We start from the raw sequence: 57671 nt of genomic DNA, 5'->3' as shown, positions 1-57671 counted from the left end.
GAAGAACTGAATAGAATGTAAAATAATCTATAAAGCCAGCATCCTTAAAATGACCTTGAAAGCCATTTTATTCACTATAGTTTGAATTTTAAGAAACTTTAACAATTCCTATCTGTAACAATACTGCAATTCTTAAGTCATATTGATAAAAAGTAAGATAACAGTATGAAAAACAAAATTATTATTTTAGGAATGCTGGCTCTAAGTGTTTCTGCGTTTGCCCAGGAAACTGGTTCAAAAGAGAAATCCAGAGAGAAGGAAATCCAAGGGGTGAGCATGACCAAAACCAAAAAAGCTGTAGAGCAGAAACCAGATCGTACGATCTTTGATTTCTCTGAACAGCCCAATCTTAATTCCGGAACAACTCTGGAAGGGATCAAGAAACTTCCGGGTATGGTTGTTACCGATATTGCAGGAATGATGTACCAAGGAAAGCCTCTGGCTGTATTTATGGATGGGCGTCCTCTTAATATCTCAAGTAATGACTTAACCGCTTTTCTGGAAGGAATGCCAGCCAATTCTATTGAAAAAATAGAGGTAATTACCCAACCGGGGGCAGAATTCCCGGCAACTTCCGGTGGTGCTATTCTGAATATTATTACCAGTAAAAGTGCTAAAAGCTATCTTACTGCCACTTATTCAGGAAGCTATCGTTTTTCGAATTATGATAAATTCAGAAGTAAAACTAATAACAGTATAGTTCTTAACTCCAGAAACAAAGTTTTCGGATGGCAGTTCAGTGCCGGACAAAGTTACCGTGAGTCTTTTAATACAACCCAGACTGATGATATATTTAGTAATTATGCAGACCGTTTTCAGAGAAGTAACTTTGCTAAAGCTGCTTTAACATTTGATATTGGAGCAGACAGGTTATTAATCAACTATGATTTTAACTCTTATAATAACGATAGTAATTTAGAAGCTTCAGGTAAACAGGTTGTGAACAGCATGACCCAATTATATGAAAATACAGGTAACAGTAAGAGTAAAACGTACAGAAATGAAGCCGTGGCTACTTACCAGAAAAAATTTAGTGACAAGGACAAGAAATTAGATTTCAAATTTACTTATACCAATTACAGAAGTAACTTTAACCAATTCTCTAATTTTATTAACCCTGCTTCATCAACCGTTTTTTATCCTGAAAATAACTCTGACCAGAATGTATACAATTTCAGAATAGATTACTCTCAGCCAATTAAACTTTTAAATGGTGGAAAGATTAGTTTCGGTGGACTTTATGAAAAACTAGATTATGTAACCCAATCTGCTAAGGTTACCAATTTAGATTATCAAAGACAAACGGCTTCTACTTATGCTGAAGTAATGGCAAAGTATAAAAAATTCGATTTCATCGTTGGAGCACGTGCTGAGGATTATGATATCAGTGGAACAACTTTGATTTTAGATGACAATAAAAACTGGGTTAATACACCTCTTACTCCTTTCAAAAAATTCAAGGTATTCCCAAATGCAAGTATCCAGTATAACTTTAAGCCATCAATCTTCTTTAATCTGAATTATAATAAAAAAATCAGTTTACCAAGTATATCATTCCTAAACCCTAACAACACCAATTACCAAGGACCAAATGTTGACTTCAAAGGAAACCCTTTCCTTAACCCTACTATATATGATAATTTTGAAGCAAAAATCAGCGCATTCGATTATGCTTTCCTAAGCTATAACATGGGGATTGTAAAGAACCAGGTAATTCAGTATGTAGAAAGAGATGGTGACAGAATATCACAAAGCAATAGAAACGTAGATCGTATTACACAACATAATTTCAATTTTGGAGTTCCTATTCCTTTTATGCTTTTCACCAAACCGTTAAGCGAGATTATGAAGTTTAACTTTAATCCTGATAAGATTAACCTACTTTATGTTTATGCAGGTTATCAGTTTCAGGACATCAAGGATATTCAGGACAAAAAAGGAATGTGGATATTTAATATCTCCGGACAGTTTATCTTACCTAAAGACATTAAGCTTAATGCTAACTTCAGTTATCTGACGAAAGGTAATTACTATTACTTCATGCCATTGTATCCTATTAATAATAGTTTGGATCTTACATTAACCAAAAAATTCAACAAAGACAGGCTAACGGTGTCATTATATGCTAATGATGTGTTGAATGGCACCAGAATGTCCTTCCGTACGACTAACCAAAATCCGGGCGTTATTTTGAACAGCAGATATGACAGCAGAAGTTTTGGAATTTCCGTTAATTATAAAATACCTACAAGAAACAAACTGGCAAAAGTAGATCAGAATATATTGAATCAGGACGCTCCAAAAGAGGATAATGGAGGCATAATGAAACAATAATATTTTTTCTGATGGTAATTTGATTAATAAAAGATAAAATCACTATCTTTTCATTTTAATTCAAATACAAAATGAAATATAATCTCGACGATAAGAACCGACAAATTTTAGATATCCTTCAGCAGGATGCAAAACTATCCGTCAAGGAAATCGCTTCCCGTATACAACTTTCTTTCACACCAACTTACGAAAGAATTAAAAATATGGAGGAAGCAGGAATCATCAGCAAATATGTTGCATTGGTAGACCGCCAGAGAGTGGGTTTGAAAGTTGCAGCTTATTGCAATGTAACCCTGAAAGAGCAGTCTAAATTTGCTTTATTAAAGTTTGAAGATGCTATTAAGGATATTCCCGAGATTATAGAAACGATCAGTGTTTCCGGAAATTATGATTATATGTTGAAGATTGTTTCAACAGATATTGAAAGTTATAACAAGTTCATTATCGATACCATTTCCAACTTACCAAACATAGGACAATACCACAGTAGTATTGTGATGACAGAGGTGAAGAAGGAAACGGCATTCAAAATTCCGCATCCGGAAGAACTTTATTAATTAATTTTATTGAAAACTTTATAAAAGTTTTCTCTGATTTCTTCAGTCGACAGATTACCTATACTGCCTTTGTGCGTATGATTTACAGATGTACTGGCCTGGAATTGATTATTTTCGATCTCCAGGCCAATTTTTTTATAGGCCTCGCGGAAAGGCAACCCGTTTAGTACTTCACGGTTTACCGCTTCTACACTGAATAGATATTTATACTTTTCATCAGTTAGAATTCCGTCTTTTACTACAATATGTTGCAGCATAAAGTCTAAAATCTGAAGACAGTCTTTTAGAGTCTCTATTCCCGGAAAGATAATTTCTTTTGTAAGCTGCCAATCTCTGTGGTAACCGGATGGCAGATTATTGATCATTAAGGTTAATTCATTCGGTAAAGACTGAATTCTGTTAGATTTTGCTCTTACCAGTTCGAACACATCAGGATTCTTTTTATGTGGCATAATAGAGCTTCCAGTTGTTAGAGAGTCTGGGAAGCTAATGAATCCAAAGTTCTGATTCATATACAAGCATGCATCATAAGAGAACTTACTAAGCGTACCTGCAAGGTTAGCCATTGCCATTGCCAGGATTTTCTCAGTTTTTCCACGTGTCATCTGAGCATAAACAACGTTGTAATTCAGGGTTTCGAAATCTAATTTCCCTGTTGTAAATTCACGGTCAATAGGAAAAGAAGATCCATATCCTGCCGCTGATCCTAAAGGGTTCTTATTGCATACATTATAAGCTGCTACCAATAACTCCAGATCATCGGTCAAAGCCTCTGCATAAGCCCCAAACCAAAGCCCAAATGAAGAAGGCATTGCAATCTGTAAATGTGTATACCCTGGAATCAGTTTATCCTTATGAGCTTCGCTTAAAGACTGCAATGTTCCAAATAAATGTTCAGACAGCTTTGCAATCTCTTTAATCTCTTCTTTCAGATATAATTTAATATCAACAAGAACCTGATCGTTACGGGATCTGGCACTGTGAATCTTTTTACCTGCATCTCCGATTTTCTGTGTAAGGTTAAACTCTACCTGAGAATGTACATCTTCTACTTCATCTTCAATTGTAAAATTGCCCTTCTTTACCTCTTCCAGCATGATAAGAAGTTCTTTCTCTACCAGTTTCCATTCGGATTCTTCTAAAAGTCCAACACGGGATAACATCTCAGCATGAGCAAGATTTCCTTTTATATCATATTCTGCCAAAAGCAAATCGAAATCACGATCGTTTCCAACCGTAAATTTTTCAATGATCTTAGCGTGTTCAGCTTCTTTGCCATCAATATTTTTATCCCAAAGTTTCATAAAATGGATATTTTTAGAGTTTTATCAGGGTTTGAAACCCTGACAAAACCTTTTTAGTAAATAATTTTTTCTAGAATTTTAATATATAGTTCTATTCCTTCTTTTATCTCGTGAAGGAAAATATACTCGTCTGCACTATGTGACCTGGTAGATAATCCTGGCCCCAGTTTTAACGATGCAAACGGTATTACAGCCTGATCTGATGATGTAGGCGATCCATAGCAGGTTCTTCCTAGTTCCAATCCAGCTCTTACGATCGGATGCTCTTCAGATATCGACGATGAATTTAGTCGAAGAGATCTTGGCTTAACCTCAGATTTCAGATGGGCTTTAATCGTTTCATATACTTCCTGATTGGTGTATTGATCTGTAACACGTACATCTATTGTAAATCTGCATTCATCCGGAACCATATTATGTAGGTATCCCGCATTAATCACCGTGGTAGTCATCTTAACTTTTCCTAACCATGGAGATTCTTTCGGAAACTCGTAGTTTCTTACCCACTCAATATCTTCAATTGCATTATAAATAGCATTATCATTATTCGGGTGAGCAGCATGCGATGGAGTTCCTTTTGCTACACAATCCAGTACTAAAAGTCCTTTTTCAGCTACTGCCAATTGCATTTCCGTAGGCTCTCCAACAATTGCAAATTCCAGATTACCCAAATGCTTCAGAATTGACTCTACTCCATTAACTCCTGAAATTTCCTCTTCTGCTGTTGCCGACAAAATAATATTGTACTTTAAATCTTTCTGAGCATAGAAATAAAGAAAAGTAGCAATAAGAGATACTAATGGCCCACCAGCGTCGTTACTTCCCAATCCATAAAGCTTTCCATCTTTTTCGATAGCCTTAAACGGATCATTCGTATAGCTAAGATTAGGCTTTACCGTATCGTGATGGGAATTGAATAATATTGTTGGTTTGGCATCATCAAAGTATAGATTCTCCGCCCAAATATTATTTTGTTCCCGGTTATATTTTACTCCTTTAGCTTCAAGAAAATCTCCGATCATCTGTGCCGTCTGATCTTCTTCTTTGCTAAAAGATTGTGTTTCTATAAGTCTTTTCAGGAGTGCTAATACCTCCTGATATAAATTTTCCACTTCATTATGCAGTAATCCTTGTTCCATAAGCTCTTTTGGTTAAAATTAAAGAAGAAAGATCTTCTGCCTGTAAGATATGTACTGCTCTAACTCCTTTTTGTATTGCCGAAAACGCATTATCCAGTTTCGGTATCATTCCCTGAAAAATCTTGCCTTCTTCTTTTAGTTTTTCATAATTAGAAGGATTGATTTCTGGGATTACAGAGTCTTCATTGTCTACATCCTCCAGCACGCCTTTCTTTTCGAAGCAATAATACAAAAAGCTTTCGTAATTTCCGCTCATAGCCGTAGCAATTGCAGATGCCATGGTATCTGCATTGGTATTCAGCAACTGACCGTTTCCATCATGTGTAATGGCACAAAAAACCGGAACGAATCCTGCCTGCAATATCTTATCAATATTTTCGGAATTAACCGCAGCCACATCTCCTACAAAACCAAAATCTATAGGATTAGCAGGTCTTTTATTAGCCAGTACACTATTAGCATCTGCTCCGGACAGACCTATAGCTGTATCTCCGTTTGCAGATAAGGCTGCCACAATATTTTTGCTGATCAGCCCTCCATAAACCATTGTAATAAGCTTTAGCGTCTCTGCATCCGTAACTCTGCGTCCATCTATCATCTGTTGCGGAATATCCATTTTTTCCGCTAACTCCGTTGCTATTTTCCCACCGCCATGTATCAGAATCTTGGGTTCTTTTATGCCAGAAAATTCTCCCAGAAAAGCAGAAAGCTTTTCCGGATTATCAATGATATTCCCCCCGATTTTGATAATATGCAGTGGCTGCTTCATACAATTTTGTTATGGTTTATTATTTATAACTTCATAGATTTTGGAAACCTATGAGGTCTATTTATTATAAAATATTCTTCAGTACCCATTGTGCAGTAATCAGACGATTTCCTGCCTGCTGGTATACTAATGCATTTTCGCTGTCCAGTACCTCATCACTGATTTCGACATTTCTTCTCACCGGAAGACAGTGCATTACTTTAGCGTTATTAGTTTGCTTCAGCTTTTCCAGTGTTAGCAACCAGTCTCCTTTTACTTCCGGAGTAGCTCCGTAATCACTGAATGAAGACCAGTTTTTTACATAAATAAAATCTGCATCTTTTAATGCTTCATCCTGATCGTTCGTAATCGTTAATCCGTCTGTATATTCGGTATCCAGATCATAGCCTTCCGGAAAAGTAACCGTTACATCTGCATCTATTTCTTTTACCCACTCACAAAACGAATTTGCCACTGAATGTGCAATAGACTTTACGTGAGGCGCCCAGGTTAGTACAACCTTAGGTTTTCTGTTCTCTTTCCAGTTCTCTTTTATCGTCAGCATATCCGTAAAACTCTGCAGCGGATGTCGGGTTGCTGATTCTAAAGAGATAATCGGAACTGTAGCATGTTCAATAAACTGATTCAATACCTTATCCTGTGTATCTTCCTCTTTATCTTTGAAAGCAGGGAAGCAACGAATAGCAATAACATCACAATATTCGCTTAATACTTTTGCAGCATCTTTAATATGTTCCACTGTAGTTCCGTCCATCACTGCACCATCATGTAGCTCCCAGGTCCATGCATCTTGTCCTGCATTAATAATAATGTAGTTTAAACCAAGATTCTGACATGCTTTCTGCATGCTGATACGTGTACGAAGACTAGGATTAAGAAAAACAAGTCCTACAGTTTTGTTTTTCCCAAAATTCGGTGTTCCCAGCGGATTATTCTTAATATCTATACATTCCTGCAGCGCCTGTTCCAGATTGGGGACATCGTCTACGCAAGTAAATTTCTGTAATTTAGCCATTGAGTTCAGTTTTTAGAGCATTAACAAATTGATCAATTTCTTCTTTGGAAACCGCTAATGACGGTAAAATTCTGAGTGTATTTTTGTTAGAAGCATTTCCTGTAAGAATCTTATGTTTCCATAATAAGTTGCTACGCACTTCAGCACATGGCATTTCCAATTCTATTCCGGTCATCAATCCAACACTACGAACTTCTTTTACTTTTGGCAAATCTTTTACCTGCTCAACAAGATAATCGCCCATTTCCTGAGCATTCTGAATAAGATTCTCCTTCTCCAGAATCTGCAGTACAGCCAAAGAAGCCGCACATGCCAAATAGTTCCCGCCAAAAGTAGTCCCTAACATTCCCTTTTTAGCCTCTATTTTTGGAGAAATAAGTACTCCCGCTACCGGAAAACCATTTCCCATTCCTTTTGCTGTTGTAATAATATCTGGCTTTACTCCGGAAAACTGATGTGCAAAGAATTTACCTGTTCTTCCGTATCCTGATTGTATTTCATCCAGAATGAAAACAGCATTATGTTCCTGACACAATTTCTCTATTTTCTGAAGGAAAGAATCTGTAGGGATCTGAATCCCACCGACTCCCTGAATTCCTTCAATAATTACAGATGATATTTCATTTTCAGCAAAGGCTTTTTCCAGTGCTTCTTCGTTATTAAACTCTACAAACAATATATTATCCGTTTCGTTAACCGGCGCAACAATACTTGCGTCATCTGTAGCAGCTACTGCTGCAGAGGTACGGCCATGGAAAGCTTTGCTGAAAGCTATTACTTTCTTCTTGCCATTATGAAAAGAAGCCAGTTTCAGTGCATTTTCATTAGCTTCAGCGCCCGAATTACACAGAAACAACTGATAATCATTGTAACCGCTTAATTTCCCTAATAATTCTGCTACCTGGCTCTGAATCGGGATATTTACTGAATTTGAGTAAAAGCCTATGTTCTGTAATTGTTCAGAAATTGTTTTTACATAGTGCGGGTGGGAATGCCCCACTGAAATTACGGCATGTCCGCCGTATAAATCTAAATATTTTTCACCTTTATCATCCCACAGATAAGAAGCTTCTGCTTTTACCGGTGTAAGATCGAAAAGGCTGTATACGTCAAATAAATTCATTTTTGTTGTTTTTATCAGAACATTATGTTCTTAAGGTTCGTTTTCTTTAGGTTTCAACAAGCTCATCAGAAATTTAAATTTCACTTACAGAGCCTGCTGAAGTCCCTAATAAAAATCAATATGCTAAAGGTTTTAGTTTTAATCCGGCCTGCTCTTCAAAACCAAACATTAAGTTCATATTCTGAATCGCCTGTCCTGAAGCTCCTTTTAAAAGATTGTCAATTGCTGAATGTACGACAAGCATATTGTCTTGTTTTTCCAGCTGAATTGCGCACTTATTGGTATTTACCACCTGCTTCATGTTAATGGCTTCCCTGGAAACCCATACAAAAGGCTGGTCTCTATAGAACTCTTCATAAGCCTGATAAAGTTCTTCCAGAGAATGATCGCATTCTAATGTTGCACTTACAAAAATGCCTCTTGGCCAGTCTCCTCTCCATGGTACGAAATGTACACCAACAGAATTTTTGTTTTCACTTTCCAGCGTCTGCTTTATTTCATCCAAATGCTGATGGGAAAGTGTTTTATATGCCGATATATTATTATTTCGCCACGAGAAATGCGTTGTATCCTGTAGCTTTACACCTGCGCCTGTGCTTCCGGTTACACCGGTTACAAAAACCTGATTCAATAATTTCTTGTTCGCTAAAGGCAATAATGCATACTGAATTGCAGAAGCAAAACACCCCGGATTAGCAACTTCATTAGCTCCTTTTATCTTTTCTTTTTGGACCTCCGGCAAACCATAGACAAAATTTTTATCCTGAAACTCTCCTTCTAAACGGAAATCATTCCCCAGATCAATAATCTTTGTTTCCGGAGAGATTTCATTCTTCTCCAGCCAAGGCTGACTCTCTTTATGTGGCAGACACAGGAAAAGTATATCTGCAGATTGTAATTCCGACGAGAATTCCATTTCTGTTTCACCCATAAGATCCTGATGAATACTATATATCTTCTTGCCAGCGGCATTTCTGCTCAATGCGAAAGCTAACTCTGCATAGGGATGGTTTAGTAACAAACGGATTAATTCTCCACCTGTATATCCTGTTCCACCAACAATTCCGGCTTTAATTTTATTTTCCATATCCCGGATTTGTCTGGTGGTATATTGTTAATGAATTTGCCAGAATTTTGGAGAAGCCTTTTACATCATCACCTGTCCATGCATTATTCATTTCCCCATACTGGCCAAACTTCCCGGACATTAAATCGAATTGTGATTCAATTCCGTTCAAAACAAATCGGTAAGGCATAAAGGTTACAAACACTTTACCACTTACACTGGTCTGAGAGCTTTTGAAGAAAGCTTCAATATTACGCATCACAGGATCCAGGAACATTGCTTCATGCAGCCAGTTTCCATACATTACCGCTAACTGGTCTTTTACAACCAATTGGTTTTTAGAAAGTGTATGCTTTTCTAATAAATGATGTGCCTTTAGCGCTATTATTGCTGACGCTGCTTCAAAGCCTACACGTCCTTTTATTCCGATAATTGTATCTCCTACGTGGATATCTCTTCCGATTCCGAAAGGTGCTGCTAGTTCTTCCAGCTTTTTAATGGCTTTAGTAGGATGGTTATAGACTTCACCATCTATTCCCACTAGTTCGCCATTATCAAAAAGTAAAGTATGTTGCTCCTGCTCAGTTTTTTTAACCTGAGAAGGAAATGCGTCTTCCGGTAAATATTCATGTGAGGTAAGGGTTTCTTTTCCTCCTACTGAAGTTCCCCACAAGCCTTTATTAATTGAATATTTAGCTTTCTCAAAATTCATATCTACTCCGTGTTCTTTAAGGAAGTCTATTTCCTCTTCACGGCTTAGTTTAAGATCACGGATAGGTGTTATAATCTCCATCTCTGGTGCCAGAATATTGAAAACCACATCAAATCGAACCTGGTCATTACCAGCTCCGGTACTACCATGACAAATAGCCTCGGCACCTACTTCCAATGCGTATTCTGCGATTACCTTAGCCTGAATTGTCCTTTCTGCACTTACGGACAACGGATACGTGTTATTTTTCAACACATTTCCGAATAACAGGTATTTAACACAAGACTCGTAGTATTCCACTACACTGTCTACACATCTGTAAGAAGCAATTCCTAACGATAATGCTTTTTGCTCGATCGTCTGAATTTCTTCAGCTGTAAATCCTCCTGTATTTACAGTTACAGCATGAACTTCGTATCCTAATGTTTTCGACAGATACAAAGCACAATAAGTCGTGTCCAGACCGCCACTATAGGCTAAGACTACTTTCTTCTTCATTGTTTTGAGATTTTTTAGGTTTATATAACATTGCCGTGCAGAGGCAATTTTTTCTTTCTTTACTCATCAGGATATCATAATTCACGCAGCTTTTACAGCCGCTCCAGAAATCTTCATCCTGAGTCAGTTCCGAATAAGTTACCGGCCAGTATCCTAGTTCGCTGTTAATTTTCATTACAGCCAGCCCTGTAGTTAATCCGAAAATTTTAGCTTCCGGATATTTTTTACGGGAAAGACTGAATATAGCATGCTTAATATCCCGTGCCAGTCCAAACTTTCGGTATCTTGGATTAACAATTAATCCTGAGTTTGCAACAAACTCTCCTGTCCAGGTTTCTATGTAACAGAACCCAGCCCATAAGCCATCGTCAGAAAAAGCAATTACAGCCTTCCCCTCCTGCATCTTTTTCTGAATGTATTCCGGTGTACGCTTAGCAATCCCCGTTCCGCGAAGTTTCGCGGAATTCTCCATTTCATCACAAATCATTTGCGCGTATTTGCCGTCTTCAGCAATAGCTTGTCTTACAACAAACGTCATTTTTAGATCAAATTTTAAAAACAGGGGACAAATTTAGGTAATTAATTTGCAAAAATGCAAATTAATTTAATTTTAAATCTTTGAAAATTATATACAGAAGATAATATTTTGGAATATCAGATTTAAAAAGATAAAATATCTAAAAACAAAAACTCTAATCTTCGAGATTAGAGTTTTTATTTATTTTCGTGTAAAAATTATTTTTCGCAGGCTTGCCAGATTTTATCCTGAGGGTTAGTTGGCGCAATAATTTCAATCGCTTCTTTTGTTACCGGATGGATAAAACTAAGCTTTCTGGCGTGTAAATGAATTCCACCATCGGGATTAGACCTTGGAGCCCCGTATTTCAGATCTCCTTTTATCGGAATCCCAACTTTAGCTAACTGAGCTCTGATCTGGTGATGCCTTCCTGTTTCCAGGTCTATTTCTAGAAGATAATAATTATCCAAAGTCCTGATTACTTTATAATGCAAGCGAGCTTCTTTTGCTCCTTCAGTTACTTTTTCAAAAACTGTGGCTTTATTATTCTTTTCATTTTTACGAAGATAATGTACCAACTTCTGCTCCAAAGGAATCATTTCTTTAGGTACGATCGCCCAGTAAGTCTTTTCAATTTCACGGTTTTTCACCATCTGCGTCAGCCTCGATAAGGCTTTGCTGGTTTTGGCGTAAATAACAAGACCAGAAGTTGGCCTATCTATACGATGCACTAAACCCAGAAAAACATTCCCGGGTTTATGATCTCTTATTTTAATAAAATCTTTAATTTCGTCCAGAAGGGATTTATCACCAGTCTTATCTCCCTGCACCAATTGCCCTACCTGTTTGTTAATCACCAAAAGATGATTATCCTCATAAACGATCTGAGATTCTGTCATGTATTTAATAACTTTCCTGCTGATTAGGGAAATCCTGAGATTTCACATCTTTCACATACTGTCCTACAGCACCAGCCACTTCATCAAAAAGATCAAGATATCTTCTTAAGAATTTAGGACTAAAACCTTTATTCATTCCTACCATGTCATGGAAAACCAACACCTGTCCGTCACAGTCAGGCCCTGCACCAATACCAATTGTCGGGATGTTTATACTTGCGGTTACCTGCTTTGCCAAGGAAGCCGGAATTTTTTCCAATACAACAGAAAAACATCCTAATTCTTCCAATAGTTTAGCATCGCTAATCAATTTCTGAGCTTCAGCTTCTTCCTTCGCTCTTACTTTATAAGTTCCGAACTGATAGATAGATTGTGGCGTAAGCCCCAAATGTCCTATTACCGGGATACCGGCATTAACAATTCTTTTTATAGATTCAGCTACTTCAGCACCACCTTCCAGTTTTATAGCATGTGCTCCGGATTCCTTCATGATTCTTACAGCAGAATCCAGTGCCTTTTGCGGATCGGATTGGTAAGTACCAAAAGGAAGATCCACAATAACCAATGCACGGGTTACACCACGCACTACACTCTGCGCATGATAGATCATCTGATCCAGTGTAATCGGTAAAGTTGTTTCGTGTCCGGCCATTACATTAGATGCAGAGTCGCCCACCAATACAGCATCTACTCCGCCTGCGTCTACCATTTTTGCAATAGAGAAATCATATGCTGTAAGCATAGTAATTTTCTCATTGTCAAACTTCATTTTACGGAATGACTCAGTTGTCACCCTTTTAATTTCGCTGTGTACTGACATATTTGTTTGTGCTAAGGTTGAATGGGACTAAATAGATACGTGTCCCAGTTTTTTTAATTTATCGTGATTCAGAATTCTGATATTTCTTCCGTCTACACTGATAAGTTCATCCTGTTTGAACTCGGAAATTAACCGGATAGCACTTTCTGTTGCTGTCCCTACAAGGTTGGCTATTTCCTCTCTTGTTAATGATATTTTAATAAAACCTTCAGGATCGGTTCCAAGCTTTTGCTCTAATAACAATAATACTTCCGCCAGTCTTTCGCGAACTGTTTTCTGTGCCAGGAAGGTAATTGTTTTAGATGCCTCACCCAGTTCGTATGCTATCTTCTGCAACATAGCATAAGAAAGTTTTGGGTCTGCTTCTAAAAGATGATTGAAGGTCTCTGCAGGAAGGAAGGTAATCTCAGCATCTTCCATTGCTTCAGCTGTTGCTCCGAACGGCTCATCACAAAGAAGGGAACGATATCCCACCAAATCTCCTTCTACACAAAACCTTAGAATTTGTTCTTTTTTGAAAAAACCTGACTTGGAAAGCTTAACTGTCCCTCTGTCAATAAAATAGACACCTTGTGGAAAATCTCCTTCGTCAAAAATAGTATCTCCTTTTTTAAGACTTAGAACTTCTTTACCTTTAAGGTATCTTTCAAAATCTTCTTTAGAGAGATTTTCTTTGAAAGATTTCTCATTGAAAGTTTTTAAAAAAGCTGTCTCAATCTGTTGAAATTTAGAATCTGGCATCTTTTTGAAAGCTAATATGATAATAATCAGACAAATTTAGCGTAATTAAACTGCTCCTCAAAAGTTTTTGTCATAATTTTGCATGCTAAAGCTATAATAAAATGAAGGAAAGCTGTTTCCATTGTGGACAGGACATTGACAAAGAGATCATAAGCTTTGACGAAAAAACATTCTGCTGCAACGGATGTAAGTCTGTATATGAGATCCTCAATATGAATAACCTTACCGGTTTTTATGATTTAAATAAGAAAGCCGGAATAAGACCTAGTGATGATACAGCTCCTTTTGACTATCTGGACACAAAAGAAGTTTTCGACCGTCTTGTAGATTTTTCTGAAGGCGCCACCTCTTTAGTAACCTTCAAAATTCCGGTAATTCATTGTTCTTCATGTATATGGCTACTGGAAAGCTTACAGACATTAAATAGCTCTATACATTATTCAACAGTGAATTTCACTAAGAAAACGGTGCAGATATCTTTCAATCATGAAGAGCTAAAGCTAAGTGAACTGGCACAGTTCCTTTCTAATCTTGGTTACAAACCAGTAATCAACCTCGAAACAGCCGAAAGAAAAACTGAAAAAGTTGATAAAAGCTTAGTAATTAAGGTTGCTATTGCCGGATTTGCCTTTGGTAACGGTATGTTCTTTTCCCTTCCTGAATACTGGTCCAAATGGTTTGGACGGGACGATGTCTGGTTAGAACACTACACACCTCTTTTCCGCTGGTTAATGTTTATGATGGCAACGGCAGTTGTTATATTCTCCGCTTCCGATTACTACAAATCGGCATGGTACGGACTGAAAAATAAAAGAATTACGATAGACATACCTATTGTAATTGGTATTCTTGTTCTATACTTCAGAAGTTGTTATGAGATTTTCTCGAATTACGGACCGGGATATTTCGATACCCTTTGTGGACTTTTATTCTTTATGCTTTCCGGAAAAATTTTCCAACAAAGAACATATAATGCATTGTCCTACGACAGAGATTATAAATCTTTCTATCCAATAGCAGTTACGAAAGTTGATTTTGGTGGAGAGCAGAAAAACATCCTGCTTTCCGAAATCAAGATAGGTGACCGAATTTTGGTAAGAAACGAAGAAATTATACCTGTTGATGCAATTCTTATCAATGGTGAAGGTAATATAGACAACAGTTTCATCACAGGTGAAGCGGCCACTATTAGTAAAAATCCGGGAGATAAGATATTTGCAGGAGGAAAACAAAAGGGATCGGTTCTGGAACTGGAGGTTATTAAAAATGTTGACCAGAGTTACCTTACCCAACTGTGGAACAAAGAGGCTTTCAAAAAGCACGAAACAGGATTAGATACACTTACCAATGCAATTAGTAAGTACTTTACTATTATCATATTAGCTGTGACTCTTTTTGCCGGAATCTACTGGTCTACTGTAGATATGCAAAAAATGTTTCAGGTTACCTGTGCGATCCTTATCGTAGCATGCCCATGTGCATTAGCACTTTCCGCTCCGTTTACCATGGGACACATCATGCGTATTATGGGACGTCACAAAATGTATGTAAAGGATGCATTAACGGTAGAAAAGATGGCAAAAATCAACACTTTGGTTTTTGACAAAACAGGTACAATCACTTATAATAAAAGAGCAAATATTTCCTTTGAAGGTATTGAACTAAGTGCTTTTGATAAAGAAAATATCAAGACTCTTCTTAAAAATTCCAATCACCCACTGTCTAAATCCCTGTATGAATATCTGGATATTCAGGATCCCTATTACCCGACAGAAGGTTTCGTTGAAATATCCGGAAAAGGTTATGAGGCAAAAGTTCGCAGCCACTTGTATAAAATAGGTTCTGCAAAATTCACAGGAACAACTTCAGATACTATAGAGACCGCTGTTTACATCTCTAAAGACGGCTCTATTTTAGGTAAATATATTTTCAAGAACGAATACAGAACAGGCCTTAAAGAACTATTCAATGATCTGCCGGGATACGAAAAACACATCCTGAGTGGTGACAATGAGTCTGAAAGAGCTAATCTGGAGCAGATTTGCAGCATCAACGACCTTCACTTTAATCAGTCTCCTGAACAAAAGCTGGAATATATCCAGTCGCTGCAAAACCAGCATAAAAAGGTTGCAATGGTTGGTGACGGACTGAATGATGCCGGTGCACTAAAACAAAGTAATGTAGGTATCGCCATTGCAGATGACAGCAACTCGTTCACCCCGTCATCCGACATTATTATGAATGGTGATATGTTGGGCTATCTACCAGATTTCTTCCGTCTTTCGAAGGATGCAATCCGCATTGTAAAAGCAACCTTTATCATAAGTTTACTTTATAACGTTGTAGGCCTTACGCTTGCTGTAATAGGAAAAATGTCGCCCCTTGTAGCGGCCATCCTTATGCCTGCGAGCTCTATTAGTGTAGTTATATTTACGTCCGCAACAACATGGCTGACATCTCTAAAATATTTCAGGTCACGCCGGGCATAGCCAAAACCACAATATACGCTTTTGTTATTTAGAAACGTTTTAAATTAACGCTTTTTAACGTTCAATGACTAATCTCATAGATAATATGTAAATTTGCAGAAGCAATTGTTTCATATATTTGCACAACTTATGGACATTCTATATTTAATGATTATATGCAGCGTTTCGTTGGCTGTTATCTTCTTAATTATTTTTATTATAGGAGCCAAAAACGGGCAGTTTGAAGACGACGAATCCCCTGCTGTGAGAATGCTTTTTGATTCTGAGATTCAGAAGGAAAAAGATCAGGAGAAAAAACAGCCGGAGGACGAGATAGAAGAAGACGAAAAAATAGATAAAAAATAGCGATTTTATAAAATGGAGACACAAAAGTTTAGTTATGACAATAATATCGTCCGTGCATTCTTGTACGCAACGATTGTATTTGGTATAGCAGGATTTATATTAGGGCTTACAGCAGCTCTGATGCTTTTCTACCCTGAATTACCGGAATTCCTTTTCGGTACAGATGATACAACGATTCAGAGTTTGAAGAGCGGAAATATTCAGGGACTAATTAATACACAAGGAGCACTTGGTTTTGGTAGAATCAGAATGATGCACACCAATACTGTTATCTGGGCTTTTGTATGTAATTCATTTTTCTGTGCCGCATACTACAGTATGCAAAGGCTACTGAAAACCAGAATGTACAGTGATACACTTTCATGGGTACACTTCTGGACTTGGCAGATTATGATTGTTGTAAGCTGGGTTACTTTTGCAATGGGCTTCAACACTTCAAAAGAATATGCTGAACACGAATGGCCAGTAGATATACTGATCCTTATTTCATGGGTAGTTTTCGGTCTTAACATGTTTGGTACGATTGCTAAGAGAAGGGTAAGACACTTATATGTAGCCATTTGGTTCTATCTTGCAACATGGATTGGGGTAGCATTACTTCACATTGTAAACAACTTAGAAGTTCCATTAGATTTCTGGAAGTCATATTCAGTATATTCAGGGGTAAAAGATGCTATCGTACAATGGTGGTATGGTCACAATGCAGTAGCATTTGTACTGACAACACCAGTATTAGGTATGATGTATTACTTTATGCCGAAAGCTGCAGACAGACCAGTATTCTCTTATAAATTATCTATTATTCACTTCTGGTCTCTAATCTTCGTATACCTTTGGGCTGGTCCTCACCACCTTCAGTATACAGCTTTACCAGGTTGGGCTCAGGCTTTAGCAACAGGTTTCTCTATTATGCTTATCGCACCGTCTTGGGGAGGTATGTTAAATGGACTATTAACATTAAGAGGAGCTTGGGATAAAGTAAGAGAGAATCCGGTACTTAAATTCTTCGTAGTAGCTGTTACATGTTATGGTATGGCAACTTTCGAAGGACCATTATTAGCAACAAAAACATTAAATAAAATTGGTCACTTTACCGACTGGGTAATTGGTCACGTACACTTAGGTGCACTAGGATGGAATGGTTTTATGGCATTTGGGGTAATTTACTTCATGGTTCCAATCTTATGGAGAACTAAACTTTGGTCAATAAAATTAGCTAACTGGCATTTCTGGTTAGGTACATTAGGAGTTATCTTCTACGCAGTACCAATGTATATCTCTGGTTTCACACAAGGTTTGATGTGGAAACAATTTAACCCGGATGGTACTTTGATGTACAAGAACTGGTTAGATACTGTAACAGCGATTATTCCTTACTACAAATTAAGATTCCTTGGAGGTTCCCTGTATTTAACAGGTGCAATTCTAATGGTAGTGAATATCTTCAAAACTGTTAGACAAGGTTCTTTCCAAAAAGAAGTTCCGGCAGAAGCTCCTGCATTAGCTAAAATTGGTAATGACAGAAAAGCTGGTGAGCCTGTTCACTTATGGATTGAAAGAATGCCTGTTCTACTTTCTATCGGAGCATTTATTACACTATCTATTGGTGGTGCTGTAGAGATTATCCCTACACTAACAATAAAGAAAAACGTTCCTACAATTTCTGCGGTTAAACCTTATTCTCCGTTAGAATTAGAAGGACGTGACTTATATATCCGTGAAGGATGTAACGCTTGTCACTCTCAGATGATCAGACCTTTCCGTGATGAAATTGTGAGATTTGATGGTAAAAATGGTCAGTATTCCAAAGCTGGTGAATTCGTATACGATCACCCGTTCCTTTGGGGATCTAAGAGAACTGGTCCGGATTTACAAAGAGAAGGTAATAAGAACCCGGATTCTTGGCATTTCAAACACATGTATAACCCGAGATCAACATCTCCAGGTTCTATTATGCCACGTTTCCCTTGGTTAATTACAAACGAGTTGGATCGTACTCATATGGTAGACAAAATGAAGCTAATGAAGAATTCATTTGATATACCTTATACTAAAGGACAGATAGATTCAGCTAATGCATGGGCAGATAGCCAGGCTAAAGTAATCGTTAAGAAAATTTTATCTGAAGCTGCGGATGTTAAAGATCAGGTAGATAAAGAAAAAGTTGCTAAAGGAGACAAATTTGTTCCTATAGAGAAGAGAGAAATTGTAGCACTTATCGCATACCTTCAGAGATTAGGTACTGACATTAAGACTACAGATGTACAGACAGCAAGCAACAACTAAAAAATAATATTAAAATGATCCCTCAGAACTTTAAAGACATACTAAGCAACGGCGAAAATGTAGGGTTATACCAAACCCTGGCGCTTATCTTATTTGTATTGTTCTTTATAGGATTGGTATATGTGGTTTTTAAAAAACCTAAAAAATACTACAGGGACAGAGAAAATGCACCATTGGAAGATGGTGACGAAATTAATAATAATCTACATTAAGAAAAAAACGATATGAAACCAAGAACGCCCGTATTTGTAAACTTTGTAATTGTGGTGGCTTTGCTAATCATTGTTTACAATATGTTTGTGCAAAACACTTCTTTCTTTGGCTCTCCATACTTCTGGGCTACTATTATTATTGCCGGAATCATGGTATTTATAGCAAACGGAATTGGTGATCTTATAGAAAACAATCGTTTTCAAAAGTTATCCGAAGAAGAGAAGAAAGCTTATCTTGAAGACAAGAAGACTCCATACTACAAAAGATTGTGGGCTTCTGCATTCAAAAAGCAATCTAATGCTGAAGAGCAAGATATGATCATCGACCACGGTTTCGATGGTATTACAGAATTAGACAACGCACTTCCAAAATGGTGGTTAGGTCTATTCTACTTCGGATGTATATTCTGCGTAGTGTACGTTTCTGCTTATGCATTTACGGACTATGCACACCCGGTAGCAGAATATGAAAAAGAATACAAAGAACAGTTAGCTGCAATTGCAGAGTATGAGAAAACAGCTCCTAAGATTACAGTAGAAACTGCAAAATATGACCCTGCGAATATCCCTGAAGGACAACAGTTATTTGACTCTAACTGTGCTTCATGTCACGGACAGGGTGGTAAAGGGGGAATCGGTCCTAACTTAACAGATGACTATTGGATTAACGTTAAAGAACCAGACGTTTTCCATAATGTTTTCTGGATGGACGAAAACGGATCTCCTAATAACCCTGCGATGAGAGCCTTTATTAAAGAAGGCGTAATTACAGGAAAAGATGCTGAAAAAATTGCAGCATACATTTACCACATCAATCAGGAGATACCTCCGATTACGCAAGCACAAGGAGGAGCAGCTCCGCAAGGAGAAGTCGCCCCATGGGTTAAAGGAACACCAAGAAAGTAATAGCCCAGCTATTACTTTTTATTTTTTATATAGGACTGAGTTATGGCAACAGAAAAACAAAAATCAGATTTTGAACAGGCTTACGTTGTAGAGGCCGAAACATTTCGGGATTCTGTAGGTACAATGGATAACACCGGTAAACGGAAATGGGTATTCCCGAGGAAACCAAAGGGAAAATACACCAACTACCGGAACATTGTAAGTACACTCCTGCTAATTGTATTTTTTGTTTTACCGTTCCTGAAAATAAACGGAAACCCGGTTCTGAAATTCAACATTCTGGATCGTGAGTTCTTTATCTTCGGACAGCCATTCTACCCTCAGGACTTTTTTATTCTGACAATAGGTGCTATTACAGGATTGATCTTTATTACACTCTTCACTGTTGTTTTTGGTAGAATATTCTGCGGATGGATATGTCCTCAGACAATTTTTATGGAAAGTGTTTTCCGTAAAATAGAATACCTGATAGAAGGTGACAGAAACAAACAAATTCGTCTTGACTCACAGCCATGGAATTCAGAGAAAATCTGGAAACGCGGACTGAAGTGGAGCCTCTTCATTCTTATCTCATTAATTATTTCCCACCTGATGTTCTCTTATATCGTAGGATATGAAAGAGTATTGGCAATAATGAAAGAAGGACCAGTTAAGAATTACGACAATTTCCTTGTCATGATTCTGTTTTCTGCTGCATTCTATTTTGTATTTGCATGGTTCAGAGAACAGGTGTGTACGCTGGTTTGTCCTTATGGAAGATTACAGGGGGTATTGATCGATAAAAAGACCATCAACGTATTTTACGATTTTAAACGTGGCGAAAACCGTTCTAAATGGAGAAAGGGCGAAGACCGTAAGGCTGCAGGAAAAGGAGACTGTATCGACTGTGGACAATGTGTTGTTGTGTGCCCAACGGGTATCGACATCCGTAATGGCCAGCAGCTGGAATGTATCAACTGTACAGCATGTATTGATGCCTGCGATGAAGTAATGGACAAAGTAGGTCTTCCAAAAGGACTTATTCGTTATGCTTCTGAAGATGAAATAGAGAAAGGAGAGAAATTTAAATTCACAACAAGAATGAAAGCTTACGCAGCAGTTCTGCTTTTACTTATTGTAGGATCTTCATTCATTATCCTTAACCGTTCTGCTGTTGAAGGTAAATTTATAAAACCTGCAGGATCTACTTATTATGTAAAAGACAGCCGTACTATAAATGTATACAACTATACCCTTCTTAATAAAAGTAATGAAGACAAAGTTGTTACCATTAAAATAATTTCACCTCAAAATGGAGAAATTGAAGTAATCGGCGGTGTGAACAAAATTATTATGAAGAGAGATGTTTCCACTAAAGGAACAATTAACATCTCCTTCCCTTCAAAAGAAATAAACCTTTCAAAACAAAATATAGTTATCGGAGTTTATGACCAGAAAGGAGCCCTTATCGACTCTTATGAAACCTACTTCGAGGGACCATTTAAAATGACGTTGTAATTATGAAATCTAAATTCACTTGGGGACATGGGATGGTCCTTGCATTAGCAGGCTTTATTGCTTTTATACTTGGAATGATATTCTTCTATACAAGAGGCTATCAAACCTCGGAAATGGTATCAGAAAACTACTATGAAGACGAATTAATATACCAGGATGTAATCGATGCTAAAACAGCAGCAGCTAGTTTAGCTGAAAAACCTGTATATACTCAGAATGCTGATGGAATTAGAATTACTTTTCCAAAGCAGTTTACCAATGCTAATTCAAAATTCAAATTTTTCCTGTTCAGAACTGAAGACTCTAATCTGGATATTAAAAAGGAAACTGAATTAGACAGTAATAATTCTATTTTTATACCAGCTAAAGCAGGTATATTAAAAGACGGATCTTATACATTAAAACTTAACTGGAAAGAAAATTCCGGTAAAGCATATCAGATAGATTATAACCTTATATGGACTTCGCATTAGTCATATCAGCTATAGGATTAGGTTTTGCATCCGGGTTTCACTGTATCGGGATGTGCGGCCCTATTGCTCTTTCTATGGGGCTGACTAAACAGCAGCAGACCAATTTCTATTTGCAAAATCTGACTTACCAGTTTGGACGTATACTTACATATACTATTTTAGGCGCCATTTTGGGCATTATAGGCGAAGGATTCGAGATGGCAGGGTTCCAGCAGGTTCTTACCATTTCCGTTGGAATTATGCTTATTATTATGGCTTTATTTTCTTTCGGTGGAAAAGACTTTGCTTCCAGAATACCTTTTATCAATAAAGCATTGTTAAAAGTGAAGATTAATCTGGGCCGACTATTACAGAAAGCAGATTACAAATCCCGTTTTACCACAGGATTACTAAATGGTCTTCTACCATGTGGCATGGTCTATATGGCTCTTACAGCTTCACTGGCTGCTGGTGGTGTATGGCAGGGCGCTGCATTTATGGGAATTTTCGGACTTGGAACTTTTCCTTTTATGTTCGCAGTTGTACTGGTTGGAAATTTAATGAATCAGGCTTTAAGAATAAAAGTTTTAAAAGTGATTCCTATCGTTATGATTATTCTTGGCGGACTTTTTATTCTGCGTGGTATGGAAATAGGTATTCCGTATCTTTCTCCAGCTTCTGAGGCTATGGGAATCTCTAAAGATGCTGCAAGCTGTCACACTCCGGGACACAGTTCCGAAGAACATTCACATTAAAATTTATTTTGTTAATTATAAAAAGAAAGCGACCTGATTATTAATCGGGTCGCTTTCTGTATATTATTGAATCTGATTAGATTTTATCAAATCCTGTATAAGCTCTTAATTTCTCCGGAATAGCAATTCCGTCTGCAGTCTGATTATTCTCTAAGATTGCAGCCATAATACGTGGCAATGCCATTGCAGAACCATTTAGTGTATGTACCAGCTGAGTCTTACCATCTGCTTTATAACGACACTTAAGTCTGTTAGCCTGGAAAGATTCAAAGTTAGATACTGAACTTACTTCTAACCATTTTTCCTGTGCAGCACTCCATACTTCGAAATCATATGTCATTGCAGCTCCAAATCCGGTATCTCCACCGCATAGTCTAAGAATACGGTAAGGAAGCCCAAGGTCTTCAAGAATACCTTTTACGTGCTCTACCATTCCGTCTAAAGCAGCATAAGAATTTTCAGGCTTTTCAAGTCTTACAATCTCTACCTTTTCAAACTGGTGCAGTCTGTTTAATCCTCTTACATGAGCACCATAAGATCCTGCTTCTCTTCTGTAACACTGAGAAAATGCTGTATGAAGAATAGGTAATTGTCTTTCTTCCAATAATTCGTCTCTGTAAAGGTTAGTTACGGGTACTTCCGCAGTAGGAATAAGATAAAGCTGATCTTCGTTGATGTAGTACATCTGACCTTCTTTATCAGGCAGCTGACCTGTTCCGTATCCAGAAGCTTCATTTACCACATGTGGCGGATTTACTTCAATATATCCGGCTTCAGTATTCTTATCCAGGAAGTATTGTACTAATCCACGTTGTAAACGTGCTCCTTTGCCTAAATAAACAGGAAATCCTGCTCCGGCAATCTTCACCCCCAATTCAAAATTGATGATGTTATATTTAGCTGCCAGCTCCCAATGTGGGATTGCTCCTTCTCCTAAACCTTCAACATCACAATTCTGGAATACAATTTCATTATCAGTTTCAGATACACCAGCTTTCACAAGCTCATTAGGAATATTTGGAATCTGATAAAGGATATTTAAAAGTGATTTTTCAACCTCATTTAATTCATGCTGAAGTTCTTTACTTCTTTCTTTAATGTCCGTAGTCTTTTGCTTCGCTGCTTCAGCTTCTTCTTTTTTGCCCTCTTTCATTAAAGCACCAATCTCTTTCGAGATTTTGTTCATTTCGGAAAGTTGCGAGTCAAGTTCAAACTGAATTTTCTTACGTTGGTCATCAGTGGACACAGCCAAATCTACCAATTCAGGGTTCTTGAAATTTCTCTTTTGTAAACCTTCTAAAACGCGTGCTTTCTCATCACGCAAAAAATTAACTTGTAACATAATATGAATTGTTTTGCAAAGTTAAAAAAACCATGCTGTAAATTATAAAATTCTGAAAAGATGTGTGTGTATTTTACCGGGAAATTATTGTTTGGTAATCGTGACATTCTTTTGCTGGCCACCGGATCCATTAAAAACTTCGGCACCATTTACCTTGATACTCGATACACTAAAAAGTGTTGGTGTCCAGGAGTAGACAATATCTAATTGATCCTGTGCCATCACTTTTGTATCATTAGCGACTTTATTATAATTAATAAAAATCTGAGATCTATACGTCTTGCTTGTAGCTGTTGAATCAGGTAATCCCTGCCTTGTAGCTCCGGCAATATACTGCATATAGTTTTTCTTGGCATCATCCACTCCCGGTGCTATACCCGAAACGGCAGTATTGCCACGATCTGCTAAATTATCTATAAAGGTGATTCTACTGGCATATCCTGTAGCATCATTCGGAATAATAAGATCTTTGCCATTAGTATCCTGAAAATAAAAATTGATCGTCTGATCAATATTCTGGTGTACACCATCATCCTGCCTGCAAGATGTCACAAGCAAAAAAATAAATACTAACCCGAAAAAAAATTGCCATTTCCTCATATACAAAACTAACAGCTATAATTTAGGCAATATGACCTGCCCAGCTTTTTTTAAGCGGAAGTAAAAAATTGCTTAAAAAATCCAGATAAGTATTTTTAGAAAAATCAAAAACTTCAACGTTTTCATCTATTTCTCCATTTTTTACTTTAGAACGGAAATCTGTAAGTTTTAATGTTTTTACTTCTCCATTCTCCAGATAACAAGCTTTCATTCTGTCGAAAAGTCCTAGCTGGTAATCTGCATCAATTTCATGCATTAATTTACCCAATGCATCTATACTACAGCCAGACGCCATCTCTTTTTCTTCGTCTACACAGATAATAATAAATTGATTTTTTTCGATTTTAAATGAAGCTTCAAGCTCTTTTCCATGTGCCTTCCATCCGCCTAAAAAATCATAAATACGTTCTGTAATATCTTTAGCTTCCTTAGCCGTAAATGCTCTGCTTGCCGGATAAGTAATAACTCTGTAATCGTTAGTTTCTACAACTTCTGAAGATTCAATTTTCATCACAATACAATTTAATTCTACAATTCTTCTGCTTCAGCTATAAGCTCAACAATATCTTTTACCTGAACTTCTTCATTTTTATTAAAATGCTTCACACCATCTGTCATCATTGTATTACAGAACGGGCAACCCGTTGCTACAATATTTGGTTTCAGTTCCAGTGCTTCTTCTGTTCTTTCTATATTGATGTCTTTATTACCTTTTTCAGGCTCTTTAAACATCTGTGCACCACCTGCTCCGCAACATAGTCCGTTGGTTTTACAACGCTTCATCTCTACAAGCTCTGCATCCAGTTTTTCAAGGAGCTGTCTTGGTGCCTCATATTCATCATTTGCACGACCAAGATAGCATGGATCGTGGAAAGTAATTCTTCTTCCTTTAAAGCTTCCGCCTTCTATTTTCAGTCTTCCATCAGCCATTAACTCCTTTAGGAATTGTGTATGATGCAATACTTCATAATGACCACCCAGTTCCGGATATTCATTTTTCAGAGTATTGAAACAGTGTGGACAAGCTGTTACAATTTTTTTTACTTCGTATGCGTTTAGGATTTCTATGTTGGTTAGTGCCATCATCTGGAAAACGAACTCGTTTCCTGCACGTTTTGCAGGATCACCTGTACAACTTTCTTCCTGTCCCAATACAGCAAACTCTACTCCTATTTTATTCAGGAGTTTTGCAAAAGCTTTTGTTATTTTTTTAGCACGATCATCAAAACTTCCGGCACAACCTACCCAGAATAATACTTCCGGAGCTTTGCCTTCAGCCATATAATCAGCCATTGTTTTTATAGTGAAGTCCATTTTTCTTAGTTTACCAATTTATCAATGTAACAGTTTACCAATATTGCTACATTGTTATATTTTTACATTGTTATATTAGCTTTCGTTCGCCCAGTTTAATCTGTCTGCCTGATTATACTGCCAAGGTGCAGCATTATTTTCAATATTCGTCATCATCAGATTAAGTTCCTGAGGTGCCGAAGACTGCTCCATTACCATAAACCTTCTCATTTCGAATATAATGGAAAGCGGATCAATAAGTACCGGACAAGCTTCTACACAAGCATTACAAGTTGTACATGCCCATAATTCTTCACGGGAGATATAATCATCCAAAAGCTTTTTACCATCGTCTACAAACTTCCCGTTTTTATTAATGTTTTTGCCTACTTCTTCCAGCCTGTCTCTCGTTGCCATCATAATACGACGCGGAGAAAGCTTTTTCCCGGTAATACTTGCCGGACAAACAGCTGTACAACGACCACATTCTGTACACGAGTAAGCATTAAGCAATTGTACTTTATTCAGATCGAACACATCATTTGCCCCAAATTTATCAGGAACCGCATTTGGATCTGCATCGGCAGGTGCTGCGGCATATGGATCTGCATTTGGATCCATCATTAGCTTTATTTCTTTTGTCACAGAATCAAGGTTATTGAATTTCCCTTTCTTCTGAAGATTTGCAAACCATGTATTAGGGAAAGCAAAAATAATATGCAAGTGCTTAGAGTAATACAAGTAGTTCATAAAGAAGAATACTCCTATAATATGAAACCACCATGCTGCCTTTTCTGTAAAGATCAGAAAGCCATTACTAAAATTATTAAATATCGGTGCAAACAGATGAGAGCTAACCGGGAAATTACCATGTACAGGTAAAATTCCTCTTTGCTGTAAAACCCAGTCCGCTGTGTTCATTTTAAAAAAAGCCATCATCAGGGCAAATTCTATAACAAGAATCCAGTTGGCATCATTCTTTGGCCAGCCCAGAAGTTCTTTCATATTAAGACGGCGAACATGTACAATATTTCTTCTTATAAAGAATATAACAATAGAAACCGCTACCAGGAAAGCCATAACTTCTAAAACAGCAGTAAACACATTGTAAAAACTGTGTCCTAATACTCCGGCAAGGAAACGGTGCGTACCGAAAAGTCCATCTACAAAAATCTCTATAAGCTCAAGATTTACAATAACAAATCCTAAGTAAACCAAAATATGCAATATCCCTGCAACAGGTCTTTTAACCATTTTGCCCTGACCAAGTGCCACACGGCCCATAATAGCCCAGCGTTCATTTTTATTATCTGAACGATCGATATCCTTTCCCAGATTAACATTACGCACAAGCTCTTTAAGGCTCTTAAAGAAAAGTCCGAAACCTACTATAAGGAGGATAAGAAACAAAATGTTACCAATATATTGCATATCTAAATTTAATATTATTTAGCAGATTTACCAAATACCGAAATATTAATATAACGTTTCGGGTTGGCTTTAAGGTCTTCCATCAATGCATTAAGCGAAGCGGCAGACTTATTAAGGTTGTTATACAGCTCTTCATCTTTGGTCAGTTTACCTAAAGATCCCTTTCCGGATTCTATCCCTGCAATAACCTTATTTAACTGATCAGATGTTTCGCTTAATTTAGCAACTGCATCATTCAGCTGTTTTGTATTAATGCTTTCAGCTACCTTACCATATTTATCTACAGTACTGTTAGCCGTAATCATTGTTTTATTAGCATTATCCAGCACATTGTTCAGCCTGCCTTCACTACCAGCCAAAAGTTTGTTGGTCTGTTGTGATGTTATTTTGAATGACTCAACCGTACCATTAAGATTTCTCAAAAGAAGCTTAATCTCTCTTCTGTTTTCATCATCCATAATTTTGTTAGTACTTGCTACAGCAGAATCAAGACGGGATAACACAGATGTTAATTTATCTTTTACCGGCCCTACCTGAGATGAAAGGCTATTCATCATAGACTGTTTGAAAGCTCCCTTCAGGGTATCACCATTTTTAGCGTATGGTTGGTTGTATGCCAGATTAACTCTGATTTCTTTGCCAGACATTAATCCTGGTTCAAAAATTTCAACATTTGAATTTTTTGAAAACACGAAATCATTATTAACACTAATTTTTACCACAAAATAAATATGACCATTACTCTGGGTCATCGGCTTAATCTCTGTAACCTGACCTACCTTCAATCCATTGATGGACACAGGGCTTGATTTTGCGAGGCCTTCTACGTTGTCGTATTTTACATAGTAGTTATCATCTGTTGAGAATAAACTCTTCCCTTTCATAAACTGAAAAAGAATAACAAAACCAACGATGGCCAAAATTGCTATAAGTCCTGCTTTAACTTCTTTGGAAATTTTCACGAATATATATTTTAATGAGCAAATATAAGGTTTTTTAAAGTATGAAAAATTATTCAATAAATAGAAAAAGCAACCGATAACGGTTGCTTTTTATGTTGTTAGAATATCTTTATTTTTTAGTGCTGACCTGCAGCTGCCTTATTATAAATCTCTATTCTGTAATCTTTGATATCAGATTTGTCCTGAAGGCTCTTCAATAAAGCCTGTCCGTACATTTGTGATCCTTGCTGCATCAATGCCTGAGCAATTGACTTCGCATCTCCGCCTTGTTTGTTTTCAGCAACAGACTTTTTAACCACCACGTATACTCCTGCAACACCTTCAACCGGTTTAGAAAGCTGGTTAGCTTTTGCACCAAATGCAGCACCTGCAACTTTAGGTTCCATTCCTCCGCCTAATGCAGGATTCAGGATGTTAATTTGTCCGTTTTCTTTAACAACTCCGAAAAGTTTTGCAACCTGATCCAACGAAGAAGGCTTCTGAGTATCGATTTTTTCGATAATCTTTTTAGCTAAAAGCTGGTTCTTTACAATTGGTTCAATTTCCGAACGTACAGATTCCGGATCAGCAAGACCTGCATCTTGTTTTCCGTTCAGGTAAGCTACTACATAATCACCATTACTTGTAGTAAAGATATTCGTATCTCCTGCTTTCGTTTTCTTGTCAAATGCCCATGCTAATACATCTGCATCTTTATCTGTATTGATTCCCTGGATTTGTCCCTGGAAACGTTTTGCCATTTTTGGATTAGCAAAAGTGTAATTCTTTTTCTTTGCAATGTTGCTAAAGTCATTGAAGCTCTTACCTTGTACTTCCTGAATAAATTTATTTGCTTCAGTGTACACAGTGCTATTTGTTTTATCAGAAGCTTTGATCTCTTTTACAAGATTAGCCACTTTGTAACCCATAGCTCCTGGCTTCTTGTCTTCGATGTTGATAATATGATAACCAAATTGAGTTTCAACAACACCTGTAGCTCCTTTTGGATTTGCAGCTAAGTATGCTTTAAATTCAGGAACAAATGGGGTTTCTGGAGTAGTCCATCCCAATTCACCTCCTTGTGCAGCAGATCCCGGATCAGCTGAAAACTTAAGGAACTCAGTAAATTTCGCAGGGTTAGCTTTTACAACAACGCCAATACTATCTGCAAGCTTTTTAGCCTGCTCTTTTGTTCTTTTTTCTTTTCCTGCCTGATCAGCCGGGCTTCCTTTGAAAGCAATAAGAATATGTCTTGACTTCACAGAATCACTAGGCTGTTTTCCAACTAATTTAGAGACAACATAGTAACGGTCCTGTACTTTGTATGGTCCGAATGACTGCCCTACAGCTGCACCACCTAAGAAACTTCTGATTTCTTCTGGCTGCTGAGCCAATGCTAAGAACTGAGAATTGAAAGGTACGTCAGAATTAACCGTAACGAACATTGAGTCGTTCTTTGTATTCTGGAAGCTTTCAACTCCTGCACCCATATCAACACCCTGAGTATTCAGTTTGTTAATTTCTGTTTGAGTAGCAGCTTCATCCTGAGCACTTGGTTTAGCCGGGAACAATACGATCCCGATATTTCTGCTTGGATCTGCTTTGAACATCAATGGATGTTTTTTAATATAATCAGCAAGATCCTGAGTTGTAACTTTTACATTATTGACACGTCCAAATGCAGCATAATCTACTCTTACATAATCAATATTCGCTAACTGATCTCTTTCTTTCAAGATTTCAGCAGCTTCTTTATTATTGGCAGTAACTCCGGCAGTAACGTTTGCAAAGAACTGTCTTGCCATGATACGGTATTCAATACCTTTTTTCATTTTAAGCCAGTTAGCATACTGCTCCGGGTTCTGGGCTTTCATAGCCTCGATTTCTTTTTTAAGTTCCTGAACTTTAAAGTTCCCTTTTTCGTCTACCAATTGAGGATTCTGAGCAAACATCGGATCGTACTGAATTTGATTCCAGAACATTTCGTCAGTTAATTTCAGCCCCATTTTTTCAAACTGTTGTTTGATTAGTTTAGACTGAATAATCATTTGCCATGCCTGCTCTTCTAAAGCCTCTCTAGGCTGTCCCTGAGACTGTTGTTGTAAAAGAAAAATCTGATCATCCAGTTCTTCACGGGTGATTTTTTCTCCGTTTACTTTTCCTAAAATATTAGGGTCTTTACCAAATACTTTGTCCAAGCTATCTGGATTAACCAGGAAAGCCAAAAGCGCGATGGCTAAAAAACCTATCAGGATCCAAGGCCTCTTTCTAATTTCACTTAAAACTGCCATTAATAATGTATTTTCGTTTTAAAATTATTTGTAAACTTTTATTGAATATCAAGGTGCGAAAATAAACATTTTTAATGGAATAAAGAATTTTTTTTAGTATACCTCAATAAATTTGAAAGCAGAAATTTTGTCCTAAAAAAAAAATTATTTCACAATGGCATATCTATTGTGCCATCTTAGCTACTCCCGAAAATTCAGTTGTTTATACACGAAGCTGAAATGGAGTTTATTTTTTTATGACAAACTGACATAGTATGAGCGACAAAGAAATATTAGAAATCGAAGATTTTTTAGAAGACGGTTTCAACATTATTGAAGAGGAAATAAAAGACAGTATAGACAAAGAAACTGAGAAAAACCAAAAGATCTTCCCATTACTTGCAGTTCGCAACATCGTTCTTTTCCCTAAAGTAATTATGCCTATTACAGCAGGAAGAGAAAAATCAATCAAACTACTGCAGGAAGCGCACAAACAGGGCAAACTTATCGCAGTAGTAAGCCAGAAAAATGCGTCAGAAGAAGAACCAACGCTATCTTCTCTTAATACAATCGGAACCCTTGGTAAGATCCTGAAGATCATTAACCTTCCTGAAGGAAACATCACAGCTATTATTAAAGGCGTAGACCGTTGTAAAGTAAAAAAGATGCTGACCGAGGAACCTTACTTTACCACCGAAATCACCAGATTAAAAGATACAGAAGTTAAAAAGGACAAACAGGAATTTGCTGCTTTAATAGATAACATCAAGGATATCTCTCTGCGCATTATCGAAATTGACCCTAATATCCCGAATGCAGCAAACTTTGCTGTAAAAAATATTACCGGAGAAGCAGATTTGCTCAATTTTATATGCTCTAACGCAAGTTTTCCAACCGAAACAAAGCAGCAGCTATTAGAAATTAAAGATCTATATCAGCGTGCAGCCAAATGCTATGAGCTGTTATCTGAGGATTTCCAGAAAATAGAATTAAAGAATCAGATCCACCAGAAAACCAGTCGTGATCTGGATAAACAACAACGAGAATATTTTCTTAACCAACAGATCCGAACTATTCAGGAAGAATTGGGAGGCGGGCCAGAAGGTGATGCCGATGAACTTCGTGAGAAAGCCCAAAAGAAAAACTGGAATGAGGATGTTGAACAGCATTTCCAGAAAGAATTAGGAAGACTATTAAGACAAAACCCTAATTCGCCAGATTACAACGTTCAGCGTAATTATCTGGACTTCTTCACAGATTTGCCATGGGCAACCTATTCTAAAGATATTTTTGATCTGAAGAAGGCACAAAAAGTTCTGGACAAAGCCCATTTTGGATTGGAGGACATTAAAAAAAGAATACTGGAACACATGGCTGTTCTGAAGCTGAAAAATGACATGAAATCGCCTATTTTATGTCTTGCAGGCCCTCCGGGAGTAGGTAAAACGTCTTTAGGAAAATCCATTGCTGATGCTTTGGGAAGAAAGTATATCCGTATCTCTTTGGGAGGACTTCATGATGAAAGCGAAATCCGAGGCCACCGCAAAACATATATTGGTGCTATGGCCGGAAGAATCCTTCAGGCAATAAAAAAAGCCGGAACATCTAACCCTGTTATTGTTTTAGACGAGATAGATAAGATTGGTACTGGTGTACACGGTGATCCATCCTCAGCTCTTTTGGAAGTTTTAGACCCGGAACAGAACAATTCTTTCTACGACAACTTCTTAGAATATGGCTATGATCTGTCCAAAGCCATGTTTATTGCTACAGCCAATAACCTTGGTGCTGTACAGCGTCCATTATTAGATAGAATGGAGATTATTGACATTTCCGGATATACACTGGAAGAAAAAATCGAAATCGCCAAAAGACACCTTATCAGTAAGCAGCTAAAAGAAAACGGATTAACATCCGACGCTATAAAACTAGGAAATAAAGAAATCGCCCATATCATTGAGGCTCATACCTCGGAAAGCGGTGTAAGAAAACTGGAGAAAAACATTGCTTCTGTTGTACGCTGGGTTGCTTTACAAAAAGCAATGGAGCAGGAATATGATTCAAAAATCACTGTAGAAAAGATTGATGAAATCCTTGGAGTACCTCGCCCTAAAAGCCTTTCTGAGACGACAAATGTACCGGGAGTTGTTACCGGACTTGCATGGACAAGTGTAGGTGGTGACATTCTGTTTATTGAAAGTATATTATCTAAAGGTAAAGGCACAACCATAACAATGACCGGAAACCTGGGTAATGTTATGAAAGAGTCTGCTACTATTGCTTTAGAATATATTAAAGCTAAGTATGAAGAATTGGGTATGACTGAAGAGCAAATAACAGATAAAAACATCCACATTCACGTACCCGAAGGGGCAACCCCTAAAGACGGCCCTTCTGCAGGTATTGCCATGTTAACTTCTATGGTTTCCAGCTTTACCAACAAAAAAGTGAAGTCTAATCTGGCTATGACCGGAGAGATTACACTTCGTGGAAAAGTTCTCCCCGTAGGCGGAATTAAAGAAAAATTGCTAGCTGCAACACGTGCCGGCATCAAAGATGTTATTTTGTGCGAGGCCAATCGTAAAGATGTTGAAGAAATAAAGAAAGAATATCTTAAAAATCTAAACATTCATTATGTAAATAAAATGAAAGAAGTAATAGAAATAGCTCTTTAGCCATTCACAGCATAAAACCTATATAATTATAAACTTCACATATTTTGTGAAGTTTATTTTTTATAATTTTGGCATAGATCATTAAAATACAAGGCTATGAAAATCAATAAATTAATCCCTGATTTATTTCTGATGCTATTTTTATTTCAATTCAAAATATCTTTAGCCTGTACAATTTTTATTGCATCCGACAAGCAAAAGGTTTTAGTTGGCAATAACGAGGATTACAACCCCGCACTAAAGAATTATCTCTGGGTGAGACCTGCTGTAGAGAAGCAAAATGCCTATGTATTATGGGGTTTTGAAGAACAATATCCGGAAGGAGGTATGAACGACAAAGGTTTGTTCTTTGATGCAGCAGCTTTACCCCAAAAAGTAGAACTTGTAAAAGATTCTCAAAAAAAAGACTTTGAAGGCTATATTGTTGATAAGGTGCTGCAGGAGTGCAGTACAGTAAATGAAGTAATTGAATTAGTCAGCAAATATAATCTGACCTGGTATGAAAAGACTCAGGTATTTGTTGCTGATAAATCAGGAGATTACGCAATTATTAATGCTAATTATATAATTCGTCCCAATAATAACAAATACGTCCTTACAAACTATAATCTAAACGACCCCATAAATAAAGATTTTAAGTGCTGGCGGAGAAAAACAGCTTATCAACTATTAAATTCTGAACCTATATCTGTAGCACAATTTTCCAAAATACTGGACAGTACTTCGCAATTAGAAACTGATAATGCAACTATTTATTCTCAGGTTTGCGATCTTAAGAATAATACAATTTACTTATATCAGAGACACAATTTTACACAGGTAAATAAAATTGATTTAATATCACTTTTACAAAAAGAAAAACAGGAAATTGAAATTAAAAATCTTTTCCCTAAAAAAATTACAAATGAAATTATGTCTACCTACTTACAAAATGGCATTCATAAGACTATTGAATATGTAAAAAAAAGAAAGTCTGATAAAAGTTATTTATTTTCTGAAAAAGATTTGATCCAAATCGGTTATCAGCTAATTGATAGCAGTAAGGTTTCCGATGCAGAAAAAATATTTGCCCTTAATCTGAAATATTTCCCAAATTCAGAAAGTACTCTTACAGCATTAGCAAATAGTTTTTTATTATCCGGTAACACAAAAAAAGCAAATGCATTGTATAGTAAAGTGCGTAAAATAAATCCCAATAACTATTATGTAAATATTTTTGGCAAAAACAATGGCAATATTACATTTAGAATTAAAGGGTTTCAGGGTGCTGAAACAATTTCGTTAACCGGATCTTTCAATAATTACGATATCAAAGCAAATCCCTTTACCAAAGTTGGAAATGACTGGATTTGCTCACTGAAAGTTCCTCCAGGAGTATACTCCTATAAATTAAACATCGACAACACTTATTGGGTACAAGATCCTTCAAACCAAATACACATAAAACCTAAGGAATGGTGGGACTCACGATTAATAGTTCAATAATTCCGCAAATATTTCTATTATTATTTAAAAATTCACATAATAATGTGCAATTTATTTTTATAACTTTGATATAAACTATTAAATTATAAGATTATGAAAATCGTAAAATTCATCATTTTCCTATTGTTTGGGCTAATGTTTATTCAGGCCGGATTGGATAAGTTTTTTCACTTTATGCCAACTCCCCAGTTAACCGAAGAGCAGAAAAAAATATTCGGGGCGATTATGGAAATTGGCTGGCTTCTTCCTTTGGTAGCCGTTGTTGAAATTACTGGCGGACTATTAGTTATATTCCCTAAAACAAGAGCTTTGGGAGCTATTATTATCCTTCCCGTTATGGTAGGCATTGTTCTGCACAACCTGAAAGACACTACTGGATTACCTATTGCAGCTCCTTTAGCATTAATCAATCTTTGGATGCTTATAGACAACAGCAGCAAATACAAAAATCTGATCAGCTAAATACACTAATCACTAAATATTTAATTAGCCGTCCAAATCTTTTGGGCGGTTTTTTTATTCCTGTACATTATTTCAAATCCCAAATAAGAGAAATATTATTTTACAAATTACTCATTACCAATTGATTAAAAGCCAAAATTCATTTACAAGGATTTTACGTTTAATTTTCAAATGGCCGGATCAGAACTTTTAGATCTTTGGAATAGCTAACGATCAAAAATTCTAATTATGAAAAATAATACATTAAATCTAGCCCTTGCATCCATACTTATTCTTAGCGTTTTTTCTTGCAAAAAACAGGAATCAGCCTCTATGTCTGATGCAAATTATGAATCCGCAAAAGCAGTTTCAGCAGAAGCCTCAGCGTCTACAACGGACAGCATATCTTCAGCAGCCTCTACACAGGTTAAAGGCAAAGAATTTGTAAAAACAGCATCCGTAAATATGGAAGTTAAAGACGTCTATGATGCAACGATCAAAATAGAAAATCAGCTAAAACAAATAGGTGGTTATGTCATTAACAGTGAACTGAAAAACAACTTGCTATCAGAAGAAACTTATAATGAGAGTGATGATAAAGCTGTTATGGTAAAAAAATCAACTATGCAGAATGATATGATTGTAAAAGTACCCACCATGCAGCTGGTAGATTTTCTTCAACAGATTAACAGCCAGAATCTGTTTTTAAATTCCAGAATTATCAATGCCGAGGATGTAACAGCAAACATTAAAATGGCACAGCTGGAACAGCAAAGAATGAAGAAAAAAGAAGGCAATATCGATAAGCTTAAACCTACATCCACAACCGTAGAGCAAGGAGATGACAACGAAAGAGATCACAATCAGAATATTATAGATTCTTACAACCTGAAAGATAACATTGCTTACAGCACTGTGAATCTGAGCATAAAAGAGCCCAATGTACGTGTAGCAGAAATAGCTGTAACCAATACCAAATCAATTGATGCAAAATATAAAACCAACTTCTTTTACGAGGCTAAATTATCTATCATCAATGGCTTCTATCTTATTCAACAATTTTTTATCCTTCTGCTAAATTTATGGCCATTTGCGATTATTATTGCCGGAATTATATGGTTTGTTCGCGCTAAAGGCGTGAAACGGCCAAAATCTCCAAAACCAACTGTAAATGACTAACCAAAAGGACTGCAAATGCAGTCCTTTTACTTTACAATCTATTCATACTCAAAAAAGTAAAAAATTCAATACGATTGCGTAAATTTGCGTCTTAAAACCATTACGAAAATGTCTTTAAACACAATCAATCCTACTGAAACCAAAGCCTGGGCACAACTAAAAGAACATTTCGCAGAAACAGATTTCGATCTGAAGCAGCTTTTCACAGAAGATAAAAGCAGATTTTCGGAATTTTCTATCCAGAAGGAAAACCTTTTGTTCGATTTTTCAAAAAACCTTGTAGATAAAAAAGCTTTTCAGCTTCTTTTAGCGCTGGCAGAAGAGTGTCAGTTGGAGGATGCTATTGAAAAAATGTTTACCGGAGACCTGATTAACCAGACTGAAAACAGAGCTGTACTTCATACTGCCCTGAGGAATTTCGGAGAAGAGAAGATTATAGTTAATGGTAAAAGCATCGATGAAGATGTTCAAAGAGTACTGAACCAAATGAAAGTTTTTTCTGAAAAAATTATTTCAGGAGAACACAAAGGCTTTTCAGGAAAAGAAATCACAGATGTTGTAAACATCGGGATCGGAGGTTCTGACCTTGGCCCTGTAATGGTTTGCAGCGCACTGAAGCATTATAAAACAAGATTAAATACACACTTTGTATCCAATGTAGATGGTAACCATATTGCTGAAGTTGTCAAAAATCTGAATCCGGAAACAACCTTGTTTATCATTGCTTCCAAAACATTCACAACTCAGGAAACAATGACCAATGCACTTTCCGCAAAAGAATGGTTCCTGAAAGCAGGAAAAGAAGAAGATGTTGCAAAACATTTCGTTGCTCTTTCCACAAACGTTGAAGCTGTAAAGAAATTCGGGATTGCAGAAGAAAATATCTTCGAATTCTGGGACTGGGTTGGCGGAAGATACTCGCTTTGGAGTGCAATTGGATTAAGTATTGTACTGGCTGTAGGATACGACAACTTCGAAAAATTACTTCGCGGGGCGCAGGACACAGATAAACATTTTAGAAATACAGAATTCAAAAATAATATTCCTGTCTTAATGGGGGTATTAGGTGTTTGGTACCGCAACTTCTTCGATGCAAGTTCATATGCTATATTACCATACAGCCAGTATCTTGACAGATTTGCAGCATACCTGCAGCAAGGAGATATGGAAAGTAATGGTAAATCTGTTGACCGAAATGGTGAATTCGTAGATTACGAAACAGGACCTATCATCTGGGGAGAGCCGGGAACAAACGGCCAGCATGCTTTCTACCAATTGATTCACCAAGGAACAGAGCTTATCCCTGCTGACTTTATTGCATATGCAAAAGCAAACAATAACCTCAGTGATCACCAAGACAAATTAATGTCCAACTTCTTTGCCCAGACAGAAGCTTTAGCTTTTGGTAAGACAAAAGAAGAAGTAATTACAGAGCTAAAAGCATCCGGAAAAAATGAAGAAGAAATTGCCTTTTTAACCAATTTCAAAACATTTACAGGTAATACACCTACCAACTCCTTCATTTTTGAAGAATTAACGCCATTTACTCTGGGACAGCTTATTGCTTTTTACGAGCACAAAATTTTTGTACAGGGTGTGATCTGGAATATTTTCAGCTTCGACCAATGGGGTGTAGAACTAGGCAAAGCTTTAGCAAACAAAATCCTTCCGGAACTGGAGAATACTGCAGAAATTACATCACATGACAGTTCCACCAACGGACTGATTAATTTCTACAAAAAGCATAAATAAATCGGATAAATCTAAATAAAGTAAAAAGAAAGAAAAATGGCACAAATCCTTGACGGGCTAAAAGTATCCAAAGAAGTAAAACAGGAAATAAAAGAAGAAGTTCAGAAAATTCTTTCCAAAAAAAGACGTGCTCCGCACTTAGTTGCAATTCTTGTAGGAAACAATGGTGCAAGTAAAGCATATGTAAACAGTAAAGTAAAAGACTGTGAAGAAGTAGGTTTCTCCTCTTCACTAGTTAAGTTTCCTGCAACTGTTCCTGAAGCCGAACTTCTGGAAAAAATAGATGAACTGAATAAATCGAAACATGTAGATGGTTTTATCGTTCAGCTACCTTTGCCTAAGCAGATTGATCAGGAAAAGATCATTATGGCAATTGATCCAAGAAAAGATGTGGATGGTTTCCACCCTGAAAACTTCGGAAAAATGGCATTAGAAATGGATACATTCCTTCCGGCAACGCCATTCGGGATTCTGACACTGTTAGAAAGATACAATATTGAAACAAAAGGTAAAGACTGTGTAATTATCGGAAGAAGCCGCATCGTAGGACGTCCGATGAGTATCCTTATGGGACGTAAAGATTTCCCTGGAAACTCTACTGTAACCCTTACACACTCTTATACTAAAGATATAGAAGAATACACAAAAAAGGCTGATATCGTAATTACCGCTCTTGGAGACCCACATTTCCTGAAAGGAGAAATGATTAAAGAAGGTGCAGTGATTATCGATGTAGGTATTACAAGAGTAGATGATGACTCAGAAAAAGGTTATCACCTGGCAGGAGACGTAGATTTTGAAAGCTGTGAGAAAAAAGCAAGCTGGATTACTCCGGTTCCGGGAGGTGTTGGTCCGATGACCAGAGCTATGCTGATGAAAAATACCCTGATTGCCTACAAAACATCAGTGTATAATGATTAATGAAAATGAATAAAGAACAAGATATTTTATTAAAAGAAGGTAAAATGCTCCCTGTAATGGAGCATTTTTACACTTTACAAGGAGAAGGTGCTCATACAGGAAAGGCTGCATATTTCATTCGTTTAGGCGGGTGCGATGTAGGCTGCCACTGGTGCGATGTAAAGGAAAGCTGGGATCCGAATCTACATCCGTTAATGAATGCAGAAGAAATTGCAGAAACCGCAGCAAAATACTGTAAAACTATTGTTTTAACAGGGGGGGAACCATTGATGTGGAATCTTGAAATTCTGACATCAAAATTAAAGGAATTGGGTTGTACAATCCATATTGAAACTTCAGGTGCCTATCCTATGAGCGGGCATCTGGACTGGATTACACTTTCCCCGAAAAAAACAGGCTTACCATTAGAAGATATTTACAAAGAAGCCAGCGAACTAAAGGTTATTGTTTTCAATAACAACGATTTCAAATTTGCAGAAGAGCAGTCCGCTAAGGTTTCTGACAACTGTAAACGTTATCTTCAGAGTGAATGGAGTAAGAGAGATGAAATGTACCCTAAGATTACGGATTATATATTAGAACATCCGGAATGGCAGGCTTCCGTACAGACTCATAAGTATCTGAACATTCCATAACCAAGACATTTCAAAGATCATTTTTGCCAGCTGTTCATTTGGAACAGACAGATGCAAAAATTCTTAATTTAAATAAAAACATTAATTTCGCAGCATGTTAAAACTTTTTGGCGCAATTGGCGAATATTTTATGCTTCTGGGAAAGACCTTCCAGAAACCTCAGAAAATGAAGGTTTTTATGAAGCTACTGATGAGAGAAATTTACGACCTTGGAGTCAACTCCTTTGGTTTGGTACTTTTCACCTCTATATTTGTGGGGGCCGTCGTTGCCATACAGATGTATAATAACTTCAGTGCTTCCTCTTTCCCCATCCCGAACTCATTTATCGGGTATGCAACCAAAGTAGTTTTGATTCTGGAATTTTCACCAACTATTATCAGTGTAATTCTTGCCGGAAAGGTAGGTTCATATATTGCTTCCAGTATAGGAACCATGCGTGTAACGGAGCAGATTGATGCATTAGATATTATGGGGGTAAACTCACCCAATTTTCTGATTTTACCAAAGATTATTGCCAGTGTTTTATTCAACCCATTGCTTATTGCCATCAGTATTGTATTTGGTATTGTGGGAGGCTACTGGGCCGGAGAATTAACCGGAAACTGGACACAGGCAGATTATATCACCGGTATCCAGATGTATATGCCTGCCTATTTTATTTGGTATGCATTCTTCAAAACAGCTGTATTTGCTTTCCTTATCGCTACAATCCCTGCATATTTCGGGTTCTTTGTTAAAGGCGGATCTCTGGAAGTAGGGCGTGCCAGTACACAGGCTGTAGTATGGACTATTGTAGCTGTTATTATAGCTAACTTAATATTAACCCAATTATTCCTGAGCTAATGATTGATATAAAAGATTTAAGAAAGAGTTTCGGTGATGTAGAAGTACTAAAGGGCATTTCTACCTCTTTTGAAGACGGAAAGATCAATCTTGTGATTGGACAGAGTGGATCCGGAAAAACGGTTTTCCTGAAGTGTTTATTGGGTGTTTACGAACCTTCCTCAGGAATTATTGATTTCGACGGAAGAAATTTTGTACAAATGACTCCGGTTGAAAGACTGAATCTACGTTCGGAAATCGGTACCGTTTTCCAGGGAAGTGCACTTTTCGACTCTATGACTGTGGAGGAAAACATTATGTTCCCGTTGGATATGTTTACAAATTTAACGTACAGGGATAAGAAAAAAAGGGTTATCGACGTTATAGGTAGAGTGAAGCTGGAAAATGCTAACAATAAATATCCTTCGGAAATTTCCGGGGGAATGCAAAAAAGGGTTGCTATTGCCCGTGCTATTGTAAATAATCCGAAGTATCTGTTCTGTGATGAACCTAACTCGGGATTAGATCCAAGCACGTCAATAGTAATTGATGAGTTGTTGAAAGAGATTACTGAAGAGTACAAAACAACAACCATTATCAATACCCACGATATGAACTCGGTGATGACAATTGGTGAAAAGATTGTCTATCTGAGAAACGGACTGAAGGAATGGGAAGGCTCTATGCACAACATTCTGACAGCTGATAATGAACATTTAATAAACTTCGTCTACTCTTCAGCTTTGTTTAAAGAGCTAAGAAAGACACTATTAGAAAAAAAGCAAAATTTATAAGTTATGAAGTCAAAGATTCAATCGACCTCTGTAATGAAGAAATTATTCATTCCGGTAATGCTAGGTGCAGCAGCTTTTGCTCACGCACAGGTTAGTCTTGGTGTAAGAGCCAATGCGTTATTCAATACCTCATCTTCAAGATGGAGTGATATTAGCTCTACCGCACAAGGGGCTCTTAATAACCCTAAAGATGTTGCAGGTTTCAACGTAGGTCTTTCAGCGAAAATAAAGTTACCAATCGTTTCTTTATTCGTAATGCCGGAGATTTACTATACAAACTTCAAAAGTAAAGCTACGTATGTTGAGGCAAACGGAAACTCTGTTGAACTTTCTGCAAAAAGCAACAGATTGGATATTCCGGTAATGGTAGGTTTTGATGTTATCGGGCCATTAAGCGTATTTACAGGACCTGTATTCTCTACAAACTTATCCAACAACGATACATTCCAGAATTTTAAAGAAGATACCTCTAAGAACTTCTCTGTAGGTTATCAGTTCGGTGCGAATGTAAAGATCTCTAAATTGATTGTAAATGCACGTTATGAAGGCTCTTTCTCTAAAGACCAACGTAAATTCATCAACAATGTTACAGGTAGTGGTGTAAACTATGACAACAGACCAAGCTTATTTATGGTAGGTCTTGGATACCAGTTCTAATCTAAAGCAGATTTAATAAAAATAAAAGCCGGATTGTTATACATTCCGGCTTTGCTGTTCTTGCTCTTGTTGTGTAGCATCCTGCATGAGTTGGGCCTGTTTCTTTTCCAACTCATCTTTTTCTTTTTGCAGTTGCTTGAACTGGCGCATTTTATTTTCCTGCTTTACGGCAGATCCTTTGCTTACATAGCCTACAATACCTCCGAAGATAAGGCCAACACCGATTCCGCATAAAGCACCATATACCACTCTTAGATCCAGAGCCATATTATTAAGGTAGAATAATACTACTCCAATGGCTAATAATATAATTCCTACAAATGTTAAATTTTTCATATTGTGTAATTTAGTAATCCTCTCCAAATATATGTTTTTTGAAGAGGATTAATTAGTGATCGTTATAATTTGCCTCCTGCAGCTCTGTAATATTCCAAAGCTTTTGGCATCATAGCCTCTAAGGCTGCTTTTCTGTTAACCGGATTCGGGTGGGTCGACAAGAATGCCGGAGTACCGGATGCTCCTCCCGAAGCATCTTGCATTCTTTGCCAGAACGCCGGTGCCGTACGTGGATCATATCCCGCCATAGCCATCAGATAAAGTCCCATTTGGTCTGCTTCAGATTCCTGCTTTCTGCCATAAGCCAGAAGACCTACCTGAGCACCCATAGGATATAACTGATTGAAGATACTGGCCATTTGGCCATTGCTAAGTGAAGCACCAACCAGCTGTCCGCCATATTGAGCTAATGTAGCCTGAGAGATTCTTTCGTTCCCGTGTCCTGCTAATGCATGGGATATTTCGTGCCCCATTACAACAGCCAAACCGTTGTCGTCTTTAGTTACTGGTAATATTCCTGTATATACCGCAACTTTACCTCCCGGCATACACCATGCATTTAGTTGTTTGTCCTGAAGCAGATTGAATTCCCATTGGTAATTTGCCAGATCCTGCTCTCTTCCAATACTTCTGTAATAGTTTCTCGCCGCATTTGCAATCCGGGCTCCTACAGTTTTTACACGTGTTGCATCTGCACCTGTAACGACTTTAGATTTAGACAAAGTGGTCTTGTACTCTTGTAAAGCCATCGTATTGATCTGATTAGAGTCAGCAAATTGTACTGACGACCTTCCTGTGATAGGATTGGTTACGCAACTTGTAAAAGTTGCGGCAATAGCTGCTGCACCTATAATGCTTGTTATTTTCATAGCAGTAAAATTTATCGTGATTTCGCAAAATTCAAATTCTATTCCAAAAAACAAAAACCAATTCAGGAATTGTGTAACTTTATTTAATAAAATCTGAATCAGACCTTTATTTGGTATAAAATTAGTATTTTAATAAAAGCAACGATCATTTAAATTCCAAAAAAATGAAAAAACAAGTATACATCTATCTATTAGCAGCATTAACTGTTACCTCTGTAATCTCATGTGCTGCGTCCAACAAGCCGACAGATATTGCTAAATCCGAAGAAGTTGCGAAATTAGTGAATCAGGATAGCTACACCTTTATTGCAACAAGAGCTTATCCCATGGATCAGTCGACCATCAATAATGTAATGAGTGCTATGAGACCAGCTGGTGCAGCTGCAACACTGTTTGACCTCAGCTATGGTTATGGTTTTAAAATACAACCCAATGAACTAAGTGTAGATCTGCCATATTTTGGCCGAATTTTCACACCGAGTATGGACCCTTCCCGAAACGGACTGAAGTTTAGTTCTAAAAAGTTTACGATTGCTAAAAAAGAAAGTAAGAAGAAAATATCTTATACTATAAATGTCAATGATGTACAAAATATTCAGACTTTGTATATAGACGTTTACAATAATGGAAGAGCATTTTTATCTGTAAATGCTAACGACAGACAGCCTATTAGCTATGACGGATACATTAAAGCTACAAAAGCTGAGAAATAAGTTACTCGTTAAATAGCTTCTTAACAAAATCTTTTGCTTCAGAGATAGGATTTACCGCCAACTCTGAAGCATTTTTTTTATGTTCATTGTAAGCATCTTCCAATTCTTTAGACGATCTTGTTTTACTCAGAATTAGTTCTTTTACCCAATAATCGAATCTCTTTTCAGCCTGTTGGTGGCGCTCTTCTTCAAAAGAATTGTCTTTATGCTTCTGAAAGATATAGTCTTCTATTCTTTCATAACATTCTTCCAGTCCTTTCTTCTTTAATGCAGAACCTAAAATAACCGGAACTTTCCAGATTTTATTCTTATGTGTTATAAAATGAAGAGCCCGCATCAACTCAAGTTTAGCGTTCTTTGCTGCCGGATTATTATCTTCATCGGCTTTGTTAATGAAAATAATATCTACCATCTCCATTATGCCTCGTTTTATCCCCTGTAACTCATCTCCGGTACCGGAAACTTTCAGAAACAGAAAAACATCTGTAATATCTGCCACCATTACTTCGCTCTGCCCTACACCAACAGTTTCAATTAATATATAATCATATCCTGCAGCTTCGCAAATTAGCATCGTCTCGAATGTTGTATTGGCTATTCCTCCAAGAAATCCGCCACTAGGACTGGGCCGGATAAAAGCATTCGGGTCTTTAGCCAGTTCTTCCATTCTGGTTTTATCCCCCAGGATACTTCCGTGATTCAGACTACTACTAGGATCTATGGCCAGTACCGCAACTTTATTTCCTTTTTCAATAGCCAATTTTCCGAAGCTTTCTATAAAAGTAGATTTTCCGGCACCCGGAACTCCTGTTATTCCTACTCTTACCGATTTTCCGGTAAAAGGCATGAGTTGTTTCAGAAGCTCTTCCGCTTGCACGCGGTGTTCTGGTTTTTTGCTTTCAACAAGAGAAATGGCTTTTCCCAGCAATCGGGTATTATTGCTTCTGATTCCGTCAATAAGCTGTTCTGTAGAAAGCGTTTTAGCCATACTATATTCGGTCTGAACAACAAAAATACTAAAGAAACAGTAATTTACAGAATCCTGTCTATAAAAAGAAACCGGAAGAAAATCTTCCGGTCAATTTTAAAGCCTGTCAGGCTTTCTTTTTCTTTTTTCGGGATATTTTCCCTTTAAGAAACTTTTTCCGGTCCTCAAGCTGATGTACCATTCCCTCGTCAAAGATATATTCCCTGACTTCTGATAATATCTTTAAAGCTTTTTTTATTTTTCCTTTTCGTTCCTTTAAGATAGATCTTAAGAATAGAATATCTGCTTTATTGATTCCTTTCAGTGTAAGACTATAAGCAATTAGCTTTTCGGCCTCTTCATAGTCTTCATTATACAGCAGACATTTAATATAAAAATGAGGTATACTGATACTGGTCACATCATTTTTCATGGCTTCTTCAAAATATACCTTCGCAGTATTATAATCTTTTAGTATTTCGGAATACACTCTGGCCATAAGACAGAGACTATCCGCATCCTGAGGATCATAAGACAAAGCATAATTCAGAGCTTCTACACAATCCGGTATACTGTAAGGATAATGATCTAAAGCTTCGAAATAATATTTGTTTTTAGTTAAGTTCATTTCTGTAATTTTTTAGCTCATTTTTGAGGAACTGCCTTTGTTTTTTAAAGGATTTATCCTGATGATTCTTTTTAAAATCTGTTCCGGAATAAGTACGAATCGGATTTCCGCGCTGTACCTGCATATGATTGCTCCAGGTATCCTGCATTCTGCGCTGCATTTGCAAAATATGCTGTGCCATTACCTTTTCTTTTAAACGTGTAATTGATAATTTTTTATTCTCCAGCTGTGATCGGGAATCCTGTACAAAAACACTTTCTCCGGTTGGTATATGGGTAGCACGAACCGCTGTATTTACTTTGTTTACATTCTGTCCTCCGCTCCCCTGGCTGCGAGTTGTCTGAAACTGAACGTCTTTTTCATCAAAATGATTTTTTTCTGCATCTTCAATTTCAAATACTCCAACAAACCAATTACTCCTTTTGTGCAGCTTTCTGTATGTACTCTTTCCGACCCAACAAATACTTCCTAACCAGCTTTTTAGAAATGTTATTATTTCTTTATCCTTTAAAAGCAGGGTTACGGATTTTAATGTCAGGTTCTCATCACCGTTTTCACGATGGATAATTTTATAATCTATTTTTTCTTGTTTTACTTCCTCCAGGAAAACCTTCAGAATCTTAGCAACTACCCACTGGCATTCTAAAGGTCCTCTTCCCGAAGTTATTTGTATGAGTTTTTCCATTTTTGTAAAATCTTTAAGATAGCGTCTCTGTTTTTCGCTTCTTTAATAAACGTTGGCAATCTTTCAACCATACGCATTTTGTATGGTAATCTGGTTCTCAGTTCAGAAGAGACATAGTTTTCCATTTCTAAAAGGTGTTCCATATTTCTAGCCCAGAATAATTTTCCTTTGAAGTCTTCCTGAAAATAAAACGGACATCCAAATACCGAGTCACGGATTAAGCCATTTTCTTTTGTAGCGTAATTCATTACATATTTCTCTGTCTTAGGCTTAATCTCGAATGCTGTATTACAGGCCTCACAATTTACAGGCAAAGTTTCTGGATTTAATTTCAACCCACCATGCTTATGATGAATAAAATGTCCACATACAGGACAATTGAGCTTTACGATTGCTTTATAAAACTCCAAATCTTCCTTCTTCTTTCTGAGATTACAGTGCAGGCATTCCAGCACCGCTTTTTCATCACACCCACATTTACTCTTTACTGTTGCATCTTTTCCACAAGAAGGGCAGATAACCAAGCAGTCTTTGTAGTAGGCATAATATTGTTGTTTATATCTCTTTTTCATTTCTTTATTTTTTGTTGTTCACACAAGGCTACTTATCCATTCTTACAATTCTTGGTTGAAATGTCCCCAGAATATCTACTAATTCGCTTTGTGCATTCATTACTTCATGAATGTCTTTATAAGCCATTGGAGCTTCTTCGGCATTTCCACCCATCAGAGTTACATTTTTTAATTTCAACTCCTTCCTAATATCACTTTGAGTGAAAAGACTTCTGCATGCTCCTCTGGAATGCGCTCTTCCAGCGCCATGTGAAGCGGAATGCAAAGAATCAGGATTACCTTTACCGCGAACAATAAACCCTTTTGCTGTCATAGATCCCGGAATCATTCCCAGTTCATTCCCATTAGCCGGTGTTGCTCCTTTGCGGTGAACAATCACTTCTTTTCCGTTATGAATTTCTTTCCAGGCAAAGTTGTGATGGTTTTCTATTTTAGCTTTTACTCTCCCGCCTACAGCTTTAACCAATCTTCGGTGAATATCATCATGACAGGCTGAAGCATAATCTCCGGCCAGAGTCATTGCAGTCCAGTATTCTAAGCCCATATGAGTATTAAGGTCTAGCCATGCAAATTGCTGCGCTTCTTTAGGCAGTGGACATTGCTCTACAGCAACTCTGGAGTAATATTGAGCAATCTCTGCGCCTAGACCACGGGAGCCACTGTGAGATAAAATCCCAAGATATTTCCCTTTTGGAAGGCCGATTTGGCTATCTTCTTCTGTAATCTCCACTTCACCAAATTCTACGAAATGATTTCCTCCTCCGGATGTTCCCATCTGTTTAATAGCTTTCGCTTTCAGTCTTCGCAGCACCGGAATCATTCCGAAAGTATCCCTTTCAAAGATCTCATGTTCAATATGAGATTTATGGGTTTCGTACATTCCGAATTTGGTATGTTCTGCCAGTGCTTTTTCATACTTATCTTTTGCCCCATCCAGATATGAAACCGGAGTATCCAAAATGCTAAGGCTCATTCTGCAGCCAATGTCCATCCCTACACCGTACGGAATTACAGCATTCTCTACCGCCAGAACACCACCGATCGGAAGACCGTAGCCACTATGTGCATCAGGCATTAATGCTCCTTGAAGCGATATTGGCAATTTTAGCGCTGTATAAAGCTGATTCTTTGCCTCTTCTGAAATATTGTGTCCGAAAACCTGAAATGCAGCTCTCTGACTATTCAGCATTCGTTTTTCAGTCTTTTTAGATAATAATAAAGCTTCTGCTATTTGCCCGAAACTTAAGTCTTTTTCATAGTTTTCCGGATGCAGCAGAATTTCTTTTAAAAGAGATTTTACATAATGAATATTTTTGGTTGCAAAATTTCTTTTCATAACTTCCAGAGCAACATTAACACTCTGATTATTAGGATAGCCAATCTTTAATATATCTTTTCCTTTAAGTTTTAAATTTCCCATTGTTTTGTTCTTTAAATTCATGATGCAAATGCTTTAAGCAACGCATCGGCAATGCTGCCACAAATTTTAAGGCCGCATTATTTCATTCAACTATACAAATAGTCGAAAAAGTTCATCACATTAAAATTTGTGACAAGAATTAATTTTGAAATAGAGATTCGGGGAAACTAAGTTTAAAATATTGCGCAATAAAAAACCCGAAATCTCTACGACTTCGGGTTTTGATATTTCATTGTACTGTTATTCTAAGAATGTACCAAACCACGAAGCCTCACCACTACAAGTGGCAATCCTGCTGAAGAGTTTTTCTGAAATCTGAACATTACTTCGTTGTTTTTAAATGGTTAAACTTTATTTTGAGCTGCAAATATATTAATTTTTATAAAAACCAATATATTTTTTTATTGTCAGCTGCTATACTTCTTAATTTTTTATTCAGACTAAATAACAAATGCGTTTCGTACAGGCTTTATCAGGCAATTTTAAGGCTAAAACCTGTACATTTAAATAACTAATTAATAAATAATAAGATATGAAAAAGACACTGATAGCAGGTGGACTAATGTTGTTTATATTTTCATGCAGCACACGGACACAAGGTACCGCCAGTACTGGAAAACCGGTTTACAAGCTAACCGAACAACAATTCGCAGCTGCTAAAAATCTTTTTGAAACCAGATGCGGTAAATGTCATGATCTTCCAAAACCTGAAGATCATACAGCGGAGAAATGGAAGCCTATTATGGATCAGATGGCTCCAAAAGCTAAATTAACCGATGAAGAGAAAAACTGGGTTCTTGCTTATGTAAGCACAAATGCAAAAAAACAGAACTAAAAATAATAAAAGAGCTGCCCTTACTTAGAGCAGCTCTTTTATTTTGATATATTACTTTCTATTCTTTACAAAAGGTATCCCGTATACAATAAGAGTTGTCAGTACAAGAAGTATTGCTAAAATTCTCAGCACAAACCCTGACCAATAAAAAATATAAGGAGGATCTAATCCGTAAATATTCTGTAAATAACCTCCGGCTAAATAACAGAGTAAACTTACTAAAATCAGTATTAATAATCTTTTTTTCATATCTGATTATCAATTATTCCGCAGCAATCAGTTTCTCCAGAATCTCACATGCACATTGCGGCAGGTTTGTTCCCGGTCCAAATATATGATCTGCTCCGTTTGCGTATAAGAATTCATAATCCTGTTGTGGGATAACACCGCCTACAACAATGGTAATATCTTCAGCACCTAATTTTTTCAATTCTTCCACTACCTGCGGAACCAGCGTTTTATGCCCTGCAGCAAGTGAGGAAACTCCCAGAATATGAATATCATTTTCCACTGCCTGTTTCGCTACTTCTTCCGGTGTCTGGAATAATGGTGCAACGTCCACATCAAAGCCCATATCTGCAAAAGCTGTAGCTACTACCTTTGCACCCCTGTCGTGACCATCCTGCCCCATTTTCACAACCATTAAACGCGGTCTGCGTCCTTCGTATTCTTCAAACTTTTGCGTCAGCTCAACGGCTTTAGCAAAGTATTCATTTTTAGATGCATTCATAGCGTAAACTCCCTGAATGGTTTTTATTTGTGCTTTATACCTTCCGAATTCCCCTTCCAGAGCATCAGAAATTTCTCCTAAAGTAGCTCTTCTTCTTGCAGCTTCTATACTCAGTGCGAGAAGATTGCCCTTACCCGTTTTTGCACATTCTTTAATCTCATCGAGAATTTGCTCTACGGCCTTATTATCTCTCCCAGATTTTATGCTATTCAGCCTTTCAATCTGTTTCTGGCGTACCAATGAATTATCAATATCCAGAATTTCAAATTGTGGTTGCTTCTGCTGAGTTCTGAAGCTGTTTACTCCGATGATAAATTCTTCACTACTGTCAATCTTTGCCTGCTTTTTAGCAGCTGCCTCCTCAATTCTCATTTTTGGAATTCCGGCTTCAATAGCCTTAGTCATCCCACCTTCTTTCTCTACCTCTTCAATATACTTCATGGCTTCATCAATCATCTGTTGGGTAAGACTTTCTACAAGATAGCTTCCCCCCATTGGATCTACTACATCACATATTTTGCTTTCCTGCTGCAATATAATCTGTGTATTTCTGGCAATTTTAGCAGAATAATCTGTAGGCAAGGCAATAGCCTCATCCAGTGCATTGGTATGCAAAGATTGTGTTCCGCCTAATGCTGAGGACAAAGCTTCTATAGCAGTACGGGTAATATTATTAAACGGTTCTTGTTCTGTCAAGCTCCATCCCGAAGTCTGGGAATGCGTTCTTAGAGCAAGAGATTTTGAATTTTGAGGTTTGAACTGTGCAATCAGCTCGGACCAGATATATCTGGCCGCACGCATTTTGGCAATCTCCATAAAATGATTCATACCAATAGCCCAAAAGAATGATAAGCGTGGGGCAAAATCATCGATATTCATTCCGGCCTGAATTCCGGTTCTTACATACTCTAACCCGTCAGCCAATGTATAAGCCATTTCCAAAACAGGTGTGGCTCCTGCTTCCTGCATGTGGTAGCCTGAAATAGAAATAGAATTGAACTTAGGGATATTTTGTGAAGTATATTCGAATATATCGGCAATAATCTTCATAGAAGGCGCTGGTGGATAGATATAGGTATTCCTTACCATAAACTCTTTCAGAATATCATTCTGGATGGTTCCCGAAAGGAGTTCCTGATTTACTCCTTGCTCTTCTGCGGCTACAATATAAAATGCTAAAATTGGCAGTACAGCACCGTTCATAGTCATGGAAACGGAAATCTGATCCAAAGGAATTTCATTGAAGAGGATCTTCATATCTTCTACCGAATCTATCGCTACTCCGGCTTTTCCAACATCACCAACAACTCTTGTATGATCCGAGTCATATCCTCTGTGCGTTGCAAGATCGAATGCTACAGAAAGGCCTTTTTGACCTGCTGCCAGATTTCTACGGTAAAATGCATTGGATTCTTCTGCAGTAGAGAATCCTGCATATTGCCTGATTGTCCAAGGTTTCTGAACATACATTGTTGTATATGGGCCTCTGAGATAAGGAGCAATCCCTGCCGAATATTCTTTATCAATCAAAGCCCGGGCATCGTCTGCAGAATACGAAGTCTTCATCTGAAGTCCGTCCTTCTCAAAATTATAATTTTCAAATGCTGAAGGCTTAATATCAAAATCAGGTTTCGGCGTCGTTATGGGTCTTCTCATTTCATGAAGTTTATACCCGTAAATTTAAAAAATATTACCAATACACGCTCAGATTACCAGATATGTTTTAGCACTTAATACCTTATTCAATCCTAAGAGAATCATTTCACTGAAAGTCAATCTGCAAATCACAAAAAAAAAACGGACCATAAAGTCCGTTTAAATTATTATTTTGGTGCAGGACAGAAGGCATATCCACCGTCTGGACATTTCTTGTTACAAGGCCAAGGTTGTAATTCCCCTTTAATAAGACAAGCTCCTTGTCGATCATCTACTTCTCCAAAACCGCCAACTATACTGCTTAGGTTTTTTCTTGTAATTTTTTTCATAATAAATCATTTATTGGTGAGCTACATAGATACGATATTTATCCCAATTAATAAAATACTTTAGTATACAAAAATTTATAATATTATAGATTTTATACAAAAAAACGGACTATAAAGTCCGTTTAAATTTCTATTCCCCAGGATCTGTACATAAAGGAATTAGTCTGTTTGGACATCTTTGGTTGCATGGCCAAGGGCGTAATTTCCCATCAATTAGACAGTATCCCTGTTGATCACTAAGATCTCCGCCAACAATACTGCTCAGCTTTTTTCGGTTAATTTTTTTCATAATAAATCATTTATTGGTGAGCTACATAGATACAATATTTTCCTTAATTAATAAAATACTTTAACATACAAAAATTTCTAATGTTGCAGATATTGTAAAAAAAAACGGACTTAAAAGTCCGTTCAAGTTTTTCAATTAGTTTCTACTAACATCGCAAAAAGGAGTCATTCCATCCGGACATTTGCTATCGCAACCTCCTCCCCACGCACGTAATTTTCCATTAATAAGACAGTATGCCTGTCCTCCTCCTACATTATTACCTCCCTGGATACTGCTTAGTTTTTTTCTGTCAATTTTTTTCATGATATGTCATTTATTGGTGAACTACATAGATACGATATTTTCCCAATTAATAAAAACATAAACCTTTTATAATTTGTGAATTTTAAATAAAAAAGCGGGCTAAATAGCCCGCTTAATCTTTATTCGAAAAGTATATTTTTAGAAGCCTTCTTCTTCTCCTTTCATTTTTTCAGCATTTTCTGCCATGATTACAGCATCGATCATCTCACCAATATCTCCATTCATATAAGCATCAAGGTTATAGATAGATTTATTAATACGGTGGTCTGTAACCCTACCCTGAGGATAGTTGTAAGTTTTAATCTTAGCAGAACGGTCTCCTGTAGATACCATCGTCTTACGTTGCGCTGCAATATCACCTACCACTTCCTGAAGTTTGATATCATATAGTTTTGCACGAAGCATTTCCATTGCTAATTCACGGTTAGCCAGCTGAGAACGTGCCTGCTGACATACAACTACGATTCCTGATGGCTTATGTGTTAACTGTACTTTTGTTTCTACCTTGTTAACGTTCTGTCCACCGGCACCTCCTGAACGGGAAGTCTGCATTTCGATATCTGCAGGGTTAATTTCCACATCCACCTCTTCAGCTTCCGGAAGAACTGCAATAGTAATAGCAGAGGTATGAACACGTCCTTGAGACTCGGTTTCCGGTACACGTTGTACACGGTGAACTCCGGACTCAAACTTCATAATACCATAAACACCTTCCCCTTCAACTTTCATAATCAATTCCTTATAGCCTTTAGTAGCTTCGTTAGAATCGGTTACCTCATGTCTCCAACCTTTGGTTTTAAAGTACATAGAATACATTCTGTAGATATCCTCCACAAAAATAGCAGCCTCGTCTCCACCTGTACCTGCACGTAATTCTACAATGATGTTTTTATCATCTGCAGGATCTTTCGGGATTAGTAATACTTTCAGTTCTTCTTCAAAACCCGGAATTTTTTCCTGAGCTTCAAGCTTCTCCATTTTAGCCAAATCGGACAAATCTTTATCTGATCCGTCAGCAATAATTTCGTCGGACTCTTTTATCGTATCTAAAGCCGATTTGTACTGATCATAAACCTTAACGATTTTCCCCAGATCACTGTATTCTTTATTTAAAGAAGAATATCTTTTCTGATCTGAGATAACATCCGGCTGAATGATCAAATCAGCGACTTCGTTATATCTTTGTTTTATAGCTTCCAGCTTCGGAATTAAACTCTTTGACATAATAGAATTTTAGGCTGCAAAGATACGGATTTTCAGGAGACAAGAAAAAAGTAAAAAACAGCGGATTTTTACATTAAAAAAACAAAAATCCGTTCCTCAGAAGAGAAACGGATTTTCTTTATATAGTTTTGCTTTAAACTAGTGTGCGTGGTGTCCATGCGCTGGGCGCTCACCTGCAGGTCTTTGGTAGATTACCTCAACACCTTCCTGCTCATATAGCTTCTTGTATCTTACTTCTTCAGGATCAAAGTTTTTGTTCTTCTTTCCGAAGTATTCTAACAAACCTTCTGTTAACCAAAGCGGAACAATATATGTTGCGAACATAAAGATACACCAGAAACCAGCCAAGAACATTGTAAAGAAATACACTGTCCAAAGGAACTGATAGAATGGATAAAAAGATGATAAAATCATTTCTCAAATATTTTATAGGGCAAAAATAGGTTTTTTTTACTTTTTAGCAAAGGATTTAAACGTCTATTTTTAATTTATACTCATTTTATATAGAACTAGTGGGCAAGGTTTGCGAAGAAATCATTTCCTTTATCATCGGTAATAATGAATGCAGGGAAATCTATTACTTCAATCTTTCTTACGGCCTCCATTCCCAGCTCTTCGAAGTCTACAACCTCAACAGATTTGATGTTTTCTTTTGCCAAAACTGCTGCAGGACCACCAATAGAACCAAGATAGAAACCACCATGTTTTGCGCATGCATCTGTTACATCTTTACTTCTGTTCCCTTTTGCCAGCATTACCATACTTCCGCCGTTTGCCTGGAACTCGTCTACATAAACATCCATTCTTCCTGCCGTTGTTGGGCCAAAGCTTCCTGAAGCCATTCCCTGAGGAGTTTTTGCAGGCCCTGCATAATAGATCGGGTGGTTTTTGAAATATTCCGGCATTGGTTTGCCACTATCTAATAATTCTTTGATCTTAGCATGGGCAATATCTCTTGCTACGATTAAAGTACCATTTAGTTTTAATCTAGTTTTAATCGGGTATTTTGATAGCTCAGCCAATACTTCATTCATTGGTCTGTTCAGATTAATCGTTACGGGTTCTTCCAGATGTGGTGCTGTTTCTGGTAAGAATTTTTCAGGGCTTACTTCTAGTTGCTCAAGGAAAATCCCATCTTTGGTGATTTTTCCTTTGATATTTCTGTCAGCAGAACAAGAAACGCCCATACCAACAGGACAAGAAGCTGCATGGCGAGGTAAACGGATTACACGTACATCGTGTGTAAGATATTTACCACCAAACTGTGCTCCGATAGCACTTTCCTGACAAATCTTTTGTACTCTCTTCTCCCATTCCAAATCACGGAATGCCTGACCACCAATGTTTCCTTCAGTCGGAAGGTTATCATAATATCCTGCACTAGCTTTCTTCACTGCTGCAAGGTTAGCTTCTGCAGACGTACCTCCGATTACTAAAGCTAGGTGATACGGTGGGCATGCCGCTGTACCAAGATCCATGATTCTTTCTTTAACAAATTCTTCCAGAGATTTATCATTCAATAATGATTTTGTCTTCTGGTAAAGGAAGGTCTTATTAGCAGAACCTCCTCCTTTTGCAAGAAATAAGAATTTATACGCATCTCCTTCCTCAGCATAAATATCAATCTGTGCCGGAAGGTTAGATCCTGAATTCTTTTCATCGAACATCGTTAACGGAACCACCTGAGAATATCTAAGATTCTGATTCTGGTAAGTATTATAAATTCCTTTGGAAATCCACTCAGCATCATTTGCTCCTGTATAAACATTCTCTCCTTTCTTGGCAACACATATTGCAGTTCCGGTATCCTGGCAAGAAGGAAGTGCTCCTTTTACCGCTACAGATGCGTTCTGTAACAGGTTATAAGCCACAAAGCGGTCATTGTCTGTCGCCTCAGGGTCGTCGATAATATTTTTAAGCTTCTGTAAATGAGTTGAACGAAGCATGAATGAAACATCCTTTAATGCCTCTTCTGCTAAAAGTTCCAGTCCTTTAGGATCAACAGTTACAATCTCTCTTTCACCTAACTTCTCAACCTTTACATAGTCGGAAGTCAATTTTTTGTATTGTGTGTCGTCTTTTAGAATAGGAAATGGTTCCTGATACTGAAATTCCATTTTTAATATTTTTCTGAAAAATTAGAGTCGTAAAAATAAGAATAATGAAAGCTGTACTATTTCAAATATGAGTAAAATCACTAGCTTTATTCATATTTATAATGATTATAAATTGGATGAAATCTATTTAGGAAAACCAAACATACCGACTGGTATGTGAAATAAGAAAAGATTTCTATATTTGTAGTGTGTTATGAAAGAAACGCCTGAATATATTATTGAAAAGGTAGCTCCTGTATTTAATAAGAAAGGATATACCGCCACTTCATTATCAGAAATTACTAAAGCCACCAGCCTTACTAAAGGGGCTGTATATTTCTATTTCAAGAATAAGGAGCATCTTGCCGTTAAAGCTTTTCATTTCAATATAGAGAAGATTATTAAGCCTTTAAGACAAAAGATAGCATCAAAAGAAAACAGCATAGAGAAGCTTAAGGCTATTACTGAATATTTTAGAACCGATTATTTTGATTTTGCAAGAGAAATTGGTGGTTGCCCAATGCTAAATCTTGGTGTAGACGCTCAGTTTAATAATAAAGTACTATTTGATGAAGCCCAGAAGATATCAAAAATTTTCATCCGGAGTATTTCTGAGATCATCAAGTCTGGTGTTCTTAAAAGGGAAATTAAAGCCCATACAGATGTTGATAAAATATCAATGGTTATTTATGCCATGACAGAGGGAGCCGTATTCATGGCAATTACAAAAGATGATAAAAGCTTTCTGACTCATATGAATGACCATATCGACAGCAGCATTATAGAACAAATACGCATTTAAAAATTTTTTAACCATCAACATACCGATTGGTATGTTATAAAATTTAAAGATAAAATCATGGAAGCAACTATTGAATCGATCGGGATATACATCCCTGAAAACAAAATCACCAATCAGTATTTCGAAGAGATTATTGAAACCAGTGATGAATGGATTACGAGCAGAACTGGTATCAAAACAAGATACTTCAGTAAGGAAAATGAGTATACGAGCGATTTATGTATCAAGGCCATTGAAAATCTGGAGAAGGAGTATAAAAAAGGCCTCACAGATATCGATTTCATTATTATAGCAACCAGCACGCCGGATCAGCAATTTCCAAGTGTTGCCAGTAAAATTCAGGACAGATTCAATATTCCGCAGGCGGGTTGTGTTGATATTTCCGCAGGCTGCGCAGGATTTGTATATGGTATTATTATGGCTCAGGGTCTTATAGCTTCTGGCAGTTATAAAAAAATTCTGGTAGCCGGTGCCGAAACATTATCCAAAATTTGTGATTTTACAGACCGAACAACCTGCATTCTTTTTGGCGACGGAGCCGGAGCAGTGATAGTAGAAGCGTCGGAGCAGAAGCAACTTTTCTCTTCAACGACTATCACAGACGGATCATATGGCAAGGAACTCTACAAATCGGAAGGACATGCCTCCATAAACGGAGAAAACGTTGTAAATGACGGAAAAATACACCAAAACGGAAGAACGGTTTTCAAGTGGGCTGTATCCACATTACCTGTAGAAATCCTGAGATTACTGGAAAAGAATAAACTCTCTTTGCAGGATATAACATGGATGATTCCGCATAGTGCCAATATAAGAATACTGGAAAATGTATGTGAAGAGCTTGGGTTTCCAAAAGAAAAATGTCTGCAAAGTGTTACAGACTACGGAAACACTTCTGCAGCGTCTATTCCCATAGCCTGGTATAATGGTATAAAAGACAGAAAACTACAACCAGGAGATCTTATTGTATTGGCCGGTTTTGGTAGTGGCCTTACTTTCTCGGGAATATGTCTTCGGAATCAGATTGCAAATAAACACTTAATACAATAATAATCAATATTATAAACACAAAATTTCGTACAGTATTATTTTATAAATCATGATTATTATCAATTGCATAAAATCTGTTCTTTAGCTAACTTTATAAAAAATTAGATCACAATGATTTACAGAACCGAACACGACACAATGGGCGAGGTAAAGGTACCCGCTGACAAATTTTGGGGAGCACAGACAGAACGTTCCCGAAATAATTTTAAAATCGGACCAGAGGCTTCCATGCCTCACGAAATTATAGAAGCGTTTGCTTACCTGAAGAAGGCTGCAGCTTATGCAAATACAGATCTGAGAGTCCTTCCTTCTGATAAACGGGATATGATTTCTCAGGTTTGTGACGAGATCCTTGAAGGAAAGCTTTTTGATCAGTTTCCGCTTGTGATCTGGCAAACAGGATCAGGTACCCAATCGAATATGAATGTTAACGAGGTTGTTTCCAACAAAGCACATGTAAACAATGGTGGGCAATTGGGAGACAAATCAGAA

At 37.2% G+C, this 57671-nt stretch carries 57 protein-coding genes (2 of these 57 running past the window's edge); 26 read left to right on the top strand and 31 right to left on the bottom strand.

Translation table 11 applies throughout. The annotated features are described in order from the left end of the window. The 3 genes from AYC65_RS18680 to AYC65_RS18670 form a co-directional block, all read left to right on the top strand. On the top strand, positions 1 to 21 hold the 3' portion of the coding sequence (locus AYC65_RS18680; protein WP_034871721.1) for an outer membrane beta-barrel family protein. The gene continues 2127 nt to the left of window position 1, outside the view; only the last 21 of its 2148 coding nucleotides appear in the window; its start codon lies off the left edge, out of view; the stop codon is at positions 19 to 21. Between the two features lie 144 nt (positions 22 to 165). Then, positions 166 to 2334: a TonB-dependent receptor domain-containing protein gene (locus AYC65_RS18675; protein WP_034871722.1), complete on the top strand. Its 2169-nt coding sequence runs from the start codon at positions 166 to 168 to the stop codon at positions 2332 to 2334. Between the two features lie 71 nt (positions 2335 to 2405). Further along, positions 2406 to 2891, top strand: coding sequence for an Lrp/AsnC family transcriptional regulator (locus AYC65_RS18670; protein ID WP_009086825.1), 486 nt, complete (start codon positions 2406 to 2408; stop codon positions 2889 to 2891). On the opposite strand, the gene argH is transcribed toward AYC65_RS18670, so the two are convergent. The 11 genes from argH to AYC65_RS18615 all read right to left on the bottom strand — a co-directional run bounded on the left by argH (position 2888) and on the right by AYC65_RS18615 (position 13494). Beyond that, a complete protein-coding gene (gene argH, locus AYC65_RS18665; RefSeq protein WP_034871723.1) occupies positions 2888 to 4195 on the bottom strand; it encodes an argininosuccinate lyase in 1308 nt (435 codons plus the stop codon). The two genes, AYC65_RS18670 and argH, sit on opposite strands and share 4 nt — an antisense overlap. A gap of 53 nt (positions 4196 to 4248) precedes the next feature. Further along, complete coding sequence (locus AYC65_RS18660; protein WP_034871724.1) at positions 4249 to 5334, bottom strand: M20 family metallo-hydrolase; 1086 nt, start codon at positions 5332 to 5334, stop codon at positions 4249 to 4251. Then, positions 5312 to 6103: an acetylglutamate kinase gene (argB, locus tag AYC65_RS18655; protein WP_034871725.1), complete on the bottom strand. Its 792-nt coding sequence runs from the start codon at positions 6101 to 6103 to the stop codon at positions 5312 to 5314. Before argB ends, AYC65_RS18660 begins: the two co-directional genes overlap by 23 nt. A 64-nt stretch (positions 6104 to 6167) precedes the next feature. Beyond that, positions 6168 to 7118 carry an N-acetylornithine carbamoyltransferase gene (locus AYC65_RS18650; RefSeq protein WP_034871726.1) on the bottom strand — a complete coding sequence of 317 codons (951 nt, stop codon included), beginning with the start codon at positions 7116 to 7118 and terminating at the stop codon, positions 6168 to 6170. Continuing rightward, complete coding sequence (locus AYC65_RS18645; protein ID WP_034871727.1) at positions 7111 to 8241, bottom strand: aspartate aminotransferase family protein; 1131 nt, start codon at positions 8239 to 8241, stop codon at positions 7111 to 7113. The genes AYC65_RS18650 and AYC65_RS18645 overlap by 8 nt, the downstream gene beginning before the upstream one ends. 115 nt (positions 8242 to 8356) lie before the next feature. Next, positions 8357 to 9328: an N-acetyl-gamma-glutamyl-phosphate reductase gene (argC, locus tag AYC65_RS18640; protein ID WP_034871728.1), complete on the bottom strand. Its 972-nt coding sequence runs from the start codon at positions 9326 to 9328 to the stop codon at positions 8357 to 8359. Further along, a complete protein-coding gene (locus tag AYC65_RS18635; RefSeq protein WP_034871729.1) occupies positions 9318 to 10517 on the bottom strand; it encodes an argininosuccinate synthase in 1200 nt (399 codons plus the stop codon). Before AYC65_RS18635 ends, argC begins: the two co-directional genes overlap by 11 nt. Next, on the bottom strand, positions 10489 to 11055 hold the full coding sequence (locus AYC65_RS18630) for an N-acetyltransferase (protein WP_009086809.1): 567 nt from the start codon (positions 11053 to 11055) through the stop codon (positions 10489 to 10491). Before AYC65_RS18630 ends, AYC65_RS18635 begins: the two co-directional genes overlap by 29 nt. A 197-nt stretch (positions 11056 to 11252) precedes the next feature. Beyond that, positions 11253 to 11933 (bottom strand): RluA family pseudouridine synthase, encoded by a 681-nt coding sequence (locus AYC65_RS18625; RefSeq protein WP_034871730.1) that lies wholly within the window; start codon positions 11931 to 11933, stop codon positions 11253 to 11255. A gap of 4 nt (positions 11934 to 11937) precedes the next feature. Continuing rightward, positions 11938 to 12753 (bottom strand): 3-methyl-2-oxobutanoate hydroxymethyltransferase, encoded by an 816-nt coding sequence (gene panB, locus AYC65_RS18620; RefSeq protein WP_034871731.1) that lies wholly within the window; start codon positions 12751 to 12753, stop codon positions 11938 to 11940. Between the two features lie 27 nt (positions 12754 to 12780). Beyond that, the gene (locus AYC65_RS18615) at positions 12781 to 13494 is read right to left on the bottom strand and encodes a Crp/Fnr family transcriptional regulator (RefSeq protein ID WP_009093794.1); all 714 of its coding nucleotides are present in this window, start codon (positions 13492 to 13494) and stop codon (positions 12781 to 12783) included. Positions 13495 to 13595: 101 nt separating this feature from the next. Between AYC65_RS18615 and AYC65_RS18610 the strand changes: the two genes are divergently transcribed. The 8 genes from AYC65_RS18610 (at position 13596) to AYC65_RS18575 (ending at position 22436) form a co-directional block, all read left to right on the top strand. After that, complete coding sequence (locus AYC65_RS18610; RefSeq protein ID WP_034871732.1) at positions 13596 to 15983, top strand: heavy metal translocating P-type ATPase; 2388 nt, start codon at positions 13596 to 13598, stop codon at positions 15981 to 15983. A 147-nt stretch (positions 15984 to 16130) separates the two neighbouring features. After that, positions 16131 to 16328 carry a cbb3-type cytochrome oxidase assembly protein CcoS gene (ccoS, locus tag AYC65_RS18605; RefSeq protein WP_317191845.1) on the top strand — a complete coding sequence of 66 codons (198 nt, stop codon included), beginning with the start codon at positions 16131 to 16133 and terminating at the stop codon, positions 16326 to 16328. A 12-nt stretch (positions 16329 to 16340) separates the two neighbouring features. Next, a complete protein-coding gene (ccoN, locus tag AYC65_RS18600) occupies positions 16341 to 18614 on the top strand; it encodes a cytochrome-c oxidase, cbb3-type subunit I (RefSeq protein WP_034871734.1) in 2274 nt (757 codons plus the stop codon). Between the two features lie 14 nt (positions 18615 to 18628). Beyond that, positions 18629 to 18826, top strand: coding sequence for a cbb3-type cytochrome oxidase subunit 3 (locus AYC65_RS18595; RefSeq protein ID WP_021347422.1), 198 nt, complete (start codon positions 18629 to 18631; stop codon positions 18824 to 18826). 12 nt (positions 18827 to 18838) lie between these two features. Continuing rightward, a complete protein-coding gene (locus tag AYC65_RS18590) occupies positions 18839 to 19732 on the top strand; it encodes a cbb3-type cytochrome c oxidase N-terminal domain-containing protein (RefSeq protein ID WP_034871735.1) in 894 nt (297 codons plus the stop codon). Between the two features lie 42 nt (positions 19733 to 19774). Further along, positions 19775 to 21229: a cytochrome c oxidase accessory protein CcoG gene (gene ccoG, locus AYC65_RS18585; RefSeq protein WP_034871736.1), complete on the top strand. Its 1455-nt coding sequence runs from the start codon at positions 19775 to 19777 to the stop codon at positions 21227 to 21229. Positions 21230 to 21231: 2 nt separating this feature from the next. Further along, positions 21232 to 21702: a FixH family protein gene (locus tag AYC65_RS18580; RefSeq protein ID WP_009086791.1), complete on the top strand. Its 471-nt coding sequence runs from the start codon at positions 21232 to 21234 to the stop codon at positions 21700 to 21702. Further along, on the top strand, positions 21687 to 22436 hold the full coding sequence (locus AYC65_RS18575; RefSeq protein WP_034871737.1) for a sulfite exporter TauE/SafE family protein: 750 nt from the start codon (positions 21687 to 21689) through the stop codon (positions 22434 to 22436). The genes AYC65_RS18580 and AYC65_RS18575 overlap by 16 nt, the downstream gene beginning before the upstream one ends. A gap of 76 nt (positions 22437 to 22512) precedes the next feature. Here the strand turns inward: AYC65_RS18575 and serS are convergent, their stop codons facing one another. The 7 genes from serS to AYC65_RS18540 all read right to left on the bottom strand — a co-directional run bounded on the left by serS (position 22513) and on the right by AYC65_RS18540 (position 30334). Then, entirely contained in the window at positions 22513 to 23778 is a 1266-nt protein-coding gene (gene serS, locus AYC65_RS18570; RefSeq protein ID WP_034871738.1) for a serine--tRNA ligase, read from the bottom strand. 84 nt (positions 23779 to 23862) lie between these two features. Next, positions 23863 to 24330, bottom strand: coding sequence for a hypothetical protein (locus AYC65_RS18565; protein ID WP_234300397.1), 468 nt, complete (start codon positions 24328 to 24330; stop codon positions 23863 to 23865). Between the two features lie 70 nt (positions 24331 to 24400). Continuing rightward, complete coding sequence (locus AYC65_RS18560; RefSeq protein WP_034871740.1) at positions 24401 to 24889, bottom strand: hypothetical protein; 489 nt, start codon at positions 24887 to 24889, stop codon at positions 24401 to 24403. A gap of 17 nt (positions 24890 to 24906) precedes the next feature. Further along, positions 24907 to 25692 carry a (Fe-S)-binding protein gene (locus tag AYC65_RS18555; protein ID WP_034871741.1) on the bottom strand — a complete coding sequence of 262 codons (786 nt, stop codon included), beginning with the start codon at positions 25690 to 25692 and terminating at the stop codon, positions 24907 to 24909. 75 nt (positions 25693 to 25767) lie between these two features. After that, a complete protein-coding gene (locus AYC65_RS18550) occupies positions 25768 to 27102 on the bottom strand; it encodes a 4Fe-4S dicluster domain-containing protein (protein WP_034871742.1) in 1335 nt (444 codons plus the stop codon). A gap of 14 nt (positions 27103 to 27116) precedes the next feature. After that, positions 27117 to 28064: an MlaD family protein gene (locus AYC65_RS18545; RefSeq protein WP_034871743.1), complete on the bottom strand. Its 948-nt coding sequence runs from the start codon at positions 28062 to 28064 to the stop codon at positions 27117 to 27119. Positions 28065 to 28180: 116 nt separating this feature from the next. After that, positions 28181 to 30334, bottom strand: coding sequence for a peptidylprolyl isomerase (locus tag AYC65_RS18540; RefSeq protein ID WP_034871744.1), 2154 nt, complete (start codon positions 30332 to 30334; stop codon positions 28181 to 28183). A 254-nt stretch (positions 30335 to 30588) separates the two neighbouring features. On the opposite strand from AYC65_RS18540, the gene lon reads away from it, so the two are divergent. The 10 genes from lon to AYC65_RS18490 all read left to right on the top strand — a co-directional run bounded on the left by lon (position 30589) and on the right by AYC65_RS18490 (position 41675). Next, complete coding sequence (gene lon, locus AYC65_RS18535) at positions 30589 to 32988, top strand: endopeptidase La (protein ID WP_034871745.1); 2400 nt, start codon at positions 30589 to 30591, stop codon at positions 32986 to 32988. A gap of 96 nt (positions 32989 to 33084) precedes the next feature. After that, positions 33085 to 34473, top strand: a complete 1389-nt coding sequence (locus AYC65_RS18530; protein WP_200289573.1) for a linear amide C-N hydrolase — start codon at positions 33085 to 33087, stop codon at positions 34471 to 34473. Between the two features lie 93 nt (positions 34474 to 34566). After that, positions 34567 to 34935 carry a DoxX family membrane protein gene (locus AYC65_RS18525; protein ID WP_034845878.1) on the top strand — a complete coding sequence of 123 codons (369 nt, stop codon included), beginning with the start codon at positions 34567 to 34569 and terminating at the stop codon, positions 34933 to 34935. Between the two features lie 228 nt (positions 34936 to 35163). Further along, positions 35164 to 36093 (top strand): DUF4349 domain-containing protein, encoded by a 930-nt coding sequence (locus AYC65_RS18520; protein WP_034871746.1) that lies wholly within the window; start codon positions 35164 to 35166, stop codon positions 36091 to 36093. 108 nt (positions 36094 to 36201) lie between these two features. After that, entirely contained in the window at positions 36202 to 37845 is a 1644-nt protein-coding gene (gene pgi / locus AYC65_RS18515; protein ID WP_034871747.1) for a glucose-6-phosphate isomerase, read from the top strand. Positions 37846 to 37881: 36 nt separating this feature from the next. Next, complete coding sequence (locus AYC65_RS18510) at positions 37882 to 38766, top strand: bifunctional 5,10-methylenetetrahydrofolate dehydrogenase/5,10-methenyltetrahydrofolate cyclohydrolase (RefSeq protein ID WP_034871748.1); 885 nt, start codon at positions 37882 to 37884, stop codon at positions 38764 to 38766. Positions 38767 to 38771: 5 nt separating this feature from the next. Continuing rightward, complete coding sequence (locus AYC65_RS18505; RefSeq protein WP_034871978.1) at positions 38772 to 39401, top strand: 7-carboxy-7-deazaguanine synthase QueE; 630 nt, start codon at positions 38772 to 38774, stop codon at positions 39399 to 39401. Positions 39402 to 39495: 94 nt separating this feature from the next. Beyond that, positions 39496 to 40245: an MlaE family ABC transporter permease gene (locus tag AYC65_RS18500; RefSeq protein ID WP_034871749.1), complete on the top strand. Its 750-nt coding sequence runs from the start codon at positions 39496 to 39498 to the stop codon at positions 40243 to 40245. Then, a complete protein-coding gene (locus tag AYC65_RS18495; protein WP_034871750.1) occupies positions 40245 to 41018 on the top strand; it encodes an ABC transporter ATP-binding protein in 774 nt (257 codons plus the stop codon). The genes AYC65_RS18500 and AYC65_RS18495 overlap by 1 nt, the downstream gene beginning before the upstream one ends. A 3-nt stretch (positions 41019 to 41021) precedes the next feature. Continuing rightward, positions 41022 to 41675, top strand: a complete 654-nt coding sequence (locus AYC65_RS18490; protein WP_078674605.1) for an outer membrane beta-barrel protein — start codon at positions 41022 to 41024, stop codon at positions 41673 to 41675. 36 nt (positions 41676 to 41711) lie between these two features. On the opposite strand, the gene AYC65_RS18485 is transcribed toward AYC65_RS18490, so the two are convergent. Together AYC65_RS18485 and AYC65_RS18480 are read right to left on the bottom strand one after the other, a co-directional pair. Beyond that, positions 41712 to 42011, bottom strand: coding sequence for a hypothetical protein (locus AYC65_RS18485; RefSeq protein ID WP_034871752.1), 300 nt, complete (start codon positions 42009 to 42011; stop codon positions 41712 to 41714). Positions 42012 to 42073: 62 nt separating this feature from the next. Then, positions 42074 to 42880, bottom strand: coding sequence for a M48 family metallopeptidase (locus AYC65_RS18480; protein ID WP_034871753.1), 807 nt, complete (start codon positions 42878 to 42880; stop codon positions 42074 to 42076). 164 nt (positions 42881 to 43044) lie between these two features. Between AYC65_RS18480 and AYC65_RS18475 the strand changes: the two genes are divergently transcribed. Continuing rightward, positions 43045 to 43593: a DUF4251 domain-containing protein gene (locus AYC65_RS18475; protein ID WP_034871754.1), complete on the top strand. Its 549-nt coding sequence runs from the start codon at positions 43045 to 43047 to the stop codon at positions 43591 to 43593. A gap of 1 nt (position 43594) precedes the next feature. Here AYC65_RS18475 and meaB read toward each other — a convergent pair whose 3' ends face one another. The 5 genes from meaB to AYC65_RS18450 all read right to left on the bottom strand — a co-directional run bounded on the left by meaB (position 43595) and on the right by AYC65_RS18450 (position 47865). After that, positions 43595 to 44581, bottom strand: a complete 987-nt coding sequence (gene meaB / locus AYC65_RS18470; protein WP_034871755.1) for a methylmalonyl Co-A mutase-associated GTPase MeaB — start codon at positions 44579 to 44581, stop codon at positions 43595 to 43597. Between the two features lie 106 nt (positions 44582 to 44687). Further along, the gene (locus AYC65_RS18465; protein WP_034871756.1) at positions 44688 to 45188 is read right to left on the bottom strand and encodes a tetratricopeptide repeat protein; all 501 of its coding nucleotides are present in this window, start codon (positions 45186 to 45188) and stop codon (positions 44688 to 44690) included. Further along, entirely contained in the window at positions 45175 to 45873 is a 699-nt protein-coding gene (gene prfH, locus AYC65_RS18460) for a peptide chain release factor H (RefSeq protein WP_034871757.1), read from the bottom strand. Before prfH ends, AYC65_RS18465 begins: the two co-directional genes overlap by 14 nt. Then, the gene (locus tag AYC65_RS18455) at positions 45852 to 46445 is read right to left on the bottom strand and encodes a hypothetical protein (RefSeq protein ID WP_034871758.1); all 594 of its coding nucleotides are present in this window, start codon (positions 46443 to 46445) and stop codon (positions 45852 to 45854) included. The genes prfH and AYC65_RS18455 overlap by 22 nt, the downstream gene beginning before the upstream one ends. A 28-nt stretch (positions 46446 to 46473) precedes the next feature. Beyond that, positions 46474 to 47865: an RtcB family protein gene (locus AYC65_RS18450; protein WP_034871979.1), complete on the bottom strand. Its 1392-nt coding sequence runs from the start codon at positions 47863 to 47865 to the stop codon at positions 46474 to 46476. 532 nt (positions 47866 to 48397) lie between these two features. On the opposite strand from AYC65_RS18450, the gene AYC65_RS18445 reads away from it, so the two are divergent. Further along, positions 48398 to 48700 carry a hypothetical protein gene (locus AYC65_RS18445; protein ID WP_034871759.1) on the top strand — a complete coding sequence of 101 codons (303 nt, stop codon included), beginning with the start codon at positions 48398 to 48400 and terminating at the stop codon, positions 48698 to 48700. Between the two features lie 262 nt (positions 48701 to 48962). Here the strand turns inward: AYC65_RS18445 and scpA are convergent, their stop codons facing one another. The 6 genes from scpA to AYC65_RS18420 all read right to left on the bottom strand — a co-directional run bounded on the left by scpA (position 48963) and on the right by AYC65_RS18420 (position 55348). Further along, positions 48963 to 51086, bottom strand: coding sequence for a methylmalonyl-CoA mutase (gene scpA / locus AYC65_RS18435; protein ID WP_034871761.1), 2124 nt, complete (start codon positions 51084 to 51086; stop codon positions 48963 to 48965). Between the two features lie 167 nt (positions 51087 to 51253). After that, positions 51254 to 51415 carry a hypothetical protein gene (locus AYC65_RS20945; protein ID WP_165689186.1) on the bottom strand — a complete coding sequence of 54 codons (162 nt, stop codon included), beginning with the start codon at positions 51413 to 51415 and terminating at the stop codon, positions 51254 to 51256. Between the two features lie 424 nt (positions 51416 to 51839). Further along, complete coding sequence (locus AYC65_RS20860; RefSeq protein WP_157877524.1) at positions 51840 to 52007, bottom strand: hypothetical protein; 168 nt, start codon at positions 52005 to 52007, stop codon at positions 51840 to 51842. A gap of 138 nt (positions 52008 to 52145) precedes the next feature. Further along, on the bottom strand, positions 52146 to 53231 hold the full coding sequence (prfA, locus tag AYC65_RS18430; RefSeq protein WP_024567866.1) for a peptide chain release factor 1: 1086 nt from the start codon (positions 53229 to 53231) through the stop codon (positions 52146 to 52148). Between the two features lie 138 nt (positions 53232 to 53369). After that, positions 53370 to 53645 (bottom strand): hypothetical protein, encoded by a 276-nt coding sequence (locus AYC65_RS18425; RefSeq protein ID WP_034871762.1) that lies wholly within the window; start codon positions 53643 to 53645, stop codon positions 53370 to 53372. A 95-nt stretch (positions 53646 to 53740) separates the two neighbouring features. Beyond that, positions 53741 to 55348, bottom strand: a complete 1608-nt coding sequence (locus tag AYC65_RS18420) for a fumarate hydratase (RefSeq protein WP_034871763.1) — start codon at positions 55346 to 55348, stop codon at positions 53741 to 53743. Positions 55349 to 55541: 193 nt separating this feature from the next. Between AYC65_RS18420 and AYC65_RS18415 the strand changes: the two genes are divergently transcribed. The 3 genes from AYC65_RS18415 to fumC form a co-directional block, all read left to right on the top strand. Beyond that, positions 55542 to 56129, top strand: a complete 588-nt coding sequence (locus tag AYC65_RS18415) for a TetR/AcrR family transcriptional regulator (protein ID WP_034871764.1) — start codon at positions 55542 to 55544, stop codon at positions 56127 to 56129. A 57-nt stretch (positions 56130 to 56186) separates the two neighbouring features. Next, a complete protein-coding gene (locus AYC65_RS18410; RefSeq protein ID WP_034871765.1) occupies positions 56187 to 57179 on the top strand; it encodes a ketoacyl-ACP synthase III in 993 nt (330 codons plus the stop codon). Positions 57180 to 57290: 111 nt separating this feature from the next. Beyond that, on the top strand, positions 57291 to 57671 hold the 5' end (the start) of the coding sequence (gene fumC, locus AYC65_RS18405; protein WP_034871766.1) for a class II fumarate hydratase. It continues 1014 nt past the right edge of the window; 381 of the gene's 1395 nt are visible here — the first part of the coding sequence; it begins with the start codon at positions 57291 to 57293; its stop codon lies off the right edge, out of view.

This window comes from Elizabethkingia bruuniana, assembly GCF_002024805.1.
GTDB classification, from domain to species: domain Bacteria; phylum Bacteroidota; class Bacteroidia; order Flavobacteriales; family Weeksellaceae; genus Elizabethkingia; species Elizabethkingia bruuniana.
The sequence above is the reverse complement of the archived record's forward strand: the minus strand, read 5'-3'. Positions and strand labels throughout refer to the sequence as shown.

What these genes read in the sequence shown, in the direction of transcription:
- AYC65_RS18590 (WP_034871735.1), top strand. Translation starts at nt 18,839, where the DNA reads ATGAAACCAAGAACGCCCGTATTTGTAAACTTTGTAATTGTGGTGGCT.
- ccoN (WP_034871734.1), top strand. Translation starts at nt 16,341, where the DNA reads ATGGAGACACAAAAGTTTAGTTATGACAATAATATCGTCCGTGCATTC.
- ccoG (WP_034871736.1), top strand. Translation starts at nt 19,775, where the DNA reads ATGGCAACAGAAAAACAAAAATCAGATTTTGAACAGGCTTACGTTGTA.
- AYC65_RS18560 (WP_034871740.1), bottom strand. Translation starts at nt 24,889, where the DNA reads ATGAAAATTGAATCTTCAGAAGTTGTAGAAACTAACGATTACAGAGTT.
- argB (WP_034871725.1), bottom strand. Translation starts at nt 6,103, where the DNA reads ATGAAGCAGCCACTGCATATTATCAAAATCGGGGGGAATATCATTGAT.
- AYC65_RS18630 (WP_009086809.1), bottom strand. Translation starts at nt 11,055, where the DNA reads ATGACGTTTGTTGTAAGACAAGCTATTGCTGAAGACGGCAAATACGCG.
- AYC65_RS18675 (WP_034871722.1), top strand. Translation starts at nt 166, where the DNA reads ATGAAAAACAAAATTATTATTTTAGGAATGCTGGCTCTAAGTGTTTCT.
- ccoS (WP_317191845.1), top strand. Translation starts at nt 16,131, where the DNA reads ATGATTATATGCAGCGTTTCGTTGGCTGTTATCTTCTTAATTATTTTT.
- AYC65_RS18610 (WP_034871732.1), top strand. Translation starts at nt 13,596, where the DNA reads ATGAAGGAAAGCTGTTTCCATTGTGGACAGGACATTGACAAAGAGATC.
- AYC65_RS18550 (WP_034871742.1), bottom strand. Translation starts at nt 27,102, where the DNA reads ATGCAATATATTGGTAACATTTTGTTTCTTATCCTCCTTATAGTAGGT.
- AYC65_RS18615 (WP_009093794.1), bottom strand. Translation starts at nt 13,494, where the DNA reads ATGCCAGATTCTAAATTTCAACAGATTGAGACAGCTTTTTTAAAAACT.
- AYC65_RS18595 (WP_021347422.1), top strand. Translation starts at nt 18,629, where the DNA reads ATGATCCCTCAGAACTTTAAAGACATACTAAGCAACGGCGAAAATGTA.
- AYC65_RS18625 (WP_034871730.1), bottom strand. Translation starts at nt 11,933, where the DNA reads ATGACAGAATCTCAGATCGTTTATGAGGATAATCATCTTTTGGTGATT.
- argH (WP_034871723.1), bottom strand. Translation starts at nt 4,195, where the DNA reads ATGAAACTTTGGGATAAAAATATTGATGGCAAAGAAGCTGAACACGCT.
- AYC65_RS18500 (WP_034871749.1), top strand. Translation starts at nt 39,496, where the DNA reads ATGTTAAAACTTTTTGGCGCAATTGGCGAATATTTTATGCTTCTGGGA.
- AYC65_RS18450 (WP_034871979.1), bottom strand. Translation starts at nt 47,865, where the DNA reads ATGGGAAATTTAAAACTTAAAGGAAAAGATATATTAAAGATTGGCTAT.
- AYC65_RS18495 (WP_034871750.1), top strand. Translation starts at nt 40,245, where the DNA reads ATGATTGATATAAAAGATTTAAGAAAGAGTTTCGGTGATGTAGAAGTA.
- AYC65_RS18485 (WP_034871752.1), bottom strand. Translation starts at nt 42,011, where the DNA reads ATGAAAAATTTAACATTTGTAGGAATTATATTATTAGCCATTGGAGTA.
- AYC65_RS18420 (WP_034871763.1), bottom strand. Translation starts at nt 55,348, where the DNA reads ATGGAATTTCAGTATCAGGAACCATTTCCTATTCTAAAAGACGACACA.
- AYC65_RS18650 (WP_034871726.1), bottom strand. Translation starts at nt 7,118, where the DNA reads ATGGCTAAATTACAGAAATTTACTTGCGTAGACGATGTCCCCAATCTG.
- AYC65_RS20945 (WP_165689186.1), bottom strand. Translation starts at nt 51,415, where the DNA reads ATGAAAAAAATTACAAGAAAAAACCTAAGCAGTATAGTTGGCGGTTTT.
- prfA (WP_024567866.1), bottom strand. Translation starts at nt 53,231, where the DNA reads ATGTCAAAGAGTTTAATTCCGAAGCTGGAAGCTATAAAACAAAGATAT.
- AYC65_RS20860 (WP_157877524.1), bottom strand. Translation starts at nt 52,007, where the DNA reads ATGAAAAAAATTGACAGAAAAAAACTAAGCAGTATCCAGGGAGGTAAT.
- scpA (WP_034871761.1), bottom strand. Translation starts at nt 51,086, where the DNA reads ATGAGAAGACCCATAACGACGCCGAAACCTGATTTTGATATTAAGCCT.
- AYC65_RS18580 (WP_009086791.1), top strand. Translation starts at nt 21,232, where the DNA reads ATGAAATCTAAATTCACTTGGGGACATGGGATGGTCCTTGCATTAGCA.
- AYC65_RS18660 (WP_034871724.1), bottom strand. Translation starts at nt 5,334, where the DNA reads ATGGAACAAGGATTACTGCATAATGAAGTGGAAAATTTATATCAGGAG.
- AYC65_RS18555 (WP_034871741.1), bottom strand. Translation starts at nt 25,692, where the DNA reads ATGGACTTCACTATAAAAACAATGGCTGATTATATGGCTGAAGGCAAA.
- argC (WP_034871728.1), bottom strand. Translation starts at nt 9,328, where the DNA reads ATGGAAAATAAAATTAAAGCCGGAATTGTTGGTGGAACAGGATATACA.
- AYC65_RS18510 (WP_034871748.1), top strand. Translation starts at nt 37,882, where the DNA reads ATGGCACAAATCCTTGACGGGCTAAAAGTATCCAAAGAAGTAAAACAG.
- AYC65_RS18490 (WP_078674605.1), top strand. Translation starts at nt 41,022, where the DNA reads ATGAAGTCAAAGATTCAATCGACCTCTGTAATGAAGAAATTATTCATT.
- AYC65_RS18445 (WP_034871759.1), top strand. Translation starts at nt 48,398, where the DNA reads ATGAAAAAGACACTGATAGCAGGTGGACTAATGTTGTTTATATTTTCA.
- AYC65_RS18575 (WP_034871737.1), top strand. Translation starts at nt 21,687, where the DNA reads ATGGACTTCGCATTAGTCATATCAGCTATAGGATTAGGTTTTGCATCC.
- AYC65_RS18480 (WP_034871753.1), bottom strand. Translation starts at nt 42,880, where the DNA reads ATGAAAATAACAAGCATTATAGGTGCAGCAGCTATTGCCGCAACTTTT.
- serS (WP_034871738.1), bottom strand. Translation starts at nt 23,778, where the DNA reads ATGTTACAAGTTAATTTTTTGCGTGATGAGAAAGCACGCGTTTTAGAA.
- AYC65_RS18465 (WP_034871756.1), bottom strand. Translation starts at nt 45,188, where the DNA reads ATGAACTTAACTAAAAACAAATATTATTTCGAAGCTTTAGATCATTAT.
- AYC65_RS18645 (WP_034871727.1), bottom strand. Translation starts at nt 8,241, where the DNA reads ATGAATTTATTTGACGTATACAGCCTTTTCGATCTTACACCGGTAAAA.
- meaB (WP_034871755.1), bottom strand. Translation starts at nt 44,581, where the DNA reads ATGGCTAAAACGCTTTCTACAGAACAGCTTATTGACGGAATCAGAAGC.
- AYC65_RS18505 (WP_034871978.1), top strand. Translation starts at nt 38,772, where the DNA reads ATGAATAAAGAACAAGATATTTTATTAAAAGAAGGTAAAATGCTCCCT.
- AYC65_RS18475 (WP_034871754.1), top strand. Translation starts at nt 43,045, where the DNA reads ATGAAAAAACAAGTATACATCTATCTATTAGCAGCATTAACTGTTACC.
- pgi (WP_034871747.1), top strand. Translation starts at nt 36,202, where the DNA reads ATGTCTTTAAACACAATCAATCCTACTGAAACCAAAGCCTGGGCACAA.
- AYC65_RS18455 (WP_034871758.1), bottom strand. Translation starts at nt 46,445, where the DNA reads ATGAAAAAGAGATATAAACAACAATATTATGCCTACTACAAAGACTGC.
- panB (WP_034871731.1), bottom strand. Translation starts at nt 12,753, where the DNA reads ATGTCAGTACACAGCGAAATTAAAAGGGTGACAACTGAGTCATTCCGT.
- AYC65_RS18540 (WP_034871744.1), bottom strand. Translation starts at nt 30,334, where the DNA reads ATGGCAGTTTTAAGTGAAATTAGAAAGAGGCCTTGGATCCTGATAGGT.
- AYC65_RS18670 (WP_009086825.1), top strand. Translation starts at nt 2,406, where the DNA reads ATGAAATATAATCTCGACGATAAGAACCGACAAATTTTAGATATCCTT.
- AYC65_RS18520 (WP_034871746.1), top strand. Translation starts at nt 35,164, where the DNA reads ATGAAAAATAATACATTAAATCTAGCCCTTGCATCCATACTTATTCTT.
- AYC65_RS18415 (WP_034871764.1), top strand. Translation starts at nt 55,542, where the DNA reads ATGAAAGAAACGCCTGAATATATTATTGAAAAGGTAGCTCCTGTATTT.
- AYC65_RS18410 (WP_034871765.1), top strand. Translation starts at nt 56,187, where the DNA reads ATGGAAGCAACTATTGAATCGATCGGGATATACATCCCTGAAAACAAA.
- prfH (WP_034871757.1), bottom strand. Translation starts at nt 45,873, where the DNA reads ATGGAAAAACTCATACAAATAACTTCGGGAAGAGGACCTTTAGAATGC.
- AYC65_RS18425 (WP_034871762.1), bottom strand. Translation starts at nt 53,645, where the DNA reads ATGATTTTATCATCTTTTTATCCATTCTATCAGTTCCTTTGGACAGTG.
- AYC65_RS18525 (WP_034845878.1), top strand. Translation starts at nt 34,567, where the DNA reads ATGAAAATCGTAAAATTCATCATTTTCCTATTGTTTGGGCTAATGTTT.
- AYC65_RS18530 (WP_200289573.1), top strand. Translation starts at nt 33,085, where the DNA reads ATGAAAATCAATAAATTAATCCCTGATTTATTTCTGATGCTATTTTTA.
- AYC65_RS18635 (WP_034871729.1), bottom strand. Translation starts at nt 10,517, where the DNA reads ATGAAGAAGAAAGTAGTCTTAGCCTATAGTGGCGGTCTGGACACGACT.
- lon (WP_034871745.1), top strand. Translation starts at nt 30,589, where the DNA reads ATGAGCGACAAAGAAATATTAGAAATCGAAGATTTTTTAGAAGACGGT.